Source organism: Janibacter zhangyanbonis (assembly GCF_050507325.1).
In the GTDB taxonomy this organism is placed as follows: domain Bacteria; phylum Actinomycetota; class Actinomycetes; order Actinomycetales; family Dermatophilaceae; genus Janibacter.
Map to the genome: position 1 here is coordinate 838,976 of NZ_CP191481.1, position 56,144 is coordinate 895,119.

The following is a 56,144-nucleotide window of genomic DNA, read 5'->3' on the forward strand; positions in this document are numbered from 1 at the left end:
GCGGATAGGTGGGCGAGGTAGTCGCGGCGCAGCTGCTCCTGCTCGAGCGTCGGCGCGGGCCAGGCCTCGAGCACGGCGCGCAGGTCGGCGTCGAGGTGGGCGTGCGTACCGGTGGCTGCTGCCGCGCCGCCGCCAGCCGCGCCGCCGCCCGCCGGGCCGCCGCCAGCCGCGCCGCCGCCGGCCGGGCCACCGCTGGCCGCGCCGTTCCCCGGCGCGCTCACGCGGTCGGGTCGTCGGAGCCGGATCCGCCTGCGGCAGAGCCGCCTTCGTCCGCCTCGCGCAGGATCGACTCGAGCACGTCGTCGAGGTCGCTGCGCTCGCCGCCACCCCCGCCGGCGGCGGTGCGCTCGACGAAGCCGAGCACGTCGTCGAGGTCGGCGGCGGTCGGGGCGACGTCGGGGTGCGCCCACACGCCGTCGCGCCCGGCGGCGCCGACCCGCTCCTCGAGGGCGGCGAAGAGGTTGGCGGCGTCGCGCAGGCGGCGCGGCCGCAGCTCGAGCCCGACGAGCCCGGCGAAGGTGCGCTCGGCCGGCCCACCGGTCGCGCGCCGACGACGGATCATCTCGGTCATCGCCACGGTGTGCGGCAGGTGGTCGGCGGTGGCCCGGGCGGCGACGTGGTCGACCCAGCCCTCGATGAGCGCCAGCCAGGTCTCGAGCTGGCCGAGGGCGTGCTGCTGCGCAGCGGTGGGCGCGGGGTTGAGGAAGCTGCCGGTCAGCGCCTCCTGGATCGCCGAGGGGTCGCTCGGGTCGACCTCGCGCACGGCGGCGTCGATGGCGTCGGTGTCGATCGCCATGCCGCGGGCATAGGACTGGATGGCGGCGAGGATCTGCGGGCCGATCCACGGCACGGCGGTGAAGAGCCGCATCCGCGCGACCTCCCGGGCCGCCAGGTGCAGCCACACCTCGTCGAGCTCGACGTCGAGCCCCTCGGCGAAGTCGGCGACATTGCCCGGCAGCAGCCCCACCTGCGTCGTGAGCAGCGGCACGCCGGCCTCGGTCGCGGTCAGGGTCTCGGACGACAGCGCCCCGACGGCCTCCGCTGTCTGGCCGGTGATGAGGGAGGACGCCATCGTGTCGACGAAGGGAGCCATCTGCTGGGCCAGCATCGACAGGTCCATGCCGGCCGGCAGCCCGAGGGCCTGCAGGTCGGGGGCGTCGGGCCCCTGGAGCCGGGAGGTGAAGGAGTCGCGGATGGCGGCGGACAGCCCGTCGGCGACCGGGTCGACGAGCGAGGCCCAGACCGGCATGGTCGCCTCGATCCACTCGGCCCGGGACAGGGCCGCGCCGGTGAGCCCGGGGGCCTCGAGGTCGGTCACCTGGTCGAGCCACAACGACGCGACGTGCACGGCCTGCTCGGCGAGGCCGCGCTCGCGCGGACCCATCTCGTGGTCGTCGTCCTCGGCGGCCTCCTGCGCGGCCGTCACCGCGGAGGTGACGTCCACCCCCTTCGTCATGGCGCCGGGGGTGAACATCGACGTGATCTGGGCGGTCATCGCCGCGACCTGCGCGGGGTCGGCGTCGCCGATGCCCATGGCCTTGAGCTGCTCGACGACCTGGGGCGGCAGGTCACGTCCGCCGTTGAGATCGCGGAAGATCTTCGCGATCTCCGGAGGCAGACCGTCGTCCCCGGGGGAACCGGATGGGGTGCTGGGGTCGTTGCTCACGTGGGCGTCTCGTCTCTTCCTGAGAGGATGTGCTGTCCTTCAACCCAACCACGAGCGGTCCCGGATGGTTCCCACCCGGGGCAGGAGGTCCTGTGACCGAGCCGGTGCACTCCATCCCGCGCAGCGAGCGCATCGCCAGGTGGGTCCTCGCCGTGGCCTTCGTCCTGCTCATCGTCGTCGTCGGCGGCAGCTTCATCAAGGTGCCCTATGCCGTGGAGAAGCCGGGCCCCGTGACCGACACCCTCGGCAGGCTCGACGACGGCACCGACCTCGTGCGGGTCACGGGCGCGAAGACCTACCCGACCGACGGCGCCCTCTTCTTCACGACCGTGCGGGTCATCGGCGGCCCCGACCGCCACATCTCGGCGTGGGAGTGGGTCGCCGGCAAGCTCGACTCCAGCGCGCGGGTGGTGCCGGAGGAGGAGGTCTTCCCCAAGGACAGCACCGACGAGCAGATCAAGCAGATGAACACCGCGCAGATGCAGGGCGCGCAGAAGAACTCGATCGCCGTCGGCATGCGCAGCACCGGGGTCAAGGTCCCGCAGGACAACCTCGTCGCGACGATCGCGGAGGGCCTGCCGGCCGACGGTCGGCTCGCGCTCGAGGACCGGGTGCAGGCCGTCGACGGCACGCGCACCCCGCACGTCGCCGACATCGTCGCCGCGATCTCCGACCGCGCGCCGGGTGACACGGTGACGCTGACCGTCGAGCGCAAGGGCCGTGAGCGCGAGGTCCGGGTGCGCACCACCGACCTCGGCGGCGGCCGCGCCGGCATCGGCATCGGCATCGAGCCGAAGTACGACTACCCCTACGAGGTGCGCATCGACGCCGGCGACGTCGGCGGGCCGAGCGCGGGGATGATGTTCGCCCTCGCCGTGCGCGACCGCATCACGCCGGGCGAGATGACCGGCGGCAAGGAGATCGCCGGCACCGGCACCATCGACGACTCCGGCACCGTCGGCCCGATCGGCGGCATCGCGCAGAAGCTCATCGGCGCGCAGGACGGCGGCGCGAAGTGGTTCCTCGCCCCGGAGAGCAACTGCGACGAGGTCGTCGGGCACGTCCCCGAGGGTCTGCACGTCACCGCGGTCGGCGACTTCGAGGAGGCCACGGAGGCCGTCGAGGCCATCGCGAAGGGGAAGACCTCCGACCTGCCCACGTGCGAGCAGGTCGTGGCGACGTCCCGCTGAGGTGGTCCGTCAGCCGGAGTGCTCCTCCCAGACGCCGGAGCTGCCGCGTCGGTGGGAGTCGAGCAGGTGGGTGTCGACGATGCCGACCGCCTCCATGAGGGCGTACATCGTCGTCGGGCCGACGAAGGAGAAGCCGCGGGCGCGCAGCGCCTTGGACAGGGCGAGCGACTCGGGAGAGCGGGTCGGGACCTCGGCGATGGTGCGCGGCCGGGGCGTCTGCTCCGGTTGGAAGGACCACACGAAGTCGACGAGCCCGCCGTCCTCGCGCAGCCGGACGGTCGCGGCGGCATTGCCGATCGTCGCGAGGATCTTCGCCCGGTTGCGCACGATGCCGGCGTCGGCCATGAGGCGCTCGACGTCGTCGTCGCCGTAGGCCGCGACGACCTCGGGGTCGAAGCCGTCGAAGGCCGTGCGGAAGGCCGGTCGCTTGCGCAGGATCGTCGCCCACGACAGCCCGGACTGGAAGGCCTCGAGGCTGATCCGCTCGAAGAGCCCCTGCTCGTCTCGCACCGGCATGCCCCACTCGGTGTCGTAGTAGTCGCGCATCAGGGGGTCGCTGCTCGCCCACGTGGGTCGGGCCAGCCCGTCCTCGCCGACGACGACGCCGGTGTCGGCGCTCATGCGGCCGCCTCGAGCGCGAGGAGGGTCGACTTCGCCTCGAGACCGCCGAGGTAGCCGCCGAGCGACCCGTCGGAGCGCAGCACCCGGTGGCAGGGGACGACGACGGGCAGCGGGTTGGTCGCGCAGGCCGTGCCGACGGCGCGCACCGCGCGCGGCCGGCCGACGTGCTCGGCCACCTCGCGATAGGTCTGCGTGCTCCCGTAGCCGATGTGCGGCAGCCAGGCCTGCACCTCCTGGCGGAACCCGGACGACAGCGACAGGTCGAGCGGCAGGTCGAAGTCGTGCCGGCGGCCGGCGAAGTACTCCTCGAGCTCCGCGGCGACCGCGTCGAGCCGGGCCGGCGCCTCGAGCACCCGCGGGCTCACCCGCGCGGCGAGCGACTCGAGCACCTCGTCGAAGCCCTCCCGCTCGAAGGCCACCCGCACCAGCCCGGTCGTCGTCGCCGCGAGCAGCAGCGGCCCGACGGGGGAGTCGACGGTCCGGTAGGCGACGTCGAGCAGTCCCTCGGCGTCGGCGGCCGCGGCCAGCCGCCCGCGCAGCCGCTCACGGTCGCCGGCCGTCACGGTGAAGTCCTCCGGGCTCACGTCGGTCGTCATGACATCTCTCCTTGTCGGTCGTCGGCGAGCATCGCGCGCAGCCGCGCGATCCCGTCGGAGGCGGCGCGGCGCACGGCCGCCGGGGTGCCGCCGATGAGCTCGGCCGTCTGCGTGTGCGGCAGCCCGCCGAGGTAGTGGTAGGCCACGGCCAGCCGCTGGCGCTCCGGCAGGCGGGCCACGACCTGCCAGAGGTCGCCGCCCCCTTCGCCGGGGTTGCCGAGGGACGAAGGGAGGTCCGGCAGGTCGTCCGTGGGCACCGCCTGCCGGGCCCTGGATCGGGTCACGTCGATCGCCTTGCGGTGGGCGACGCGCACGAGCCAGGCCTGGACGTTGGTGTCCTCGTCGAGGTCCGGCCACGACCGCAGCGCCGCGAGGAAGGTCTCCGACCACGCGTCGTCGGCGTCCGGCCCGGCGCCGAGGACGGCGCGGCAGACCCGCAGCACGGTGTCGCCGTGCTGCGCGACCGCGGTCTCGAAGGGCTGCTGCATCGTCATCACCGGGTAGACGCGTGGGCGCGCCCGGGTGTGAGGTCAGTCCTCCAGCGTCGCCCGCAGGGCGTGGACGAGGCCGGGGGCGATGTCCTCACCGGTGGCAACCCGGTCGTCGCGGTCGTTGGCCCGCTGCCGCAGCAGGCACACGGCCCGGCCGTCGCGGTGGACGGCGACGAGCAGGCGCACGTCCTGCCGCTGCGGGTGCTGGGCGAGGGCGTCGACGGCCTCGTCGGGGTCCTGCGGCAGGTCGCGCTCGGCGCCCGGCGGGATGACGACCCGCTCGACGGCGAGGGCGACCCCGTCGACGGTCTCGGGCCAGGCCATCCGACCGAGGAGGGACTCGAGGTTGGACGTGCGGGGCAGGTCCTCCTGCTCGATGGCCGTGAGGGCGCCGGGGGCCCGGTCGGCGTCGCCGCTCAGGGCAGCGGCCAGCTGCGGCTCGGCCGCGGCGAGGGAGGCGGTGTCGACGAGGGCGAAGACGCGGGGGTTCTGGTCCCACCCGGCGGAGGCGACGTGGCGCTCGGTCTCGAGGGCGGCGACGGCGAGCGGCTCGGTGGTCGGCTGCGGCGCGGGGTCGGGGGTCTGGTCTGGTGACGAGTCGGGCACGAAGACCATGCTGCCCTACGGGCCCCCAGCCGGGCTGGGTACGGTGGCCCCACCATGAGCAGCGCGAGTTGGCCGGAAGACAAGGGGGGCGAGCAGCCGCCCCGGGGAGAGGGGCCCCCCGCCTCACGCGTGCCGCAGGCACGCCTGGCCAAGGTGCTGCTCGCCGTCGCGGCGGTGGTCGTGGCCGTCAGCCTCGCCGCCTCGCTGTGGACCGAGTCGCTGTGGTTCGGCTCCCTCGGCTACTCCGGCATGTGGTGGTCGCGGCTGCGCACCCAGGTCATGCTCTTCGTCGTCGGCGGCCTGCTCACGGCCGTGCCCGTCGGGGTGAGCCTGTGGCTCGCCCACCGCACCCGCCCGCTGACCGTGCCGATGACGGCCGGCGAGCACGCGCTCGCGCAGTACCGCAGCGCCATCGAACCCTTCCGTCGCGCGACGGCGATCGCCCTCCCTTCGGTCCTGGGGATCCTCGGCGGACTGGCCGCCGCCGCCCAGTGGCAGACCTGGATGCTGTGGCGCAACGGCAGCTCCACCGGCGTGACCGATCCCGAGTTCGGCCGCGACGTCGGCTACTACCTCTTCGCCCTGCCGTGGTGGAGCTTCCTCGTCGGCTTCCTCACCGTCGTCGCCATCGCGACCCTGCTCGCCGCGCTCTTCGCGCACTACGTCTACGGCGGCATCGTCCCGCCGGGCCGCGGCCGGTCCAGCCGCGCGGCCTTCCTCCACCTGGCGATCATCGCCGCCGTCCTCGCGCTGCTGCGGGCGTGGAGCTATGTCCTCGACGCCCACGGCCTGACGACGCGCGAAGGGGAGGTCCTCACCGGTGTCGGGTACACCGGCGCGCACGCCATCGTGCCGACGAAGTACATCCTCGCCGTCGCCGCGGCGATGTGCGCCGGGCTCTTCCTCGCCTCGGTGCGCTCGCGCTCGTGGCGCCTGCCGGTCATCGCCGTCGGCACGCTCGTCGTGCTGTCGGTCGTCGTCGGCTCGATCTACCCGGCCCTCGTCGAGACCTACAAGGTCTCGCCCTCGCGCAACTCGCTCGAGGAGCCCTATCTCCAGCGCAACATCGACGCGACCCGGGCGGCCTACGGCGTCACCGACGTCAAGACGTCGAGCTATGACGCAGTCTCCGACGTCTCGTCCGGGCAGCTGCGCGAGGACGCCGACTCGATCCCCGGCATCCGCCTGCTCGACCCGGCGGTCGTCAGCCCGACCTACCAGGAGCTGCAGGCGCAGCAGCCCTACTACACCTTCCACGACGAGCTCGACGTCGACCGCTACGACGTCGACGGCGACATGGTCGACGTCGTCGTCGGGGCCCGCGAGCTCGACCTCGACAAGGTGCCCTCCGACCGGCGCGACTGGGTCAACGACCACACCGTCTACACGCACGGCTACGGCCTGGTCATGGCTCGCGGTGCGCAGTCGCGCGGTGGCGACCCGGAGTGGCTCAACCCCACGAGCGCGATCGGCGAGTACGAGCCGCGGATCTACTTCGGCGAGAAGATGCGCCACTTCTCGATCGTCGGGCAGGGCGACACCTCGACCCCGCGCGAGGTCGACCGGCCGACGGGCGGCGAGGAGTCGCGCTACACCTACCAGGGCGAGGGCGGTGTCGGCATCGGCTCGTGGCCCCGGCAGGCCGCCTATGCCATCACCCACCGTGACCTGAAGTTCCTGCTCTCCGACGCGGTCGGTGGCGACTCGCGCCTGCTCGAGCACCGCACGCCCACCGAGCGCGTCCAGCGGGTCGCGCCGTGGCTGACCCTCGACGACGACGTCTACCCGACGGTCGTCGACGGACGCATCCAGTGGGTCGTCGACGGCTACACGACCTCCAACGACTACCCCTACAGCACCGCCTTCTCCATCTCGGGCGTGCAGTCGGGACAGGTCTCCTCGGTGCAGACGCAGCGCAACAGCTCGCTCGTCGGCGACCGGATCAACTACATGCGCAACTCGGTCAAGGCGACCGTCGACGCCTACGACGGGACCGTGCGGCTCTACAAGTGGGACGACGAGGACCCGATCGTCAACGCCTGGGACAAGGCCTTCCCGGGGCTGCTCAAGAGCACGCAGTCGATCAGCGGCGACCTCATGTCGCACCTGCGCTACCCCGAGGACATCTTCCGCATGCAGCGCGCGGTCCTCGCCGACTACCACGTGACCGCGGCGAGCGACTTCCGCGCCGGCCAGGACCGCTGGCGGGTGCCGGACGACCCCTCCCGCGGGGACGACGGCGTCGCCCAGCCGCCTTACTTCCTCTCGCTCGCGATGCCCGACCAGCGTCAGCCCGTGTGGTCGCTCACCTCCACCTACATCCCGCGGGGCACGCGCAATGTCATGGCCGGCTACCTGTCGGCCGACGGCGACGCCGGGTCGACGGCGGGCAAGCCGGCCGACGGCTACGGCGACCTGCGCCTGCTCTCGGTACCACGGGACACGACCGTCCCGGGTGTCGGCCAGGTGCAGAACAACATCGTCTCGTCGACGGCGACGACCGGCTCGGGCTCGCAGACGCTGACCGACTGGATCAACAACGCCAACCGCGGCGGCTCGCAGGTGCACTTCGGCAACCAGCTCGCGCTGCCGGTGGGCGAGGGCTTCCTCCACGTCGAGCCGATCTACGTCTCGTCGGCCTCGGGCACGAGCTACCCGCAGCTGCGGGTCGTCGTCGCGACCTTCGCCGGGCGAGTGGCGTGGGGGCAGACCCTCGACGCCGCCCTCGACGAGCTCTTCGGCGGCGACGCGGGCGTCGACGGTGGTGACGACGGGGGCAAGGAGCCGAAGGGCAAGGAGCCGGCCGAGCCGAAGAACCTCACCGCCGACGAGAAGAAGCTGCGCGAGGCGATCGCCGGCATGCAGCAGGCCTACAAGGACTCGGAGGAGGCCCTCGAGAAGGGCGACTTCACCGCCTACGGCGAGGCCCAGAAGGAGCTGAAGAAGTACCTCGAGGACGCCGCCGAGGCCCAACCGGGAGGCGGCTCGGCAACCCTCGACGAGGGCTGATTTGGTGTGCCCCGTTCGTTCACGTAGAGTTAAGAACGCAACGACGCGGGGTGGAGCAGTTCGGTAGCTCGCCGGGCTCATAACCCGGAGGTCGCAGGTTCAAATCCTGCCCCCGCTACCACTCCGAGAGGCCCCCGACCATCTGGTCGGGGGCCTCTCGCATGGCCGGCCCCTCGAGACGGCCGCGGGCGGCCTCCTCAGGCACCGGCGATCGAGTGGAGGTATGAGCGACCGGATAGGCGGTCACGATCACCTCGACTCGCCGCTCGGGGCCACCCCGCGGCAAGTGTTCACCTTCGTGGGGGATCCTTCTGCGCGTGACGCCACCCCCGCCCCTGCTCCCTTCGCTCCTCGCGAGTGACCGCGCGCCCGCGCCCCGCACGCTCGTCGACATCTTCATGGGGGTCGTCGAGGAGCACCCCGACGCACGTGCCGTCGACAGCGGCCAGGAGATGCTCACCTATGCCGAGCTCGCCGAGGCGGCGACGGCGCTGGCCGAGCAGCTCGCGGAGCTCGGCATCGGGCCGGGGGACAAGGTCGGGGTGCGCATCCGCTCCGGCTCCACCGACCTCTACGTCGCGATCATCGGCGTGCTCGTCGCCGGCGCCGCCTACGTGCCCGTCGACGCCGACGACCCCGACGAGCGGGCGCGGGTCGTCTTCAGCGAGTCGCGGGCGGCCGCGATCATCGGCAACGACCTCGTCGTCACGACCACCGATGTGGCACAGGGCCGTTCGGCGATCGAGCCGGCGGCACTCAGCCCCGAGGACGACGCCTGGGTGATCTTCACCTCCGGCTCCACCGGCACGCCGAAGGGGGTCGCCGTCACCCACCGCAATGCCGCCGCCTTCGTCGACGCCGAGGCGCGGATGTTCCTCGTCGACGACCCGATCGGGCCGAGCGACCGGGTCATGGCGGGCCTGTCGGTCGCCTTCGACGCCAGCTGCGAGGAGATGTGGCTCGCCTGGGCCTACGGCGCCTGCCTCGTGCCCGCCCCGCGCTCGCTCGTGCGCTCCGGCGTCGACGTCGGCCCGTGGCTCGTGGCCAACGAGATCACCATCGTCTCGACCGTCCCCACCCTCGTCTCGCTGTGGCCGCCGAGCTCGCTCGAGCGGGTGCGGCTGCTCATCATGGGCGGCGAGGCCTGCCCGCCCGAGCTCGCCTCGCGCCTGCAGCGCGAGGGCCGCGAGGTGTGGAACACCTATGGCCCCACCGAGGCCACCGTCGTCGCCTGCGGCGCGATGCTCGACGGCTCCGACCCCGTGCGCATCGGCCTGCCGCTCGACGGCTGGGACCTCGCCGTCGTCGACGGCGAGGGCCACCCGGTCGCTGAGGGGGAGTCCGGCGAGCTGATCATCGGCGGTGTCGGCCTCGCCCGCTATCTCGACCCGACCAAGGACGCCGAGAAGTACGCCCCCATGCCCACCCTCGGCTGGGATCGCGCCTACCGCTCCGGCGACGTCGTGCGCAACGACCCGGCCGGTCTCGTCTTCGCCGGTCGCGCCGACGACCAGATCAAGCTCGGTGGCCGACGCATCGAGCTCGGCGAGATCGACGAGCAGCTGCTCCGCGTGCCCGGTGTCGTGTCCGCGGCCGCGGCCGTGCGTGCGACCGCGGCGGGCAACAAGCTGCTCGTCGGCTACCTGACGACCGACGAGCGCTACGACGCCGCGCATGCCCGCGACCTGCTGCGCGAGCGGATGCCCGCGGCCCTCGTGCCGCGCCTGGCCGTCGTCGACGAGCTGCCGACCCGCACCTCGGGCAAGGTCGACCGCGACGCCCTGCCGTGGCCCCTGCCCACCTCCGGCGACACCCCGGCGAAGGGGGAGCTCGGCGAGACCGCGCAGTGGGTCGCCGGGATCTGGGCCGAGGTCATCGGCGCCGACGTCGGCGACCCGAGCGACGACTTCTTCGACCTCGGGGGTGGCTCGCTCACCGCCGCCCAGGTCGTCAGCCGGCTGCGGGAGAAGCACCCCGAGACGACCGTCGGCGACCTCTACGCCCACCCGACGATCGGCGACCTCGGCGCCTGGCTCGACGAGGCGATGGCGACCTCGACGATGGTGCGGACCAACCGCAAGGTCCGCCCGATCCGCACGAAGACCCAGGCGGCGCAGCTCGTCGGGATGATCCCCCTTCGTGCGCTCGCCGGCATGCGCTGGCTCGCCTGGCTCATGCTCGGCTCGACCATCGGCCACCTCGCGCTGCCGTGGCTGCCGAGCTTCCCGGTGTGGCTCGTCGTGCTCATGGCCCTGGTCTTCCTCACCGGCCCCGGCCGCATGCTCCTCGCCGCAGGACTGGCCCGGCTCGTGCTGCGCGGGGTGACCCCCGGGGCCCACCCGCGCGGCGGCAAGGTCCACCTGCGGCTGTGGCTCGCCGCCCGCACGCAGGACGAGCTCGCGGCGGCGGCGCTGTCCGGCGCCGTCTGGTTCCGTTGGTACGCAAGGCTGCTCGGCGCCAGGATCGGCGAGGGCGTCGACCTGCACGCCCTGCCGCCGGTCACCGGCTGGCTCGACGTCGGCGCCGGTGCGGCCATCGAGCCCGAGGTCGACCTGCTCGGCTACTGGATCGACGGTGACCGGGTGCAGGTCGGCCCGATCACCATCGGCGACCACGCCCGCGTCGGCGCCCGCAGCACCCTCTCGCCCGGCACGGTCGTCGGCGTGAACGCCGAGGTCGCCCCCGGCTCGCACGTCCTGGGGAGCGTGACGGCGGGGGAGTTCTGGTCCGGCTCGCCGGCCGAGCGCCAGGCGTCGGCCCGCGGCCCGTGGTCGCGCGAGGACGCTCCGGCCCCGCGGCGCTGGCTCGTCGGCATGGGGCTCATCGCCCCGCTCGTCGCGAGCCTGCCCGGTCTGGCGACGCTCGTCGGTGGCCTCGTCCTGTGGCCCGCGGTCTCGGGGACCGACTCGCTGGGCGAGGCGGTGCGCGCCGCGCTGCCGTGGCTGCCGCTGGCCGCCGTCATCGGCTTCGTCGCGCTCGCCCTCCTCGTCCTCGGGCTCACCCGGCTGCTCGGCAGCCGGATCGAGCCCGGTCACTTCCCGGTGCGCTCGGTGCAGGGGCTGGCGATCATCTACACGGTGCGCCTGCTCGACGAGGCGCGCGACTGGCTCTTCCCGATCTACTCCAGCGCCCTCACCCCGACCTGGCTGCGGCTGCTCGGCGCCCGCGTCGGCGAGGGCGTCGAGGCCTCGACGGTGCTGCTCGTGCCCAAGCTCGTGCGGGTCGGCAACCACGCCTTCCTCGCCGACGACACCCTCATCGGCTCCTACGAGCTCGGTGGCGGCTGGGTGCGCGTCGAGCGGGTCAAGGTCGGCAAGCGAGCCTTCGTCGGCAACTCCGGCATGCTCGCTCCCGGTCGCCGGGTGCCCAAGCGCTCGCTCGTCGCCGTGCTCTCCGCGGCCCCGCAGCGGGCCAAGGCCAAGGCGGGCGCCTCCTACATCGGCTCGCCCCCGCGCAAGCTGCGGCGCACCGCCGACGAGCAGGACGCGAGCCGCACCTACGACCCGCCCACCCGGCTCAAGGTCCTGCGGTCGGTCGTCGAGCTCTGCCGCGTCGTGCCCCTCGTCTGCAGCGTCGCGCTGCACGTCGGTGTCGGCGTGACCCTGCTCGCGCTCCTCGACCGGTCGGTGTGGGCCGCCGTGCTGCTCGCCGGCCCCGTCCTGCTCGTCGCCGGGCACCTCGCCGCCGGCGTCACCGTCATCGCCAAGTGGCTCATCGTCGGGCGCCACCGCGCCGGGGACCACGAGCTGTGGACCTCCTTCGTCTGGCGCAACGAGCTCGCCGACACCTTCACCGAGATGCTCGCCGCCCCGTGGTTCGCCCGCATCACCGCCGGCACGCCGGCGCTCAACGCCTGGCTGCGGCTCATGGGCAGCAAGGTCGGCGAGGGTGTCTGGTGCGACACCTACTGGCTGCCCGAGAGCGACCTCGTCGAGCTCGGCGACGGCTCGACGGTCAACCACGGCTGCGTCGTGCAGACCCACCTCTTCCACGACCGGGTCCTGCAGATGGACAAGGTCGTCCTCGAGGCCGGGGCGACCCTCGGGCCCAACAGCGTCATCCTCCCTTCGTCCAGCGTCGGCCGGGACGCGACCGTCGGACCCGCGTCCCTCGTCATGCGCGGCGAGGGCGTACCGTCGCGCACACGCTGGATCGGCAACCCGATCGGTCCGTGGGAGGAGACAGAGTGAGGCGCCAGGACGGCACCGATGACTACGTGCCCGGGCACGGCGACGCGAGCTTCGCCGTCGCGCACTACGACCTCGAGCTGGACTACAAGGTCGCGGGCAACCGGCTCTCCGGCGAGGCCACGCTGCGCTGCCGCGCGCTGCAGCCGGCGAGCCGGGTCGAGCTGGACCTGCACGCGCTCAAGGTCGCTCGCGTCCACGTCGACGGCGAGCCCGCCCGCTACTCTCACCGCGGCGACCGGCTCGCCGTGACCCTCGGGCGCACCGTGCCCGAGGGGGAGGACTTCGAGGTGCGGGTGCGCTACGCGGGCACCCCCACGCAGGTGCGCAGCCGACGCCTCGGCGAGGCCGGCTGGGAGGAGCTGACCGACGGCGTCATCGTCGCCGCGCAGCCGCACGGCGCACCGTCGTGGTTCCCCTGCAACGACCGGCCGGACGACAAGGCGACCTACCGCCTCGTGCTGAGCACCTCCCGCGACTACCACGTCGCCGTCGCCGGTGAGCTCGTCGACCGCTCGACCCGCGGCAGCACGACGACGTGGACCTATGCGCAGGACGCGCCGATGGCGACCTATCTCGCGACCGTGCAGATCGGTCGCTACGAGGTCGTCGACCAGGCGGGTGCACCCGTGCCCGTGCGCGTCGTCGCGCCCGTCGACCGGCCGGAGAAGGGCTTCGAGGCGGCCTTCGGGATGCAGCCGCAGATGCTCGGCTTCTTCGCGGAGACCTTCGGCGACTACCCCTTCGCGTCGTACACCGCCGTCATCACCGACGACGACCTCGAGATCCCGCTCGAGTCGCAGGGCCTGTCGACCTTCGGGCGCAACTTCATGCGCGACGACTGGGAGTGCATCCGGCTCGTCGCCCACGAGCTGAGCCACCAGTGGTGGGGCAACTCGGTGACCCTCGGGCACTGGCGCGACATCTGGCTGCACGAGGGCTTCGCCTGCTACTCCGAGTGGCTGTGGTCGGAGCGGATCGGCCTGATGACCGTGGGAGAACGGGCCGAGGTGCACCACGAGCGGGTGCGCACCGACGACGGCGACGAGCTGCTCCTCGGCGACCCCGGGCCCGACCTGATGTTCGACGACCGGGTCTACAAGCGGGGGGCGCTCACGCTGCATGCGCTGCGCTGCCGGGTCGGGGATGCGCGCTTCTTCGAGGTGCTGCGGACGTGGTGCGAGGAGCAGCAGCACCGCACGGTGACGACGGCGATGTTCGTCGAGCACGCCGAGCGGGTCTCCGGCGAGGACCTCGGCGAGCTCTTCGAGGCCTGGCTCTACACCGTCGAGCTGCCGCCGCTGCCGGACTGACCGGCGGTCGGTGGGAGCACGACGGCCGCGGCGGCCAGGCCGGGTGGGGCCACGAGGTCGACGACGGGCCAGTCGGCGCAACGGATCTGGCTCATCGGGGTGCGTAGGCCGGTGCCCAGTGCCTTGAGGATCGCCTCCTTGCGGCACCACATCGCTGCCCGCTCGGCGGGGGAGTCCGCCCGCTCGCCCGGGTGCAGCACGAGGTCGGGGTCCCAGCGGGCGTCGACGGCGGCGATCTCCTCGACGTCGACGCCAACCGGCCGAAGGGGGTCGACCGCCGTCACCACGACGTCACCGCAGCGGGCCAGGCTGACGTGCGGCCGGGAGCCGTCGGCCAGCCGCGCCCACGGGCGGCCGTGGCGCTCGGAGCCGCAGGCCGTGCAGTGCCGGCCGGTGGCGGTCTCGGGACCCAGGTGGGCGCGCAGGGCGGCGTCCGCGCTCAGCCCCCGGTGCCACTGGATGTCCACGGGGCGAGGCTAGGCCCTGACTCCGCATTGCCCAACGGCAATGCAGATCCAGGCCGCATTGCCGTTGGGCAATGCGGACTGGAGGTGGGTGGCGGCCGGGGAGGTGAGGGCTTTATCAGGTCCGGGGCGGTTGTGACCAGAGGAATAGGGGCACGATTTCTCCCTTCGGCATGGGCTGGGCCACAATGGAAGGCGTGAGCGCTAACTCTGGCAAGCACCGCGTCGTCATCATCGGTTCCGGCTTCGGCGGCCTCTTCGCCGCGAAGTCCCTGAGCGGCAAGGACGTCGAGGTCACCCTCATCTCGCGCACCGGCCACCACCTCTTCCAGCCGCTGCTCTACCAGGTGGCCACGGGCATCCTCTCCGAGGGCGACATCGCCCCGGCGACCCGCGACATCCTCGCCCGCGACAAGAACGTGCGCACGATCCTCGGCGACGTCCACGAGATCGACATCGAGGCGCGCACCGTCACCTCCCGCTCGCTGAGCCAGGAGACGGTCACGCCCTACGACAGCCTGATCATCGCCGCCGGTGCCGGACAGTCGTACTTCGGCAACGACCACTTCGCCCGCTACGCGCCGGGCATGAAGGACATCGACAACGCCCTCGAGCTGCGCGGCCGCATCTTCGGTGCCTTCGAGCTGGCCGAGACCACGACCGACCCCGAGGACCGCGAGCGGCTGCTCACCTTCGTCGTCGTCGGCGCCGGCCCGACCGGAGTCGAGATGGCGGGCCAGATCGCCGAGCTCGCGCACAAGACGCTCGCCCACGAGTTCCGCCACATCGACCCCAAGGACGCCCGGGTCATCCTGCTCGACGGTGCCGACCAGGTGCTGCCCTCCTTCGGTGACCACCTCGGTGGCAAGACCCGCGCCAGCCTCGAGAAGCGTGGCGTCGAGGTCCAGCTCGGTGCGATGGTCACCGACGTCGACGGCGCCGGCATCGACGTCAAGTACAAGGACGGCTCGACCCAGCGCATCGAGGCCATGACCAAGGTCTGGGCCGCCGGTGTCGCCGGCTCGCCGCTCGGCAAGCTCGTCGCCGAGCAGGCCGGCGCCGAGATCGACCGCGCCGGGCGCGTCCACGTCGAGGAGGACCTGACCCTCAAGGGTCACCCCGAGATCTTCCTCGTCGGCGACATGATCAACCTCAAGGGCTACCCGGGCGTGGCCCAGCTGGCGATTCAGGGCGGTCGCTACGCGGCCAAGGAGATCATCGGCCGTCTCGAGGGCAAGGAGCCGCAGGCCCCCTTCGTCTACAAGGACAAGGGCTCGATGGCGACGATCTCGAAGTACTCCGCCGTCGCGAGCATCGGCAAGATCAAGCTCACCGGCTTCATCGCCTGGCTCGCCTGGCTGGCCGTGCACCTCATGGCGATGGTCGGCTTCAAGAACCGCGTCTCGACGCTGCTCAACTGGATCATCACCTTCGTCGGCAACAACCGCAACGAGCGGGCCACGACGATGCAGCAGGTCTTCGCCCGCCGCGCGATCGAGGACCTCGGCGAAGATGCCTTCCCCGAGCTGCCGCGCACCGGCGAGCAGGAGCAGCGCGACGCCTCCTGACCCGATGCGCGCACGCGCGTCGTAGGGTGCGTCCATGCCCTTGGACTTCACCCTCGAGGACCGCACCCTCCCCAACGGCCTGCGCGTCGTCGTGCAGCCGGACGACACGACCCCGACCGTCACAGTCAACCTGTGGGTCGGGGTCGGGTCACGTCACGAGGAGCCCGGCCGCACCGGCTTCGCCCACCTCTTCGAGCACCTGATGTTCCAGGGCAGCGAGCACGTGGCCAACGGTGAGCACTTCCAGGCGCTCATGGGGGTCGGCGGCCGGCTCAACGCGACGACGTGGTTCGACCGGACCAACTACTTCGAGACCATCCCTTCGGGGGCGCTCGAGCTCGCACTCTGGCTCGAGGCCGACCGCCACGCCAACCTGTTGGCGGCGGTCAACCAGGCCAACCTCGACAACCAGCGTGACGTGGTCAAGGAGGAGAAGCGGCAGCGCTACGACAACCAGCCCTACGGCCAGGCGCTGACCCGGGTCTACGCGACGGTCTTCCCTCAGGGGCACCCCTACCACCACCCGACGATCGGGTCGATGGAGGACCTCGACGCCGCGTCCGTGCAGGACGTCCACGACTTCTTCACCCGCCACTACGCCCCGGACAACACGGTCCTGACGATCGTCGGTGACGTGACCGCCGAGCGGGCGCTGGAGCTGGCGGAGCGCTACTTCGGGCACATCGAGCACCGCGCGGAGCCGCGGCGGGCGCCGGTCGCGCCGCTGCCGCCACTTGCGGAGCCGCTGCGGGAGGAGGTCGTCGACGAGGTCCCCAACGACCGGATTCACCTGGCCTTCCGCCTGCCTGCCGAAGGGGGTGACACCCGTGACGAGTTCCTCGCCGCCTCGATGGCGCTGGACTGCCTGGGTGGGCTGAGCTTCTCACCGCTCGAGCAGCACCTCGTGCGCGAGGAGCAGGTGGCCAACAGCGTCGACGTCGGGGCGATGGGTTTCGTCGACGGCGTCTCGCTCGGTCTCGTCGTCGTCGACGTCGCCGAGGGGGTCGACACCGACGCCCTCGAGGAGCGGGTGTGCGCCGAGCTGACGGCCTTCGCCGACGAGGGGCCGACGCCCGAGCAGATGGAGGCGGTGCGGGCACAGGCCGAGCGCGCCTGGCTGTCGGCGCTCGCGGCCAAGGACGAGCGGGCCGACCTCATCGGGCACTACACCTGCCTGCACGACGACCCCGGCTTCATCAACACCTTCCTCGACCGGCTGGCCGAGGTCACCCCCGAGCAGGTGCGGGCTGCCGCCGACCGGTGGCTGCGGCCGCAGAGCCGAGCCGCCGTCGTCTACCGGGTCGCCCAGGAGCAGGAGGAGGTCGCGTGAGCGAGGTCGAGAGCATGAGCACGCCGGTCGTCCCGCGGCCCGAGGTGACGCCGCCGGGGGAGTGGGCCTTCCCCGAGCCGCGCGAGCTGGATCTGCCCAACGGCATCCGGGCACTGGTCCACCACGTGCCGGGGCAGTACGTCGTCTCGGTGCGGGTCACCGTGCCCGTGGCCCTGCGGCACGAGCCGCGCGAGGTCGAGGGCGTCGCCTGGATCATGGCGCGCCTGCTCGACGAGGGCACGAGCACCCATGGCCAGCGCGAGCTCGCCGAGCTGCTCGAGCGCCGGGGCATCGCCCTCGGTGCGGGTATGAGCGAAGCGGCTCTCGGCGTCGACGTCGACGTGCCGCAGCGGCACCTGGGCGAGGCGCTCGACCTGCTCACCGAGTGCCTGTCGGAGCCGGTCTTCGAGGAGGCCGAGGTCGCGCGGGTGACGCGCACCCGTCTCGCCGAGATCGAGCAGGAGCGCGCCTCCGCCGGGCGTCGCGCCTTCAAGGAGTGGGCCGCGACCTACTACGACGTGGACACCCGGGCCAGCCGCCCGGCGTCGGGCTCGGCCGAGACCGTTGCCGCGATCCGTCGTGAGCACGTCGTCGACTTCCACGCCACGCACGTTCACCCCGAGGGAGCGACGGTCGTCGTCGCCGGTGACCTCACCGGGGTCGACGTCGACCAGCTGCTCGCCGGGACGGTCGGTGCCTGGGAGACGTCCGGCCGCGCGGTCTCCGTCGAGCGGACCCCTGCGCCCCGCGCCGACGACGCCGCCCGGGTCGTGCTCGTCGACCGGCCGGGGTCGGTGCAGTCGGAGATCCTCATTGGCGGGCCCGGCCCGGACCGACGGGTCGAGTCCGGGTGGGCCCCCTTCCCCGTACTCGCCTGGGTGATCGGCGGCGCGCCCAATGCCCGCATCGACCAGGTGCTCCGCGAGGACAAGGGCTACACCTATGGCATCCGGGCCGGCTTCCGCCCTCGGCAGGTGGGCTCGGCCTTCACCGTCTCGGGGTCGGTCCGCGCCGACTCGACGGTCGACTCCCTTCGCCTGCTCGCGGATATCCTCAGCGGGGTCGGTGAGGGCTTCACCGATGCCGAGACCCGCGCCGGTGTCGACTTCATGAGCCTGACGGCGCCGGGCCGTTACGACACGGCCGACGCGATCGCCGACGAGACGAGCGGGCTGGCCGGCGACAACCTGCCGCTGACCTTCACCAGCGACATGATCGCCGCGATGCGCGAGCTCACCGCTGCCGACCTCGACGCCGCGTGGCGTGAGCACGTGCGGCCCGAGTGGACCATCGTGGTCGTCGGCGATGCCTCGCTCTACCGGGACGAGGTCGAGGAGCTCGGGCTCGGGTCGGTGACCGTCGTCGCCAACTGAGGGCCAAACCGGCCGGTGGGGCCGATGGTTGTGTGGTGAACAGGTAGCCCTGCGAGCCGGCAGCCTCTGGTGAGGCTTGCCGGCAGGCTGGGCTACCACTTCAACGCACAACCGTGTGGAGCATCTCGAGGTTGTCCACACATCGCGTCGGCCAATGGAAGGGACCGCACCCCCCGGCTGTGCTGGCGGGATGATCTACACGAGCCGTCAGGTCCATGACCGCGTCGCTGCGCGCGCGATCCCACAGATCGTGGGGCGCGGTGAGCTGGTCCGCGCGGGCCGCTACTACGTCACGCCCGACACTGACGAAGGGGTCCGCGCGGCTCTGACAGCCGGCCTGCGCCCGACCTGTGTCACGGCGGCCGAGCAGCACGGGCTGTGGGTGCCGCCCGCAGCCGGGCTGCACGTGTACGGCCGGCGCGGGCAGGTGGGTGCCGGCTGGGTGGGCCACGGATGGCACCAGTCGTGGCCGGAGCCGAGCCCGATCGCCTCGCCTCGGCTCCTGCTCGAGCACTCCATCAGGTGTCTCGACCCGCTCGAGGTCGGCATCCTGGCCGACAGTGCCCTGCACAACAAGCTGGTGGACCAGGACACTGTGACCGAGCTGGCCGCGACGGCGCCTCGGGGAGTCCGACGAGTACTCGAGCGGGCATCCGGCAAGGCCCAGTCGGGGACGGAGAGCAAGGTCAGGCTCTTCCTGTTGCTCCACAACGTCAGCGTCACTCCTCAGGTGAAGATCCCGGGCGTCGGTTTTGTGGACAATCTTGCGGGTCGGCGGTGGATCATCGAGTGCGACAGCCGTCAGCACCACACGGGCAAGGACACCTACGCCAAGGACCGGGCGCGTGATCTGCGCGCGCTCGAGCTGGGCTACTTCACGACCCGGCTGACGCACGCGATGACCTTTGCAGGCTGGGCGAGGACGTCCGCCACCCTGCTGCAGGTGATCCGGTCGGGGCGACACCTGGACCCGCCGGACCGCTGGGCGCTCTGACCATGGTTGTGTGTTGAACCAGTAGCCGTTGGTGCCGGCAGCCTCTGGTGCGTCGTGCAGGCAGGCTGGACTACCACTTCAACACACAACCAGCGGGGCCGGGGCGCCCCGAGCGGCCCGAGTGGGCGCCTGGACGAGCGAGGCTCCTCAGGCGTCCGGCGCCAGCCGGCGCAGGACCTCGTCGTGCAGCAGGCCGTTGGTCGCGACGGCATTGCCACCCCAGGGGCCGGGGGCGCCCTCGAGTGAGGTGAAGCGGCCGCCGGCCTCCTGCACGATCGCGACGAGCGCGGCCATGTCGTAGACCTCGAGCTCGGGCTCCGCAGCGACGTCGACAGCGCCCTCGGCGACGAGCATGTAGGACCAGAAGTCGCCGTACGCGCGGGTGCGCCACAGGTCGGACGTGAAGTTGAGGAAGTTGCGCGCGCGCCCGGCCTCGCGCCAGCCGTCGAGCGAGCTGTAGGACATCGACGCATCGGCCAGCTGCGAGACCCCCGAGACGTGGATCTGCTTGGCCTGGGCGAGCGAACGACCGGTCCAGGCTCCCGCCCCCTTCGCCGCCCACCACCGCCTGCCGAGGGCGGGTGCCGCGACCAGCCCGACGACGCAGTCCTCGCCGTCGACGAGCCCGATGAGCGTGGCCCAGACGGGGACGCCGCGTACGTAGTTCTTCGTGCCGTCGATCGGGTCGATGATCCAGCGGCGCTGCGAGTTGCCCACGCTGCCGAACTCCTCGCCCAGGACCGCGTCACGGCCACGGGAGCGGGCCAGCTGGGCGCGGATCGCCTCCTCGCAGGAGCGGTCGGCGTCGCTCACGGGAGTCAGGTCGGGCTTGGACTCGACGACGAGGTCGGACGCCTGGAAGCGAGCCATCGTGATCCGCTCGACCTGGTCGGCCAGCACGTGGGCCAGCCGCAGGTCATCGGCGTAGGGGGAGCTGTCAGCCATCCGGTCAACGTACCGGCAGTGGTGGTCCCGGCGGGGTACCGGCTCAGCGCTCGTCGGACTCGCCGGATCGCGCTCGCAGCAGGCGGCGAAGGGAGTCCAGCCGCTGCGCCCCACCGGGCCCCGCGTGCCCGGCGGCGACCCACGCGTCGAGGGCACAGTCCGGCTCGTCGTGGGTGCAGCCGCGCGGGCAGCCGGCCTCGGCGCCCTCGGCCAGTTCGGGGAAGTGCCCGATGATCCGGTCCGGCTCGACGTGGGCCAGCCCGAAGGAGCGGATGCCCGGGGTGTCGATGATCCAGCCCGCCGCGTCCGGGTCCGGCTCCGAACCCTGCAAAACCCTAGGGTCTTGCAGGGTTGAGGCGTCCGAACCCTGCAAAACCCTAGGGTCTTGCGGAGTTTCGGGCGAAGGGGGGAGGGGCGGCAGGCGCAGGCCGAGCGCGCTCGTCGAGGTGTGCCGGCCCCGACCGGTGACGTCGTTGACGTGACCGGTGGCGCGATCGGCGTCGGGACACAGCGCGTTGACGAGCGTCGACTTGCCGACGCCGGAGTGGCCGACGAGCACCGAGACCCGGCCGGCGAGCCGACGGCGCAGCTCGGCCAGGCCGGCGCTGCCCTCGGTGAGGACCGAGGTGACGACGTGCGGGACGTCGAGCGGGGCGTACTGGGCGAGGAAGTCGTCGGCGGAGGCGAGGTCGGACTTCGTGAGCACGAGCAGCGGGTCCATGCCGGCGTCGTAGGCCGCGACGAGGCACCGGTCGATCAGGCGCGGGCGGGGCTGCGGGTCGGCGAGGGCGGCGACGACGACGAGCTGGTCGGCATTGGCCACGATGACCCGCTCGACGGGGTCGGTGTCGTCGGCGGTGCGCCGCAGCACGGTCACCCGCTCCTCGATGCGCACGATGCGGGCGAGGGTGTCCGGCCTACCGGAGGTGTCGCCCACCATGCCGACCTGGTCGCCGACGACGACGGGCGAGCGGCCGAGCTCCCGGGCGCGCATGGCGATGACGACCCGCTCCGGCAGGCCGTCGCCCGCGGGGACGAGCGTCGTCCACCGGCCGCGGTCGACGGCCGTGACCCGGCCGACGATCGCGTCCTCGTGCTTGGGCCGGTCCTTGGTGCGGGGGCGGGAGCCGCGGCGGTTGGGGCGCACGCGGACGTCCGACTCGTCCCAGCTGCGCGCGGACCTGCCCATCAGCCCTCCGTGGCCTCGAGCATGCCGTCCCACAGGTGGACGAACTGCGGCAGCGTCTTGCCCACCGTCGCCGGGTCCTCGATGACCGTGCCCGGCGCGCGCAGCGCGAGCAGCGCACCGGCCATGACCATGCGGTGGTCGGCATAGGTGTGGAAGGTGTTGGGGCGCAACGGCGCCGGGTCGATCCGCAGCCCGTCCTCGAGCTCGGTGACCCCCACGCCGAGGCCTCCCAGCTCGCGCGAGAGCGCGGCGATCCGGTCGGTCTCGTGGCCGCGGATGTGCCCGACGCCGCGGATGATCGAGGGCCCGTCGGCGCACGCGGCGAGAGCCGCGACGACGGGGGTCAGCTCGGCTGCGTCGTGCAGGTCGATGTCGATGCCGGAGACCCGCCCGTCGCCCGTCACCGTGAGCGTGCGCGCGTCGAGGGTGACCTCGGCGCCCATCTGCGCGAGGACGTCGCGGATCATGTCGCCGGCCTGGGTGGTGTGCCCGGGCCAGTCGGGCACCGCGACTCGGCCGCCGGCGACGAGCGCGGCGGCGAGGAAGGGCGCGGCATTGGACAGGTCGGGCTCGACGGTGACGTCGAGCGGCAGCAGCTCGCCCGGCTCGACCCGCCAGGTGTTGGCCTCGGAGTCGTCGACGGCGGCGCCGGCATCACGCAGCGCCTCGACCGTCATCTCGATGTGCGGGAGCGAAGGGAGCGGCTTGCCGTCGTGCACGACGGTCACGCCCTCGTCGAAGAGCGAGCCGGCGAGCAGCAGCGCCGAGATGAACTGGGAGGACGCGGAGGCGTCGAGCACGACCCGCCCGCCCCGCACGGAGCCCTGTCCCTGCACGACGAAGGGGAGCGTGGCCCTCCCTTCGTCCTCGACGGTGACGCCGAGGTCACGCAACGCGTCGATGATCGCTGCCATCGGCCGCACCCGGGCGTGCTCGTCGCCGTCGAAGGTCACCGGGCCGTTCGCGAGCGCCGCGACCGGCGGCAGGAAGCGCATGACCGTGCCGGCGAGGCCGCAGTCGACGGTGCGCCCGCCGCGCAGCGTCGCGGGGGTGATGATCCAGTCGGGGGAGGCGCCTTGGCCGGAGGCCGAGGTGGCGTCGTCGACGCCGGCGCCGAGCTGGCGCAGGGCCTGGGCCATGAGCTCGGTGTCCCGGGAGCGAAGGGGGCGGCGCAGGCGCGAGACGTCGCTGGCCAGGGCCGCGAGCACGAGATAGCGGTTGGTGAGGGACTTGCTCCCCGGCAGCGTCACCGTCGCATCGAGGCGACCGGACGCTGCCGGGGCATGCCAATCAGGGCTGGTCATCGCGGGTCAGGACACCGCCTGCTTGGCCTGGAGCGCGGCGAGCTTCGCCTCGCGGGCGGCCGCCTTGCGGGCCTGGCGCGCGGTGCGCTCGACGCTCTCGCCGGCGAGCTTGGCGCGGTAGGCCACGCCCGGCTTGCCCGCGGTGTCGACCGCGGCGAGGAGCAGGCCGCCCATGAGGCTGACGTCCTTGATGAACTGCGTGAGCTTGCCGGCCTTGGCCTGCGGGTCGGACTCGGCCCAGAAGTTGTGGGTCGCCGTCGTCGGCACCATCGTGCCGAGCAGCAGCGTGGAGGCCAGGCGCGGGGCCTTGCCGGTGGCGAGGAGCGCGCCGCCGGCGACCATCGCGGCACCGTTGGCGCGCACGAGGAGCTCGGTGTCGTCGGGCAGCTGGGTCTTCGCGGCCAGCGGCTTGGTCACGGGCTCGGCCGCGGGCACGTGGGCCGCGGGGTAGCGCAGGGCGTTGATGCCGCCCCAGACGAAGATGCCGGCCAGCATGGGTCGGGCGATGCGACGAACGATCATGGGTGAGTGCTCCTTGTCGTCGTGTGGTCGCCGGGAGTCTCCCGGCGGGTACGTCTCCTACCGTAGTCGGGATCGGCCGTGGGCCTAGTCTCGGAGGCGTGTGCGGACGATATGCAGCCACGGCCAACCCCGACGACCTGATCGAGGAGTTCGAGGTCGATGCCGACCGCGTCGGCGACCCGGCGCGCTCGATCCTCAAGTCACCGCAGGACCCGCCGGCGGGCACCCCCGACTTCAACATGGCGCCGACCAAGCAGGCCCCGGTGGTCCTCACCCGCGTGCCGAAGGGGGAGGACGCTGCGGTGCGTCAGCTGCGGCTGCTCACCTGGGGTCTCGTGCCGTCGTGGGCGAAGGAGACCGGGGTCGGCCTGCGGATGATCAACGCGCGGGCCGAGTCGGTCCTCGACAAGCCGGCCTTCGCCAAGGCGGCGGCGAGCCGCCGCTGCATCGTGCCGGCGGCCGGCTGGTACGAGTGGCAGGTCTCGCCGGTGGCGAAGGACGCGAAGGGGAAGCCGCGCAAGCAGCCCTTCTACATCCACCGTGGCGACGGTGCGCCCATCGCCTTCGCCGGCCTCTACGAGTTCTGGCGCGATCCGGCGGTCGCGGCCGGTGACGACCCCGACGCGTGGTTGACGACCTTCACGATCATCACGACGAGCGCCGACCCGGGCATGGACCGCATCCACGACCGGCAGCCGCTCGTGCTCGAGCCCGACGACTGGGCGCGCTGGCTCGACCCGGGCCTGACGGACCTGGATGACGTGGGGGAGATGCTCGGCTTCGCCCAGCCGGGCCGATTTGCCGCCCACCCGATCTCGACCGCGGTCAACGCCACGCGCAACAACGGGCCAGCCCTGCTCGAGCCGGCGCCCGCGTCCGACCTGGTCGGCGTCGTCGACCCCGAGACCGGCGAGGTGATCAACCCCGATGGTTGAGCTCGAGACCCCCACGGCCCAGGGCCCCGCCCGCGTCCACCTGCACGAGGCGACGGGGACCCCCTTCGGCAGCCTGCTGCTCACGCACGGAGCGGGCGGCGGCATCGGGGCCAAGGACCTGCAGGCGATCGCGTCCCGGCTGCCCGGGCTCGGCTGGCAGGTCGCGCTCGTCGAGATGCCGTGGCGGGTGGCGGGCAAGAAGGTCGCGCCCATGCCGCCGAAGCTCGACGCCGCGTGGCGCGAGATCGTCGTGGGCGTGAGGGGCTCGCTGGGGGAGCGGGTGGTCTTCGGTGGTCGCAGTGCGGGCGCGCGGGTGGCCTGCCGGCTCGCCGCCGAGCTCGGTGCCGACGGCGTGCTGGCGCTGAGCTTCCCGCTCGTGCCGCCGGGCAAGGGCCCTGACAAGTCCCGCATCCACGAGCTGCTCCTGCCGGTCGAGGCGGGGCTGACCGTGCAGGTGGTGCAGGGCGCGAAGGACCCCTTCGGCTCGCCCGACGCGGTGCGAGCAGCCTTGGGGGAGAGGGCCGCCGACGTCCGCGTCGACGAGGCGCCCGGGACGCACTCCTTCACCGGTGGCGGCGCGGTCGCCGACGTCGTGGCCGACCACTGGACCCGCTGAACCCTGCACAACCCTAGGGTCCTGCAGGGTCGTGGCCGGCCAACTGCGCAAGACCCTAGGGTCCTGCAGGGTTGGGGCCGGCCAACTGCGTAAGACCCTAGGGTCCTGCAGGGTTGCGGCCGGCCAACTGCGCAAAACCCTAGGGTCCTGCAGGGTTCCGGTTCAGCGGCCGAGGGCGAGGACGAGCGCGAGCACCTCGTCGGGGTCGTTGAGCCGCTCGCCGTAGAGGTCGCGCACCTGGTTCATCCGGTAGCGCACGGTCTGCGGGTGCACGTGCAGCGACTCGGCGACGAGCTCACGTCGCCCCTGGAGCAGTAGCCACGCGCGCAGGGTCTCCATGAGCCGCTCGGCGGTGCCCTCGGCCACCTGGGCGAAGGGGGCCAGCACGGCGTCGCGCAGCTCCGCCAGGGCGGCCGGGTCGGCGTGCATCACGAGCTCGGGCAGGACGTCGTCGGTGTCGACGACCCCGGGCAGCTCGAGTGCCGTGGCCGCGACCGCCCGGGCGTAGGACTCACGGACCTGCGCCCAGGGCCGTGCCGGCCCGACGACTGCGCCGTGTCCCTCGAGGAGCTCGAGCAGCCGTGCGCGCGAAGGCCCCCCGCTGTCGGGCACGAGCAGCACGGCGTGCTCGATGCTGCCGTCGGGGAGGTTCTCGGACAGGGTCAGGGTGCGGGGATCGAGCACGCCGGTCGCGGTGAGCGCCCGCTCGCGGTCGACGAGCACGGCGGTCAGGGTCCGGGGCGGCACCCAGCCGGCCGCCGCGGCGTCGTCGTCGAGCTCGGCCCCGGACACCCCGGTGAGCAGGCCCCGCGTCAGCCGGTCGAGGTGGACGATCCGCTCGCGCTCGGCACTCGTCGTCTGCTGGTTGTGCCCGGCGACCGAGGCGGCCGAGAGCTCGTCGATGTAGGTGAAGACCAGCTCGGCGAAGCGCCCCAGGGTCGCGGCGTCGACCCCGGCCGCGATGGCCTCGACCGACAGCTCGCGCCACGCGGCGCTCGCGCCGACGCGATAGGCGGACAGCAGCGCCTCGACGGGGCGGCCCCGCTTGGCCTCCGCCTGCCCGAGCTCGCGCGCGGCGGCGACGCCCACCCCGACGGGAGCCCCCTGCGGCGCGGCGCCGGCGGCGAGGGTGACGAAGCTCGCGAGCGAGACCTGAACCGCCCGCTCGATGATCTTGCCCATCCGGCCCTGGAAGGGCACGTCGTAGGCCGGCACCTGGTGCATCACCTCGGCGACGACGACCGACGCCACCCGCGGCAGCTGCGCGCGAAGGGCGGCGACCGTCGCCTCGTCGAGCACGAGCCCCGCCGCCTGCCGGGCGGTGCGCCCGGACTCACTTGCTGCCACTGCGGCTCCCTTCGCCACCCCTTTGTCCCGAGCGAACAAATGGGTGCCACGAACCCTACTCGTGAAGGACAGCAGGAGCGAGGGGTTGAGGCGGGAGGATGGAGGCATGACAGCTACAGCGTCCCGTCCCCGCCCCGCGGGCAGCGCACGCTCGCTCCGTGACGCCGCCGTTCGCATCGCGTACAGCCTGGCGACGCCGATCGTGCCGGACGACTACCTCGACCTCTTCGCCCCCCTTCGCTCCGGGGCCGACCTGCGCGGCCGGATCGTGGCGATCACGCCCGAGACCCGCGACGCCGCGACGATCACGATCCGCCCCGGCCGTGACTGGCAGGGCCACGCCCCCGGGCAGTACATCCGCGTCGGCGTCGACGTCGACGGCGTGCGCCACTGGCGCGCCTACTCCCTGACCTCCGACACGAGCGCCCGCGACGGCCTGATCTCGATCACCGTCAAGGCGATGCCCGACGGCCTCGTCTCGCAGCACCTCGTGCACCACGCCCGTCCGGGCACGATCATCCAGATCGACCAGGCGAGCGGCGACTTCGTCCTGCCGCAGTCGGTGCCGGCCAAGGTCCTCTTCCTCACCGGCGGCTCCGGCATCACGCCGGTCATGGGCATGCTGCGCAACCACGACTTCGACGGTCTCGACGTCGTCCACGCGCACTCCGCGCCGACGGCCGACGACGTGATCTTCGCCCGTGAGCTCGCCGACGCCCCGACCGGCGTGCGGGCGATCGTCCGGCACACCGACGACGAGGGCATGTTCACGCCCGACCAGCTCGACGAGGTCGTCCCCGACTGGCGCGAGCGCGAGACGTGGATCTGCGGCCCGACCCCGATGCTCGACGCCTTCGAGGAGCACTACGCGGCGCACGGCCACACCGAGCTGCTGCACGTGGAGCGCTTCCGCCCGAGCGTCGTCGAGGCGGGCGAAGGGGGGACCGCCTCCCTTCGCGTGGGGTCGGACACGACCACGCTCGACCTCGACGGCGGCACGACGATCCTCGACGCGGCCGAGGACGCCGGCGTCCTCATGCCGAGCGGCTGCCGGATGGGCATCTGCTTCGGCTGCGTGCTGCCCATGACCGACGGCTCCGTGCGCGACCTGCGCACCGGCGAGCTGACCACGACCACTCCCGACGACCCGGCGGTCAAGGTGCAGACCTGCATCTCCGCCGTCGCCGGCGCCTGCACGATCGAGACCCAGGAGAAGTGACCATGACCGCAACTCTCGAGCGCCCCACCCGCACCCCCGATGCCCGGATCACCGGCGGCCGCTCCGACGTCGTCCACACCCGGGTCAACGCGACCGACGACCCGATCGCGCACCTGACGCCCGACGACATCGAGGACATCGGCCGCGAGCTCGATGCGATCCGCGCGTCGGTCATGGACGACCTCGGCGAGGCCGACGCCCGCTACATCCGTCGGATGATCACGACGCAGCGCTACCTCGAGATGGGCTCGCGCGCGGTGCTGCTCTTCAGCGGCAACCCGATCGCCTGGGTCGCCGGGACCGCCGGGCTGAGCGTCGCCAAGATCCTCGACAACATGGAGATCGGGCACAACATCATCCACGGCCAGTGGGACTGGATGCGCGACCCCAAGATCCACTCCTCGGTGTGGGAGTGGGACAACGTCACCCCGGCCGCGCACTGGAAGAACAGCCACAACAAGGTGCACCACACCTACACCAACGTCGTCGGCCACGACAACGACCTCGGCTACGGGATCATGCGGGTCGACGACGCGCAGAAGTGGTACCCCGGCTACCTGATCCAGCCGGTCACGCAGTTCATCAACGCGACCCTCTTCGAGTACGGCATCGCCGCCTACGACCTCGAGCTCGGCAAGAACTGGCCGACCCGCCACGACAACCCGCAGTGGCGGGCCGAGGCGAAGCAGGTGGTCAACAAGATCAAGAAGCAGGCCGCGAAGGACTACCTGCTCTTCCCGCTGCTGTCCGGGCCGAACTTCCTGTCGACCCTCGCGGCCAATGCCGTGTCCAACCTCGTGCGCAACTACTGGACGCACTCGGTCATCATGTGCGGTCACTTCCCGGCGGGCGTGCGCACCTTCACCAAGACCTCGATCGATGGCGAGACCCGCGGCGAGTGGTACCTGCGCCAGATGCTCGGCTCCGCGAACATCTCCGGGTCGAAGGCCATGCACGTCATGACCGGCAACCTCAGCTACCAGATCGAGCACCACCTCTTCCCCGACATGCCGAGCCGCCGCTACCAGGAGATCGCCCCGCAGATCCGGGCGCTCTTCGACAGGTACGACCTCGACTACGTCACCGGCCCCCTGCCCAAGCAGGTCGCCTCCGCGTGGAGCGAGATCATCCGCCTCTCCCTGCCCAACGACACCTCGCTGCGCCAGACGATCCAGATCCTGGCGACGAAGGGGATGAAGGGCCTCAAGGCGCGCGCCCGCGCCACCCGCTTCCGCCTGGCCGACTGACCCACCCGCTCCCTGAGGAGCCCTGACCCACCCGCTCCCTGAGGAGGTCGCGCAGCGACCGTCTCGAAGGGTGCGCCGCCCGCCCCGTCACCGATGTGTCGAAGAAGGAACGCCCGCTCGAGCGGGCGTTCCTTCTTCGACAGGGGCGGGTTGGGCCGAAGGGAGATCAGCCCGGGTAGCCCAGAGGGTTGGCCGACTGCCACCGCCAGGTGTCGGCGCACATGTCCTCGATGGTTCGGGTGGCCCGCCAGCCGAGCTCGGTCTCGGCGCGGGTCGGGTCGGCCCAGAAGGCCGCGAGGTCCCCCGCCCGGCGGGGGACCACGTCGTAGGGGACCGGCCGACCGCTCGCAGCCTCGAAGGCCGCGACCATCTCGAGCACCGACGTGCCGTGCCCGCCGCCGAGGTTCCACGCGCGCACCGTGAGCTGGGGATGGTCGGCCAGGTGGTCGAGTGCGGCGACGTGGCCGGCGGCGAGGTCCTCGACGTGGATGTAGTCGCGAAGGGGGGTCCCGTCCGGGGTGTCGTAGTCGGCGCCGAAGACCTGCAGCCGCTCCCTTCGCCCGACCGCAACCTGCGCGACGAAGGGCATGAGGTTGTTGGGCACGCCCTGAGGGTCCTCGCCGATCCGGCCGGAGACGTGCGCGCCGACAGGGTTGAAGTAGCGCAGCAGCGCGACCTGCAGCCCGCCGGCCGCGGCGACGTCACCGAGGATCAACTCCTGCATGACCTTGCTGCGGCCGTAAGGACTACTCGCGGCGAGCGGCTCGAAGCCCTCGACGTAGGGGACGGGCGCGGCCTCGCCGTAGACCGTCGCCGACGACGAGAAGACGAGGCGGCGCACCTCGTGGCGCTCCATCGCCCGCGCGAGGGTGAGGGTCGAGCCGAGGTTGTTGTCGTAGTAGTCGCGCGGGATCTGCGCGGACTCGCCGACCGCCTTGAGCCCGGCGAAGTGGATCACCGCGTCGAAACCGCCCCCCGCCAGGAGCGCCGACGTCTTGTCCACGTCCCGCAGATCGAAGGAGTGGGTCTCGACGTACTCACCGGTCAGCTCCTCGAGGCGCCTGATGACGCTCGGCCGGGAGTTGACGAAGCTGTCGACGACAACGGGCTGATGGCCCGCGGCGATGAGCTGGACGACGGTGTGGGAGCCGATGTATCCGGCTCCGCCGGTGACGAGGACGCGCATGCGCCCACCGTCGTGAGGGGGCCTATGCGGCCCCTGTGGTCACCCTTCGGTGGAGATGTGACGCACCTGCGTGACCTCGCTCCACGACCCGTCGTCGCAGATCGTCGTGATGCGCTGCATGATCGTCGCCCGCAGCTGCGGGGGAGCCTGCTCCTGCGCGCACGAGCGGTGCACGACCTCGCGCAGGACCTGGTCGAGGTCGTGCTCGGCGAGGCAGGGGCTGCAGGAGGCCAGGTGGGCGGCGAAGTCGCGGGCGTCCTCGGCGGTCATCTCGCCGTCGACGTACTCCATCATCCGCAGCAGGGCCTGCGAGCAGTCCATGTGGTCGGGGTGGCTCATGCCTGCGTCCCCTTCGCGCTCGCCACGCCGCGCTCGGCGGCGTAGTCACTCAGCTTTTCCCTCAGCTGCCGGCGGCCGCGGTGGAGGCGCGACATGACGGTGCCGATGGGCGTACCCATGATCTCGGCGATCTCCTTGTAGGCGAATCCCTCGACGTCGGCGAGGTAGACCGCCATGCGGAAGTCGTCGGGCAGCTCCTGGAGCGCGCGCTTGACCTCGGTGTCGGGCATGCGGTCGAGCGCCTCGACTTCGGCCGAGCGCAGCCCACGGCTGGTGTGCTGCTCCGCCTTGTGCAGCTGGTAGTCCTCGACCTCGGGGGAGTCGGACTGCTTCGGCTCGCGCTGCTTCTTGCGATAGCTGTTGATGTAGGTGTTGGTGAGGATGCGGTACATCCACGCCTTGAGGTTGGTCCCCGGCCGGTACTGGTGGAAGGCGGCGAAGGCCTTCGCGTAGGTCTCCTGGACCAGGTCCTCCGCGTCGGTGGGGTTGCGCGTGTTGCGCAGGGCGGCGGAGTACAGCTGGTCGAGCAGCGGCATCGCCTCGCGCTCAAATCGCGCGCGCCGCTGCTCGGTGGTCTCGGAGGCGACGTCGACGTCGGCATCGGCCTGCGCCTGGGCGGCCAGCTCGTCGGTCGTGGGTTCAGTCATCGCGCTCCACCCTAGCGGGGTGGCGGTGCGCTCTCCGGCGTGCAGTACGAGCACCTGGACTCCTGTCCTTCGCGGCATGTCTTCCCGCGGTCCAACAGCCCAACGCTCGTCCCCATTCCCGTCCCGGTGGCCGGGTCTGGGGGTACCGGGAGCGTCGCTCCAAGGGGTCTCCTGGAGTGCTATGCCGTTGCTCCGTACCGCGAGCCAGGCCGTGCCCGCCGTACGGAGCAACGGCGCATGCGGGGCCGCGCCCCGGCGGCCTCGCGTCTCGACCAGCGGGTGGTGGCGACGAGCGGAGGCACGCGAAGGGGGCCGCGCCGGTGATCCGGTGCGGCCCCCTTCGGGGTGGTGCAGTGCTCAGCTGTTGGGCTTCTTGCCGTGGTTGGCGGCCTTGCCCTTGCGGGAGCGACGCTTGCGGGCGCGCTTGCTCATGGTGACTCCTTGACGGTGGTGTCCCACCGGAGCGGGACTCAGAACAACGCGTCATTCTGTCACACGCGCGCGTGTGAACTCAGTCGTGGTGGTTCCGTCGGACCCCGCTCAGGTGGCATAATCGAGCGCGTGAAGAAGATCACCATCGCACTGCTCGGTGCCACGACCCTCGGGCTGGCCATCTCCGGTCACATCGTGACTTCCCGCGGTCTCGACTGGGCCGAGTCGCAGGCCCCCGGCCTCGACTGGGCTCAGACGCAGAGCCCCGGTCTTGACTGGGCCCTGCCCGAGCCCGCCGCTCCGACTGACGGCTGAGCGCCGCGCCTCTCGCCTCACCTCCTGGGTCGTCTGACGCGCAGCGTGCGACCCGGGTCTATGTCGTTGCCGTCTCGGCGCTGGCACTCGCCCTTGTCGGAGCTGCCTATCTGACGTCGGGCGCGCCCACCCACCTGATCTGGCTCCTGGCGATGGTCGTCGTCGGATTCTTGGCGGCCGTCGGTCGTCCCCAGGCGATCGGGGCCATCCAGTACTCCACCTCCGGCATCGTCCAGATCGCCGCCATCCCGTTGTTGGGCCCGGTCGGCGCGGCTGTCGTCGCGGCGGTGCCGATCGTCGTGGACCGCAACGAGGTGGTCAAGCGGTTCTTCAACCTCAGCCAGCGCGTCGTCTACGTCCTCGCCGGCAGCTTCGTCTACGCGGCGCTCGGCGGCGAGGTCCTCACGGCGTCCAGCCCCATCCGCCCAGAGGCCCTGGGGCTGCAGCTCGGTCTCGCCTCGGTCGCTGCCGGCCTCGCCAACGGTGCACTCCTCGCCGTCGTCATCCAGCTGAGCTCCGACGGCTCGCTGCGCGCCATCGTCGCCGACCTCGTGCCGCAGGTCGTCTCCTCGTACTCCAGCTACGCGCTCGCGGCCTACCTCTTCGTCGTCCTCTGGGCCCCGGCCGGCCTCGGGCTGGCGTCGGCGGTCCTCTTCCTCCCGGCCATCCTCGTCATCCAGTGGGGTCTACACACCCACGCCCGCGAGTGGTCGACGCGGCACTCGCTGCTCACCCCCTTCGTCGAAGCAGTCGACCTGCGCCACCCCGGCGCCGCCGAGGAGACCCGGCTCGTCACGGGGGCGGCGACGGCCGTGGCCACCGGCATCGGGCTCGGGCCCGCCGAGGTCGACGAGGTCGCGACGGCCGCCCGCCTGCGCGACGTCGGCATGCTCGCCCTCGACGGGGCCGCGCCGGCGATCGTGCGCCGTGACCACCCCGAGGCGGCGGCCCGCGTGCTCGGGTCGGTGACCTTCCTGCGCGAGCCCCTCGAGCTCGTCGCCGCGCACCACGAGCGCATCGACGGCGAGGGCTATCCCCGGGGACTCGTCGGGGAGGGCATCCCGATCGGGGGGCGCGTGCTGGCGGTCGCCGACACCTGGGGCCACCTCGTGGCCGAAGGGGGGAGCCCGGCCGATGCCGTCGACCACTGCGAGTCGGTGGTTGGCCACGGCCTCGACGGGCAGTGCGTCGCCGCGCTCCGCCGGGCGTTCGAGCGTCGCCAGCTGCCGCGGGTGGGCGCGCCATGAGCGGCCTCGTGCAGCGCCCTGGCCTGATCCTTTTTTGCCTGGCGATCCTCATCGGCTCGGTCGCCGCCCTGTGGGCGGACGTCACGCCGGAGATGGTCACCGCGGCGAGCGTCGTGGCGATCATCGCCATCGTCCTCGGCGAGCAGCTGCCGCTGCGCATCGCCGGACGGGTCATCGCCCCCCTGACGACCGCCCCGGCCCTCGGCCTGATCCTCAGCCCGCTGAGCTTCGGCGGCGAGGTGCCGAGCGCGTGGACCGTGGTGGCCGTGGTGTGGCTGAGCATCCTCGCCGGAGGTCTCGTCGCCCGGGCCCGTGGGCTCTCGGTCGTCGAGGGTTCGCTCGGCTCGCGCTTCCTCGGAATGGTCGTGACGACCCTGCTCGCACGCGGCATCGTCAGCGACGGCCAGACCCTCGTCGAGTGGGCCTTCGACGAGCGCACCCACAGCGCGCTCGGCGCCCTCGGCCTGCTCGTCGCGGCCATGGTCGGCGGCCTCGTCGAGCGCGGTCTGGACAACGTCGTGGTCTGGCTCGCCGAGCGCGGCGGGTGGCGGCACGTCGTTGCCGCCGAGGTCGGGCCGCTCGCCGGCATCTCCGCAGCGACCGTCGCGACCGGGCCGCTCATCGCCCTCGCGAGCCCGGTCCTCGACTGGGCGGCCACCCCGCTGCTCACCCTGCCCGTGCTGCTCAGCTATTTGTCCGTCCAGCGCGTCGTCGCGACCCGCCAGGCCCTCGAGGAGGCCGTGGTGGCGCTGTCGAGGTTCAGCGAGATCACCGGCCTGACCCGGGTCGGTCACGTGCAGCGGGTCGCCGACCTCTCCGTCGCCATCGGCCGGGAGATGGGCGCCGACGTCGTCACCCTGCGCGCCATCGAGCGCACTGCCTTGCTGCACGACGTCGGGCAACTCGGGCTGCGCGAGCAGCTGCGCGGGGGAGCGACGATCCACGCGAGCACCGCCGAGGAGGCGACCATGGCCCGGTCGGTCGCGCGGGTCATCGCCGGCACCCCACAGCTCGCGGAGCTCACGCCCTATCTCGACCAGGTGCGCACGCCCTTCCGCCGCACCCGGGAGTTCGGCGAGCACATCCCGCTGCCCTCGCGCATCGTGCGGGTCGCCAATGCCTGGGACGACATCACCGAGGGTGCCGTCTCCGCCCGGGCCCAGGCCGTCGCCCTCGAGCGGCTGCACCTCGGCCTGGGCTACGACTACGACCCGGAGGTCGTCACCGCCCTCGAGCGGGCGGTCGCGTGGAGGTGAGCGCGTTGGTCACTGCGGGACGACGCTGTAGGTCAGCTTCGAGCCCGTGACGTAGCCGGTGCGGCGGGCGGTGACCTTCGCCTGCACCTTGTGGCCGCGGTCGGCCGAGCGCACGGTGTAGGTCTTCGCGCTCGCGCCGCTGATCGCGGAGCCGTCGCGGTACCACCGATAGCTGTAGGAGCTCGGCTTCGGGGTCCACGACCCGACCATGACCGTCAGGGTGCGGCCGACCCGCGGGGTGCCGCTGATCGACGGGCGGGTGGTCGCGTGGATCGGGATGCCCACCTTCGCCGACGTCGCCGAGCGCGAGGTGTAGTAGCTGCGCCGGGCCGTCACGGTCACCGTGAGGTAGCGGCCGGCGTCCCACGTCGTGGCGCGGTAGGTGCGGCCGGTCGCACCGCTGATCGCCACGCCGTTGCGCCGCCACTGGTAGCTGTAGGACGTCGGTGTCGGCGACCACGAGCCGGTCGACGCGGTGAGGGTGCTGCCGACCCCCTTCGTCCCGGTGATCCTGGGTGACGAGACGAGGCTGAAGGTGCCCGGCGTCGACGTGTTGCTGATCCGCACGACGGCCTCGGTGGCGCTCGCGGACTGGGTCGTCACGGTGATCTTGCCGTCGCTGCTCGTCAGGGTGCGACCGACCGCGAGGCTCATGCTGCGGTCGTGGGCACCGGTCGGCGTGGGGTCGAGGAGCACGGTGTCGCCGGTCTGGGAGTTGCGGCGCAGCACGCGCACGCCGGTCGACTGGCCGGTGGGGTTGGTCGCGTCGCGGCCGGCGGCGGTGCGGTACTCGACCCAGTACTTCACGCCGGTGCGGCGGTGGGTGACGACCGCGGCGCGCACCCCGGCCCGGCCGGAGACCGGCTTGAGCGTCACCGTGCTCGTGCCGGCGCCGACCGACACCGACGCGGCCGACGCGAGCATGCCGGTGGCGAGGGCCTGGGGTGCGGAGAGCATGCCGGCGGTGTCGCCGGAGATGCCCATGACGTCGAGGGCGTCGCCGTAGCCCTCCTCCCGGCAGGTGCTCCACTCGCCGCTGCGCTCGGTGTCGTCGCTGCGGCCGCTGCACACGAGCGAGTTGGCGTGGCCATAGGACATGTTGTGCCCGAGCTCGTGGGCGAGGACCGGCCAGCGCGAGTCGGCGACGTGCAGCACGCCCCAGTCGTTGGGGGAGTCGCCGACGATGCCGAGGCCGTAGCCGCAGCCGGCCTCGGCGGCGCGCGGCAGGCGCAGCACGAGGCTGGAGTTGTCCCGGAAGGCATATCCGACGCGGTCGGCGGCCTCCTGGAAGCGGGCGATCGGGTCGTCGGCGCAGGAGTAGGCGGACGTGTAGTGGGTGCGCATCGACGGCGCCCCGATCTTGATCTCGCTGCGCGACTGGTCACGCCAGTAGCCGTCGGCGCTGGCGACCTGCTGGGTGGCGGAGGTCGTCGTGACCGGCTCGCGGGTCATCCCGCGCGGGGTCACCTCGACATAGGTGATGGCGCGGGTGGCCGGGGTGTAGCTCGCCGCCGCCTGGGTGGCGCCGGCCAGGTGGGTGACCTCGAGCGGCTCGGAGCCGGGGGCCAGGGCGGTGTCGATGCTCGCGGCGGCGATGTCGGAGTCTGCAGGCGCGGGGGTGGCGTCGGCGGCCGCGGCGAGGTCCGCGCGGTGCAGGTCGTGGCGAGCGCCCCCCTTCGTCGTGGGCACGTGCAGGGTCCGCCCGGCGGCGGCCGCGTCGGCGACGGTCTGCGGGACCGCGACATCGACGGTGACGCGGGCGCGGTCCGTAGTGGTGGTCAGCTCGTCGCCCGCGACGGGCACGAGACGGCCGTCGACGAGGACGCCGAAGGACGGCTGGCTGCCCGCGGACTCGACGGACGTGCGCACGAGGTCACCGGTGAGACGGACGCGGCCGTCGGGGGCGGCAGGGCTGGCCTGGGCGGACGCGGCGAGCGTGCCACCGGCGAGGCCGAGGCTGAGCAGGACGGCGAGGAGAGGGCGTGTGCGCAAGTGGTGCTCCGTGGCGAAGGGGAGGCACCGACCGGCCTCGATGACCGGATCGTAGACCGCGGACCCGTCACCGACCGTCACCCGCGCCGTCGGCGTCGCGGCGGGAGCGGTTGGCGGCGCGGTGGCGCTGCGCGGACAGCGTCCGCAGCGCCGAAGGGGAGTTGCGCCCGTCCGCGCGGAAGGCGCGGCGCATTGCCTGCAGCGAGGAGAAGCCGCTCTTGGCGCTGACCTCGGCCAGGCCCAGCTCGGGCTGCTGGCCGATGAGCGCGGCCGCGACACTGACCCGGGTCGAGGCGATGCTCGCCGTGATGGTCGTGGCCTCCTCCTGGAAGGCGCGAGCCAGATGGCGGGGCGAGACGTTGAAGGCGGCGGCGATGGATTCGGGGCCGAGGTCGGCATCGGCGTAGTGGTCGGCGATGTGGTGCAGGACTGCCGAGTAGAGGCTCTGCTCCGGGGCGGTCACCGGACGCAACCGGCTGTCGAGGATCAGACCGCCTATCAGGTCCCGCAGGGTCCGGTCGATGATGTGGCGGGCGAAGGTCCCGGTCGGCGGCTCCGCGAGGACCCAGGCCATGACGACCTCCGTGACCCGGGTGAGCGACGCGTCGACGGGGGCGAGCTGACGCAGCCCGGGCGCGGTCTCGAGCAGACCGGGGCCGGAGGCGACCGACAGGAAGCTCACCAGCCCGAGCCGGGCGCCGTCGAGCACCTCGATCGTGGCGTGGGTCGGCTCGATGAGGAGCGTGGAGTGGGGGAGCGGGACGACGGTGCCGTCGTGCTGCCGCAGCCGACAGGCGCCCTCGAGGACGAGGGCCATGTGGACGGGGTGGCGTTGTCGGTCGACGTCGACGGTGGCTGGTCCCGCCACGTGGCGCCCCCGGATGTCATCCGTCACGGGGCGCCACGCGGCCGCCGGTGCGCTCGGCGTCTCCCCCCGGAGGCCTGTGTGCTGCCCTTCAAGATTCAACTGACCATCTCCTGACTCTTTGCCGCATGTCCGAATCCGCCCGCATCGTGTCCGAATTCGATCATGGCACTCCTCCCTGGTTGAGGTGCGACGCAGGAGCCTCGGAACCTGCTCGCGGGTCGGGATGTGACGAAGGAGCCTCGAAGCCCGCGCACCCGGTGTGCGAGGATTGCGCTCGGCTCACCCGCCGCCCGTCGTGGCCACACCCGGCCGTTGCAGGGCGCCCCACCATCTGCTTCATCGAGTTAGTCCGAGGTTTGTCTGCCGTGTCTGCGTCCGAGCCCACCACCACCTTCGACCTGACGGCGCCCCCCTTCGCCGCGCACGAGGGTGGCAAGGTCGAGGTACGGGCCACGAAGCCGCTGCGCGACCAGGACGACCTGTCGCTGCTCTACACGCCCGGCGTCGCCGATGTGTGCCTGGCCATCGAGCAGGACCCGTCGCTCTCGCGCCGCTTCACCGCCCGCAACAACACCGTCGCGGTCGTCTCCGACGGCACCGCGGTCCTCGGTCTGGGTGACATCGGCCCGCTCGCCGCCATGCCGGTCATGGAGGGCAAGGCGGTGCTCTTCAAGCACTTCGGCGGGGTCGACGCGATCCCGGTGTGCATCGAGTCGGGGTCGGTCGACGAGCTCGTCGACGCGATCGCCCGGATGGCGCCGAGCTTCGGCGGGATCAACCTCGAGGACATCTCGGCGCCGCGGTGCTTCGACCTCGAGCGCAAGCTGCGCGAGCGGCTCGACATCCCCGTCTTCCACGACGACCAGCACGGCACGGCGATCGTCGTTCTCGCGGGCCTGATCAACGCCTGCCGGGTCCTCGACCGCCAGATGTCGACGCTGAGCGTCGTCGTCTCGGGCGCGGGTGCGGCCGGTGTCGCGGTGACCCAGCTGCTGCAGCTCGCCGGTGTCACCGAGATCGTCGTGTGCGACTCGCGCGGCATCATCGGCAAGCACCGCAACGACCTCGTGGCGCACAAGGAGATGCTCGCGGCGACGACGAATGTCTCGGGCAAGACCGGCACCATCGGTGACGCGCTCAAGGGTGCCGACGTCTACGTCGGCGTCTCCGGTGGCTCCGTCCCCGAGGAGCAGGTCGCCTCGATGGCCGAGGACTGCATGATCTTCGCGCTGGCCAACCCCACGCCCGAGGTGCACCCCGACCTCGCGCACAAGTACGCCGCGATCGTCGCGACGGGCCGCAGCGACTACCCCAACCAGATCAACAACGTGCTCGCCTTCCCCGGCATCTTCCGCGGGGCGCTCGACGCCGGCGGGGTCCAGATCAGCGAGGAGATGAAGCTCGCCGCCGCGCGCGCCATCGCCGACCTCGTCGAGGAGCCCTCGGCCGAGCGCATCGTCCCGCCGGTCTTCCAAGACGGCGTCGCCGAGGCCGTCGCCGCTGCGGTCGCCGCCCACGCGGGCTGACCGGGACCCTCAGTCCTGTGTGACCGCCCGGATGCCGGCCAAGACCTGGTCGGCGACCTCGCTGCGGCAGACGACGAGGTCGGGCAGGTAGGGGTTGGCGTTGTTGTAGACCAGCGGCGAGCCGTCGATGCGGCTGGTGTGGAGGCCGTGAGCCCGAGCAACCACGACCGGGGCCGCCGAGTCCCACTCGTACTGTCCGCCGGCGTGCACGTAGGCGTCGGCCTCGCCGTCGAGCACGGACATCGCCTTGACCCCGGCGGAGCCCATGGGCACCAGCTCGGCTCCGAGGTGCTCGGCGAGCCGGACGACGAACTCCGGCGGACGGCTGCGGCTGACGGCCAGGCGCAGCGGTGAGCCGGTGGCCCCGGCCGGACCGTCCCCTTCGGCGGAGCTGTAGGTCACTCCCTTCGCAGGGCGGGCGACGGCGCCGGCGGTGAGCTCGCCGGCCTCCCAGAGGGCCACGTGCACGGCCCAGTCGTCGCGGCCGGTCTCGCTGAACTCGCGCGTGCCGTCGAGCGGGTCGACGATCCACACCCGGTCAGCGGCCAGTCGGGCGTGGTCGTCGGCGCCCTCCTCGGACAGGACGGCGTCGCGCGGTGCCAGGCCTGCCAGCTCGGTCATGAGGAACTCGTGCGAGGTGCGGTCGCCGAGGTCCTTGAGCGCCTTGCCGTCGAGATCGGCGTTGTCGGCGCGGGTACGCAGGAGCAGCTCGCCGGCTCGGGTGGCGAGCTCGGCGGCGGTCGTGTGGTCATCGGTCGGGCTCGGCATGAGACAGAGCATATGCGTGACTATGCTGGCGCTCGCCGGCCGACCTGAGAGGGAGATGTGCGCGTCACCGCGATCCACCGATACTTCTGGCCAGACAGCCCTCCCTACGCTTCCTTCCTCCGGCAGATCGCGTCCACGTGGGTGGGTGATGGTCACCGCGTCGACATCGTGACCGGTCAGCCTTCCTACGCATCGGAGGGTGACCAGCGCCCTCGCACCGAGACCCTGGACGGGGTTCGGATCCGTCGTGTCCCGGTCCTGCGCGACCGGGCCGGTGGGTGGCGCCAGCTGGCCAACCTCGTCGTCTTCCCCCTCTTCGTGGCGGCCCGGATCCTCGTCGGCCGTCGTCCGGATGTCGTCATGTGCTCGACGGTCCCGCAGGTGACGCTCGGGGTTGCCGTGTCGGCCGCCGCGCGCCTGCGGAGGGCCCACTTCGTCTACCACTGCATGGACCTCCACCCGGAGATCGGCCGCCTGTCGGGCGAGTTCGCCAACCCGGTCATCTACCGCGTGCTGGCGCGCCTGGACCTCGCCACGATGCGGCGGGCCAGCCGGGTCGTCGTCCTGTCGGAGGACATGCGGCAGTCGGTCGTGCGTCGGGACGCGCGGCTGGCGGACAAGGTGGTCGTGCTCAACAACTGGTCGCTCCCCGACTTCGAGGAGACGGTCGCCTCGCCCCTCGACGACCCCGCACCGGGCGTCCTCCGCATCGTCTTCACGGGTAACCTCGGGCGCTTCCAGGGTCTCGACGCCGTCGTCGAGGCGCTCGCGGGCCTCCCCGACGACATGCGCGTCGAGATGGTCTTCATGGGCGAAGGGAGAGCACGTCCCGAGATCGAGCGCGCGGCCCGGGCGCTCGAAGCCCGTCCGGGTGTCGAGGTCACCTTCGTCCCGCAGGGGCCGCCGAGCGCGGCGAAGGCGCTCATGGGGACCGCGCACCTGGGCCTCGTGACTCTCGTGCCCCAGGTCGTACGCTTCGCCTACCCGAGCAAGACCGCGACCTACGCGGGGGAGGGCCTGCCCCTGCTCGTCGTGTGCGAGCAGGACAGCGAGCTCGCCCGGACGGTGGTCGAGCACGGTCTGGGGTGGACCGCGGCGGCTGGGGACGAGCGTGCCATCGTCGCGGCCTTGGGAGCAGCGGCCGAGGACCTGGCCGATGACCAGATGGCCTCGAGGCGACGCCGCGTGGCCGAGTACGCGACCATGGCCTTCGGACAGCAGGCTGCCATGGACAGGTGGAGCACTCTGCTCGCCGAGATCGACAAGGAGAGATCGTGACTCAGCAGGTCATCATCGTCGGGGCGCCGCGCTCCGGCACCAACATGCTGCGTGACGTCCTGACATCGGCTCCCGGCGTCTCCACGTGGCCCTGCGACGAGATCAACTTCGTGTGGAAGCACGGCAACCTCGATATCGAGCACGACGAGATCCCGGCAGAGCGGGCCGATCGGTCGTCGGCCTACCTGCGTGGCCAGTTCGAGAGACGGGCGCGCAAGGACCGCGCGGACGTCGTCGTCGAGAAGACCTGCGCGACGAGCCTGCGGGTCCCCTTCGTGGCACGGGCTCTGCCAGAGGCGAAGTTCATCTTCATCCGCCGTGACGGCCTCGACGCGACCGCGTCGACGATGAAGCGTTGGAATGCCGAGTTCGACCTCGCCTACACCCTGAAGAAGGTGCGCTACGTCCCACCGACCGACTTCCCGCGCCACCTGCGCGACTTCGTCGCGAAGCGGGTCCGGCAGCGGACGTCTGGCGATGCCCGTTCGACGGCCAGCGACCTCAAGGTGAGCACCTGGTGGGGTCCTCGTCCCCACGACTTCCACGACCTGCAGCGCGCGCATCCCCTGGAGGAACTCGCCTTCATCCAGTGGCAGCGCTGCGTGGAGCAGACGGCTGACGCGGTCGCCGCTCTCGACGACGACCGGGTGCTCGAGGTGCGCTACGAGGACTACGTCGCGGACCCGTCCGAGGGCACCCGGCGGTGCCTCGACTTCATGGGGATCGGTGACCGGCTTGGTGAGACCGAGGTCGGCCAGGTGATGACGAGCAGCGTCGGCAAGGGCCGTGCTCAGCTCGGCCCGGAGGCCGTCGCCCGCCTGGAGGCCCTGGGCGGCCCGACCCTGTCCCGCTTCGGCTATGCCTGAGCCACGGGGCCTCAGCCCGGCTCAGGCGCGGCGCAAGCGCGCCTTCGACCTCGTGGTGGGTGGGGCGGTGCTCGTCGTGACCTCCCCGGCCATGGCACTCGGTGTCCTTGCTGCGACGGTCAGCACGCGGGAGTGGGGGGTCTTCTCGCAGGAGCGCATCGGTCGCGACGGGCGCCCCTTCCACGTGCACAAGGTCCGCTCGATGCGTCGCGTCGAGGGAGTGACGACCACGGTGACCGCCGGCTCCGACCCGCGGATCACCCGCGTCGGTGCGTGGTTGCGCCGACTGAAGATCGACGAGCTGCCGCAGCTGGTCAACGTCGTTCGCGGGGAGATGAGTCTCGTCGGTCCGCGCCCCGACGTCGCTGGGTGGGCGGACGCCCTCCAGGGGGCGGACCGCGTGGTGCTCACGGTCCGCCCGGGCATCACCGGTCCGGCGTCGGTGCACTTCCGGCACGAGGAAGACCTGCTGGCGGCCGTGGAGGACCCCGAGCGGTACAACCGCGAGGTCATCTGGCCGGAGAAGGTGCGGCTCAACCGGCGCTACATCGAGACGTGGTCCCTGCGTCAGGACCTGCGGTGGATCGTGGCGACGGTCTCGTCCGTGCTCGACCGGGACGCCGATGCAGGCGGTCGGGCGGACTAGCGTCGCACCGTGTCGGACACGTGGTCCGTGCCTCGTCCGATGGGCAAGTGGTCGAAGGCCGGTACCCCGTGCATGCGTCGCAGGACACCCCAGCCGACCGGGCCGAGGATGAGCAGCCCGCCCCCGATCAGGCCCACCCAGGTCGGTGGGACCCCGAGCATGGCTAGACCCGTGAGGGTCAGAACGATCGCGATGCCCCGGCGCGTGACGGACTGGGGCACGATGTTCCCGAGCTTGGCACCTAGGAAGGTGCCGGGCGCCCCGCCGAGGATCAGCGGGATGAGGACCGACCAGTCGACTCCGTTGACCATGACGTGGCTGATCGACGCGACGAAGACGAGCGGGATCGCCTGGACGAGGTCGGTCCCGACGAGCTTGACGGCCGACAGCGTCGGGTACAGCAGCACCATGCAGACCATGATCAGCGAGCCGCTGCCCACGCTCGTGATCCCGACGAGCAGCCCGCCGAGCGCGCCGACGAGCAGCGTGGGGAGGGGGCGCACCGCCGGGTCCGGGGCGTCCGGGTCGTCGAGGATCCCTCGAGCGAGCTCGAGGTACATCCGCATGATGTAGGTGCTGGCCGTGAGGATCAGGGTCACGCCGATGGCCAGCTTGAGGAAGGACTGCTGGGTCTCGTGGTCGCCGAGACCGTCGACGATCCAGGCGCCGGCGAAGGCGAAGGGGAGCGACCCCATGATCAGCCACTTGGCGAGCTGGAGGTTGGGCGACCCCGAGCGCCAGTGCACAGCCGCGCCCACGCTCTTGTTGACCGAGGCGGCGACGAGGTCGTTGGCCACGGCAGTGGTCGGGGGGACCCCGAGGAAGATCAGGGCGGGGGTCATGAGGGCTCCGCCACCCATCCCGGTCAGACCGATGACGATGCCGACGCTGAAGGCGACGAGCAGCAGGGAGGGGACGTCTCCCATCAGATCATCCACTCCGGCTCGTCGGCCTCGGTGAGGTGCCCGCGCTCACGCAGGAGGTCGAGGACGCGGTCGCGGGCCTGCTCGACGCTCAGCTGCGAGGTGTCGAGGTCGAGGTCGGCGTTGGTCGGGGCCTCGTAGGGGGCGCTCACCCCGGTGAAGTCCTTGATCTCGCCTGCCGCAGCCTTGGCGTAGAGGCCCTTGCGGTCGCGACGCGCGCACTCGCTGACCGGGGTGCTCACGTGGACGAGCACGAAGTCCCCGCCGCGGTCGGCAGCCATCGACCGCACGGCCTGGCGCGTCGACTCGTAGGGCGCGATGGGGGAGCAGATCGCGACGCCACCGTGGTAAGCGATCTCCGCGGCCACCCACCCGATCCGCCGGATGTTGGTCTCGCGGTCCTCCGGACTGAAGGACAGGCCGGCGGACAGGTGCCGCCGTACGACGTCGCCGTCGAGGATCGACACCGGCCGGCCGTCCTCCTCGAGGATGGCCTCACGCACGGCGCGGGCGATGGTGGACTTGCCTGAGCCCGACAGGCCGGTGAAGAAGAGGACGAGCCCGCCGGAGCCGCCGGTCCGGTCGAAGGTCTCCGAGCTGGTGATGCTCGTCGGGTGCGGGCCGAGCCAGGCCACCGGACCCGGTGCATATGCGGTGACGACCTCGTCGACGAGGGACTGGGCCGTCCGGCCGGGCCGAGGGTCGAGCGGGACGGCGACGACCTTGCTGCCGGGGATGCCACGGGCGACCTCGAGGCTCTGCCGGATCAGCGTGACCCCCCGGGTGTAGGGCGACATGGTCGGCCCGGCGAGGACGAGCAGGAGGACGTCTCGGCCACCGCTGCCCCGACGCACCTCGGAGATGTCCTTGCGGGTGAGCCGCCTGTCGACCACCACGGTCAGGGTGGCCTCGCTCGTGCTGGCCCGCACCTGGGCCGGGCTGAGGTAGTGGCGCTCGTAGGGTCGTGGTGACGGGTTGCCGAGCCACTCCGGAGTGCCGTGCGCGCCCTGGGCGTCGACCTGGTCCGGGCCGTACAGCGCGATGGGGACGCCCTCGGGGTCGACGATCTCCAACCCGGTGTCGCGTGATGCCTCGACGACCTGAGCAGGCAGGGGGAGCCTGGGGTGGGTGGGGCTCGTGGCCCTGATGCGCAGCCGCTCCAGAGCGTCGAGCTCGTCGAAGGGAGGGCAGTGCTGGTGAGGGCGTGCGGGTCCTGTCACGGACGCATTGTGGCAGGTTGCGTGCGTCGGGGCGTCCGGTGGGTAGGCCAGCGGAGGAGGTCGCGCTGCGTAACGGCTATGGTGAGCCCGCACCCAATGTCCCCGCGCTGTGAGAGAGCAGATGTCGACGCATGCCGATTACCGGCTGAGCCAGCTGGACCAGCTGGAGGCCGAGTCCATCCACATCTTCCGCGAGGTGGCGGCCGAGTTCGAGAAGCCGGTGTTGATGTTCTCCGGTGGCAAGGACTCGATCGTCATGTTGCGGCTGGCCGAGAAGGCCTTCTACCCCGCCAAGGTCCCCTTCCCCGTCCTCCAGGTGGACACGGGTTATGACTTCCCGGAGGTCCTCGCGACGCGTGACTCCTGGGTCGACCGGCTCGGTCTGAAGCTGCACGTTGCCTCGGTCGAGCAGGCCATCGCCGACGGCGTGGTCGTCGACGACGGCAAGACGCCCCGCAACCGGCTGCAGATCGGCACGCTGCTCCACGCCATCGAGACCGAGGGCTACTCCGCAGCCTTCGGTGGTGGTCGACGCGACGAGGAAAAGGCGCGGGCCAAGGAGCGGGTCTACTCGCACCGCGACGAGTTCGGCCAGTGGGACCCCAAGAACCAGCGCCCCGAGCTGTGGTCGCTGTACAACGGTCGTCTCCACGAGGGCGAGCACATGCGGATCTTCCCGCTGAGCAACTGGACCGAGCTCGACATCTGGCACTACATCGGCCGGGAGCAGATCGAGATCCCGTCGATCTACTTCGCCCACCAGCGTCGGGTCTTCGAGCGCAACGGCATGCTCTTCAGCGAGAGCGAGTTCAACCCCTGCCGCGAGGGAGAGACCGTGGCCGAGCGTCAGGTCCGCTTCCGCACGGTGGGTGACCTCACCCTGACCGGTTGCCTCGAGTCCGCCGCCGACACGGTGGACAAGATCATCGACGAGGTTGCTGCCTCGCGCATCACCGAACGCGGCGCGACCCGCGGCGACGACAAGTTCTCCGAAGCAGCCATGGAGGACCGCAAGAAGGAGGGCTACTTCTGATGGAAGAGCGACGCATGGATCTGCTTCGTTTCGCCACCGCCGGCTCCGTCGACGACGGCAAGTCGACCCTCATCGGTCGCCTCCTGCTCGACAGCAAGTCGATCTTCGAGGACCAGCTCGAGTCGGTCGAGAAGACGAGCCAGGACAAGGGCTTCGACTACACCGACCTCGCTCTGCTGACCGACGGTCTGCGTTCGGAGCGCGAGCAGGGCATCACCATCGACGTGGCCTACCGCTACTTCGCGACGCCCAAGCGCAAGTTCATCATCGCCGACACCCCGGGCCACGTGCAGTACACGCGCAACATGGTGACGGGCGCATCGACGGCCGACCTCGGGCTCGTGCTCGTCGACGCGCGTCAGGGTCTGACCGAGCAGTCCCGTCGCCACGCCGTGCTGCTGTCTCTGCTGCGCGTCCCCCACCTCGTCCTCGCCGTCAACAAGATGGACCTCGTCGACTTCGACGAGGAGGTCTTCACGCGGATCGACGAGGAGTTCACCGCCTTCGCGAGCAAGCTCAACATCCCCGACCTCACGGTCATCCCGATCTCGGCGCTTCAGGGCGACAACGTCGTCACGCGAAGCGACAACACGCCGTGGTACGAGGGTCCGAGCCTGCTGCACCACCTCGAGCACGTCCACATCGCCTCCGACCGTGACCTGCGGGACGTCCGCTTCCCCGTCCAGTACGTCGTTCGGCCGAAGTCGGACGAGTTCCACGACTACCGCGGGTACGCGGGGCAGGTCGCGGGCGGCGTGCTCAAGCCGGGTGACGAGGTCGTCGTCCTGCCGAGCGGCATGACGAGCACCATCGAGGCGATCGACCTCTACGACCAGCAGGTCGACGAGGCCTACCCTCCGATGTCGGTCACGGTGCGCCTCACCGACGACGTCGACGTCAGCCGCGGTGACATGATCGCGCGGGTCAACAACCAGCCGCAGCCGGTCCAGGACATCGATGCAATGATCTCGTGGATGTCTCCGACGCCGTTGCGGCCCCGTCAAAAGCTGGCGATCAAGCACACCACCAAGACGGCACGCACGATGGTCAAGGACATCCAGTACCGGCTGGACGTCAACTCCCTGCATCGTGACCCCGACGCCGGCGAGCTCCTGCTCAACGAGATCGGTCGCGTCAATCTGCGGGTGACCCAGCCGTTGCTCGTGGACTCCTACGAGCAGAACAAGACCACGGGCTCCTTCATCCTCATCGACGAGGCCTCTGGCGTAACTGTCGGAGCCGGGATGATCAACGGATAACCAGTGGCCGCGGCATCGACGGCGTCAACCGGTTCGCGAGGGCCCAGCAGCCAAGACGTACTTCTTCGGGGGGCCGTTGCTGCCATTGACGTGTTCTTGCTCGTTGTCGCTGTGGTCATGTACAGCCACAACGGCACGTGGGGATACGCAGCGATAGGGATTGCCTGCGGTGTGATCTCACATATGCCGATTGTCCTCGGATTTGTCCCATGGCTCTCTCTCTGGGGCGCTCTGTCCCTGGTGGTGACCATTGGCGCGAGCGCACGGGGGCTGGCCATCGCTTTCGGGTACCCAGATCGCACGGTTCTGACAAACCTGTTCACCCTCGGCGTGCCACTGGAAAACCTCCTTCCGGAGGCGGTGCTCACCCTCGCGTGCCTGTTGACCCTGACCCTCGGATACATGGCGTCCGTCGGCTTCAAGAAAATGGATGCCCGTAGGTCCGACGACGCCTTCGGCTTGGCCGAGGGTCATGTGCCTCGAGAGGCATTTCAGGCCCTCATTGGCGCGTACGCTCTGGTGGGAGCTGTCGCGACATTCCTGTACTTTCGCGCGATCGGGGGGGCAGGGGCAGACATTGCAGCGCGCCGGACGGTATACACAGGAGAGTCTGGCTATCAAAGCCACGGCTTGTTGGAACTTCTGGCGCGAGCGGGCACCGTGGCGCTGCTCCTGTTCCTCGCCTATCGTCTGTCCATCAAGGACCCGTGGACTCCGGTGACTCTGATCGCGCTCACGGTTCTGACAGTGAACGCCTTCGCCATCAACTGGATCACCACCACGCGATCCGACCTTCTGTATGTCACTCTGGGCTGCCTGCTTGTCGTGCGCCTGATCCGTGGCCGCATCCCCCCGACTCTCGTAGTAGCGGCCGCATTGGCCGTGGTGCTGGGCATCGGTGCACTCTCCGCGGCACGTTCGAGTGCTCAGGGCGGTAGTCAGACCGGGAATTCGGCGTCGCTCGCGTTTGGCGTCGACAGTGGACTTCTGAACAGGAACGCGTTCGACCTCAGCAAGACGCTGCACATCACCAAGGCTGTTCCGAATGAACTCCCCCTGCAGCGGGGCGCCACCATCGCCAACTACATTTTTGCTCCTGTTCCTCGGTCCGTCTGGCCGAACAAGCCGGTGGTTTCACCGGGTCCTATTATCGGAAAGTCGATCTACGGACTGAGTCAGACAGGCGTCCCACCCGGACTCGTCGCAGAACTGGTATGGAATTTCGGCCGGGTTCTTGCGGTGGTCTTGGCTGGACTGGTGGGCTTGCTCCTCGGATGGGTTGAGCGACGCGCCATGGCGATCAATCGACGAAGAATCGCCTACGTGCTGGTCTACGCCATGGTTGTTCTCCCGTTCGGGAAGGCGATCATGGGCGTTGCGATTGGACAGGCGTTCTCGGCGGCGGGGCAAGCCATCCTTCTCCTGGCGCCACTCATATGGCTGGATGCTCGGTTGCGCCGGAAAGCTAGGCGCATCGCGGCAAAGTCTGCGAAATCTGCGAGATCCGCAGTGTCATCGCGGCAACGCCTCGCTGCGCGTTCCGGTGCCTGACTGTGAGCGCTTCGCGACGCGCAGTCGGTGCCGCGCTGGATCAAGCAGCATCTAGCCTGCAGAACTTCTCAATCCTGGTGGCCTCGCTTCATTGGTTCGGGCTGTCGGAGGTGGGCTCCTTCGCGCTGCTCTATGCGATTCTCACGCTCATCATCATTGTTGTCAGATCCTTGGCCCTGGAGCCATTGGTCGTTCAGTACCAGGGATCGGCCCGGTCGGCGGCCCCGGCTACGTTGGGAGCGTCGGCGATCGTATCCGTTCCCACGGCAATCACTCTGGCGCTCAGCGCCTTGGCATTGGACTCCATGTGGTTGATGTTGGGAGCTGCCGCCGCCATGGTTCCCTTCCTCCTGCAGCATGATGCGTATCGCTACGTGCTGTTGGCCGATGGTCGGCAGATGGCGGCAGCAGCGAACGATGTAACGGCCCTCATCGTCACCGGACTGAGCGTGGCACTGATCTGGCACTCAAGTTGGCGGGAGCCCTGGGCACTTCTGTTGTGCTGGGGAGCGGGAGCGGCAGCTGCGCTGGTGTTGGGGTCCGTCCAGGCCCGATCTGTGGCGAGTTGGTCTCAAGGTATGCAGTGGTTGCGCGGGCAACGGCAGTTGGGAGTGCCCTTGGCGGGAGCGCAGTTGGCGCAGCAGGGAACGGGTAGAGCGAGCCAAGCGCTGATCAGCACTATCGGCGGCGCAGCAGCGCTCGGAATGGTGAGTGCGTCACGAACCGTCATCACGCCTCTCACGACACTCATCACGGCCTCCAACTCCTACGCCCTTCCCGAGGGTGCGCGCGGCTATCGCCGAAGAGGGCGGCGGGGCCTGGACTCCGTGGTCTTCGCGACAAGTGGCGTGCTTGCGGTGGTGGTCGTCGTCTATTGCGCCATCCTGTTGATGCTCCCTGCAAGAGCCGGCGAAGTCCTGGCGGGGCGAAACTGGCCGATCGCGCGTGAGCTGATCGTGCCGACAGGACTTTGGGTCCTCGGTACGGCCGCTAGCCAAGGGCCACGCATCGGGCTTCGGGTCCTGGAGCGAGGTAGCGAGACGTTGAGAAGCAGTCTCGTCATGGGGCTCATGCTTCTGCTGGGCACGACAGCTGGCGTCCTCCTGGAGGGTGGTGTGGGTGCCGCGTGGGGGTTCGGATTGGTGAGCGTCTTTGGCCAGTTCGTCTGGTGGACCTCATTCCATGCTGCCCGGAAGTCCGTCTCGGAGACTGAGGCGTGATAGTTCCCCGTCGCGTGCTCGCGCTGCTGGGCGTGGGCCTTGTTGCCACCGCTTGCACCGACGTTCAACAGCCAGTGGTGCGTGACGTCCGGACGTTCGGCGATGTGACCACGGATGGTGCGTCGACTCTCTCTCGGGCGCTCGATGAGGCCTCCCGTGAAGGATTCGCCGTAGAGGTGCCCCTCGGCGTTGTTGTTCGTCTGAAGCGCACAGTGAGCGTGCCTTCGGACGTGGATCTGATGGGCGCGGGGAGCATCGTGGCCGCGGCCGACGTCGGACAGCTACTCATGTGCGTTGGGGAACGAATCTCCATCTCAGGCCTGACGTTGCGTGCCGGGAAGTTCCGGGTGAGGGCCCTGGTGGCCGTTCAAGGCAGTGCGACCACGGTGAGTGTCAACCGGGTGACCGCTTCTGGCGCCAGCACGGGTGTCGTGGTCAGGTCTGGCTCCTCCGACTTTCTCTTGACAGATTCCACCTTCGCTGGGCAAAGCAGTTGCGTCCAGGTTCGAGGCGCCGTCGAAGATGTCAGAATCGAGACCTGCGAGTTCCGACAGTGGCGAGACCGGGCAGTCTGGGTGGTGGGCTCGCAGTCGGAAGCGCCGAGGCGAATTGTTGTAGATGATTGCAACTTCGGCGCAGCGGCACAAACCGGCAAAGTGCGCCAAGCCATACAGATCAACGGGCATGACGACCGTCTATTGGAGAATATTGAAGTCACGAACAACCGAGTGAAGGGAAGAGGTAGTTCGTACGACGACCCAAAGCGACCCGGTGGTGCGGATCTCATCTCGTTGCACCGCTGTCGCCAATTCGTCGTCAAAGGAAATGTGGTTGAGGATGGGGGCGATGTCGGAATAACCGTGTCGCAGCAGTCCAGAGATGGGGTGGTTGAGGGCAACACCTGCCGCAGAAACGACAGTGTTGGAATTTGCATCGGCTCAAGGTCGAGCAAATTCACCCGTAACATCTCCGTGATCAACAACGTCTGTGAAGACAATGGTCAGGATCGCTTGGGAGATGGTCGCCCGTGGGCGAAGGCAGGAATCTTGGTCGCAAATTCCGACGCCATCGACCTGAGGCGCAACATCCTTCGCGACACGGGCGCCAAGAAGCAGCGCAATGCGATTTCAGTGGTGCGATCGGACGTCACCCTGCGCGGGAATTCTGCCCATTCTCCGATGCGAGCTGTTCTCGCGGATGAAAATTCTGTCGTGTCGCAGTCGTGAGTTCTACGACCGCAGTGCATCCCTGATCAGGAAGGCGTCGATGTCGTCGACTATCCACCGAGGATCCGCCGCGTCGCGACGGAGGTACCCCTCTCGTTCGAAGCGCTGGGTTTCATTGAAGCCGCGCACCCCGCTGGCCGGTATCGCATCGGCTTCGCGGCACCAGCGGGCGACTTTGTCGGCATCCACATACCGCAGGGCTCCGAACGGCCACGCGAAATGTTTGGCATCGCCGAATGTGTCTCGCAGCACGGCCAGCGAGCCCTTGATCTGATCCTCGGCTTGCGCGTCGGGCTGATCGATCAACGGGCGATGGTCCCTGCAGTGGCTCCCAATGATGTGCCCCATTGACGCGATCTCTTCCAGTTCGCGCCAGTCGAGGACCCCCTCGATCTGCGGGCGACGGAAGAAGCTGTCTACTCTGGCCTGGTCGGCGCCGATGATATTCGTTGGTACATAAAAACAGGCTTGGATGCCGCGTGTGTGAAGTTCGCGAGCCATGGCCAGGTTGCTGTGGAAGCCATCGTCAAAGGACAAGGCGATCTGCGATGTTGCTGTCGCGGACCCCAAATTTTCCACGGCCTTGTAGTCGCAGTACAGCTCGCGGTTGGCATCGATGTGGCTGAGGATATCCGTGACCTGGCGGCCAAGCGTGTTGTGCAGCAACAGGACCGCGACCCCGCGACTGGGTTTCCAAATCCGCCGATTCATGTGAGTCCAGCGCACGCCCCTTGCGGTGCCGCTGATTGCTGCTCGTCGCATGGTGCGTCGCGCTGTTGCGGAGAGTGTCATCGGGCCACCTCGTCGACAAAACGGAACAAGTCTTCGGCGCGTGACCTCCATGTCGGAGCTTGGGCGCTCCACGCGCGGGCTCGTTCGCGCAGGTCATGCAGCGAGCTTTCGGTTGTCAGGAGGTCTACGAGAGCCCCAGCGAACTGGTCGGTGTCAAAAGGGTTGCACAACGCGGTAGCGCCGCGAGTGACTTCCGGCATGCTGGAGCGATCGGAGGAGAGGGTCGCTGCTCCCGCGTGCAGTCCGTCGAACAATGAGAAGGAGCCCGCGTTCTCGCAGGTGCTCGGAAAGACGCACAAGGTTGCATCCTGATAGAGGCTGCGCAGTTCGTCTGCGCTTGCGCTGGCCACCACCACCATATCCATGAGCCCAGACGCGCGGATTCGTCGGTGCACCTCGGCGGAATACTTGGCGTCACGTTCCGCCCCAGCGATGCGTACCCGGGTCCCATCCGGGAGTTCTTCTCGCGCGAGAGCCAGAGCGTCAATGAACTCGAGAATTCCCTTGTAGGGGTACAGGTGCGAGCAGACCAAGATCAATGGCCCCGCGTCGGTGGGAGGTCGGTTCTGGAACACTTCGATCGAGGGCGAACCTCCTAGAATGACGCGGTATGGCAGCTGTGAGCCCTTCGAGTACTTTGCCATGTAGAGCGTGCGGGCATAGTGGGAACCGAACACTAGGCCGTGGGATCGATTGACAGATTGGCGGAACCGGGTACGAAGCATGAGATGCCGCGCGCGGTTTCGTGGGCTGGTGTGTGGCAGGATGTCAAGGCCGTGGTCGAGGGGCGCGACGTTCAGGGGCCAGAAGATGTCAACCTTTCCGCTCCCGATCACTCTCGCTCCGAGGTTTACGACAACATCGCAGTCCAAGACGTCAGAAGTGAGTTCGCCGCGTCCGTTGGGCGGAACATTTCCCTGCGGGACGGGTCGACCAGTGATGAGTTCAAGTTCGCGTGCAAGGTTTGCCGAGAATGCAGAGCCTCCACTGCTTGTTCGACCGGGGCTTACAAGGGCGATGGACTTCGTCATTTGGGCTCCAAAGCGGCCGAAGAGAATTGATTCGTGAAGGAGTCGCTGGGAGTTGATCGCTTACTGGACTCGAGAGTCTCAGGAATCGAGTCGATGTCGGCAGCGCTCGAGTCTGCGGACAAGAAGTCGAGGATGGTGGAAATCGTGTTTCGCGGGTGATCGCACAATTCGTCGTAATCGATCACCAAGCACTTTTCTCCCGATGACTTGATCAGGTCGCGGCGGTGTCTTTCGAGAGATCGAACTTGTGTGGCGATCCTCTCGGGAAGGTCTCCCTCTGTGCTTCCGCCGGGGTCGACGCCGAACATTGCCTCATCGGGAACACCAATGCGTTGACGGACTGCGAGCAGGCTGCTTGCGACCTGTGTAAGGTCTCGCTCGATAATCAAGAATCTCACCTGGGGGAGATTTTCGAGCATCCAAGGTCCGTGACTCAACGCCAGAAAGTTCTTGTAGATTGTCGGTGCGTCGAATGCCTCTGAGATAGCGTCGAGAGTGCTCCCTAGGCGCGCTGCGGGCCAAGCAGTCATGTCGGGCTCCAGCGTGTTAGCCGAGTGACCCAGAGCGCTTCTCCAGAAGTAGCCGAACTCGTGGGGGTCGAGTGGTTCACTCGTCCGTCCAGCGAGTGACCGCATGCTCAAAGTTGGTTTCGTCTCTGAGAGCTTGGCCTGCAGCCGAGCGCCGACGACGGGAGCGTTCCAGAACGGCGCCATGGCATTGCTCGGATACCCGACCACTCTTGTTCGCGCGAGGAGCTGGTAGAGGATCGTGGTTCCGGATCGTGGAAGGCCCACAATTTGGCCCGTCAGGTGACCATGCGGGGTGTGGGGTACCGCAGGAAAAACTGGTGCCAGGGTCTGGTTGAGAAGGTCTAGAAAGTCTTCGAAGGATTGAGACTTCGTTGTGTATTCCATCATGAAGTCCCTCGGTATGCAGGGAAGAATGTGGTGCGTGGATTCCCGGCGGAGACCACCAGCTGGTCGTAGAAGTCGCGGTTCACGACGGTGCGGCACATCGCCATGGAGTGGGTGACGTTGGCGATGGACCGCTTGAACTTGAACAGGCCGTCTTCTTCTGAAACGCCTCCCCCCAGATGAAGCCACCCGTTGTCGTGAACGAGTGTCCGAACTGCATGATCTATGAGCAGGTTGGTCGCGCCCAGCCTCTGCCCTTCGGTGGTCGCGCCCGAGAGGTGGTAGTGGACCCGCTGCCCGTGCCGCATGAACATGGCTGCCGCGACTGTCTCGCCGTCGGCCGTCCTGGCCTCGAGGACCGACAGGCGCTCTGGGCCGAGGGCCGAGATCCGTCTGAAGTATTCGTCATCCAGCATCAGTCGGGATGACGCGTGGACCCGCTCCATGGTGGCGGCGTAGATCCGGCGAAACGGCGTATCGCTAATCGCAGTCGAGTCGAGACCGGCCTCGTGGACGTGGATGTCGTTCTTGGCGGCCTTGCGGACGGCGGTCCGATGCCGACCTTCGGCGTGGGCGAAGTAGGCCTCGACGTCATCGTCGACTGTCACTCCGAAGGTCGTGTGGCGCGTGATCTCGTCTGGACCCCACGCGTCAAGCATCTCATCGGTCATGTCCACGGGGTGCGCGCGTAGGAACTCGGCGACCAAGCCACGTTCCTTCGAGGTGGCCAGGAACTCGCTGCGGAAGCCAGCCAGCACAGCTGGGGACGAAGCTTGCACGCCGCCGTAGCCATAGGGGGAGAGGATATCGTACAGGTCACCATCGATCTCGCGTCGAATGTAGGGGAAGACGAGCCCGTCACCTGACACGGCACACTCCCAGATGCCGCCGTCGATGAGTTCCGCGGAACGCCCGTACTCGGGGGTGTAGTACACGTCCCCGACGTCCAACCTCCGGGAGGCGGCGGTCTCTGCATCCAAGAATTCCACTGCTGTCTAGCCTCTCTCGTCGGTCCAGGTCGCGTGGGGCCAGCGTTCCCGCAGCCTCTCGGCGTCTGCGGCGATGAGGGATCTGAAGCGCTCCACGACCTCGGCAGATGGGGTTTCGGTGGGTGCCCCTCCACCCTTCTGCCCGCCGAGCACGCGAGTGCCGATCTTGCGCCCGGAGCTCGGGACCAGCGGGCGTATCGCCTTGCGGTAGAAGGACGAGCGGCTGATCCGCTGGCTCAGGCCACGGGCGACGACCCTCGTGTCCGCCTCATTTGACGTGACCATCTCAGATGTGGGCAGAGGCTCAATCCGGAGGAACTCCGTGAGCGAACGCTGCCATTCGCGGGGGTCGAGCGCGTAGTCCTCGAGCCGCAGCACGTGGAGTTGCCCCTCCGGCAGAACGTCGGCCCAGCGGACGAGTTGCTCGTGGTAGCGACTGAACGCGACGTGGGCCGACTCGGGGTCGGTAAGGCTGGTGGTCAGGCCTGCGGGGTTCCTCCCGAGCTGCTCCCAGTGTCGCCAGTGACTGATTGCACGGGTCAGCGGATCCCGGAGGACGGCCAGCACGCGCAGATCCGCACCGAGCAGTCGAACGGCTTGTCGTGGGTCGGACGTCACCCAGGGAGACTGCATGTAGCCGGTCGAGACTTCGCCGGCCACTTCGGTTCGGGAACAGAGGATGCGTCCCGCAGCCTCCTCGGCGCTGTCCGTGCCGTCGAAGGCCGTGGTCTCCTTCTCCACAGCGATACTCGCGTCAGGATGATTGGCGAGGAGCGATTCCAGTGTCGTCGTCCCGGACTTCATGGCGCCGACCACCAAGAAGGGGCGGCTCATAGCCTGATCCCAGCCCACGAGTGGTGTCGACGCGCAGTGGAGAGGATGAACTTCACCGTGCGCTCGCTCGTGTTGTCGATGAGGTAGTCGTCCGGTGTCAGGTGGCTGACGCCGTCCCGGCCGTACCCGGAGTCCATGGCGACGCGGACGGCGGTGACGACGTCCTCGGCATCGAGCCCCGTCATCATGATCCCGCCGGTGTCCAGGGCCTCCGGGCGCTCGATGGAGTCGCGCAGCGTGACTGCGGGGAACCCGAGGAGGGAGGACTCCTCGGCGATGGTCCCGGAGTCGCTCAGGCAGCAGGCCGCCGAGAGCTGGAGCTTGTTGTAGTCGTGGAACCCGAGGGGGTCGCTGAAGGTGACGCCTTCGGGCTCCGACCAGTCAGGGAGGGCCTCGAGGCGCTTGCGCGTGCGCGGGTGCGTGGAGACGAAGACCGGGAGCCCAAAGGCGTTGTGCACGGCCGTCAGGCACCCGAGGAGCATCCGGAGCCGTTCGGGGGAGTCGACGTTTTCCTCGCGGTGGGCGCTGACGAGGAAGTAGCCGCCCTCGGAGAGACCCTTGTCCTCGAGCACCGTCGACGCGACGATCTCGGCGCGGTAGGCATCGAGCACCTCACGCATCGGAGAGCCCGTCTTGAAGATCCGACGGGGGTGCAGGCCCTCAGCCAGGAGGTTGCGTCGAGCGTGCTCGGTGTAGACGAGATTGAAGTCGGCGACGTGGTCGACGAGCCTCCGGTTCGTCTCCTCGGGGACGTTGAGGTCGAAGCAGCGGTTGCCGGCCTCCATGTGGTAAACGGGCACTTTCATCCGCCGGGCCATGAGCGCGGCGATGCACGAGTTGGTGTCGCCCAGGACGAGGAGTGCGTCGGGCTGCTCCTGCTGGATCACGGCCTCGACGGCCACGAGGGTTCCGCCCAGGACCGCACCGAGCGAGGAGGTGTCCACGCCGAGCATGTGGTCGGGCTTGCGGATGCCGAGGTCGTCGAAGAAGACCTGGTTGAGCTCGTAGTCGTAGTTCTGCCCCGTGTGCACCAGGACGTGCTCGACGCCCGCGG

51 protein-coding genes and 1 tRNA gene (2 of these 52 running past the window's edge) are annotated in these 56,144 nt (G+C 70.3%); 25 read left to right on the forward strand and 27 right to left on the reverse strand.

Features of this window, described 5'->3' with window-relative positions; genetic code table 11:
- Positions 1 to 221, reverse strand: partial view of an NUDIX hydrolase gene (locus ACQBJO_RS04195; protein WP_421007051.1) — the 5' end (the start) only. The gene continues 439 nt to the left of window position 1, outside the view; only the first 221 of its 660 coding nucleotides appear in the window; its start codon is at positions 219 to 221; its stop codon lies beyond the left edge, outside the window.
- Positions 218 to 1,666, reverse strand: coding sequence for a zinc-dependent metalloprotease (locus tag ACQBJO_RS04200; protein WP_421007050.1), 1,449 nt, complete (start codon positions 1,664 to 1,666; stop codon positions 218 to 220). The genes ACQBJO_RS04195 and ACQBJO_RS04200 overlap by 4 nt, the downstream gene beginning before the upstream one ends.
- A 92-nt stretch (positions 1,667 to 1,758) precedes the next feature.
- Between ACQBJO_RS04200 and ACQBJO_RS04205 the strand changes: the two genes are divergently transcribed.
- A complete protein-coding gene (locus ACQBJO_RS04205) occupies positions 1,759 to 2,856 on the forward strand; it encodes a YlbL family protein (protein WP_421007049.1) in 1,098 nt (365 codons plus the stop codon).
- 9 nt (positions 2,857 to 2,865) lie between these two features.
- On the opposite strand, the gene ACQBJO_RS04210 is transcribed toward ACQBJO_RS04205, so the two are convergent.
- The 4 genes from ACQBJO_RS04210 to ACQBJO_RS04225 are packed head-to-tail and all read right to left on the reverse strand — an operon-like array spanning position 2,866 to position 5,179.
- Entirely contained in the window at positions 2,866 to 3,477 is a 612-nt protein-coding gene (locus ACQBJO_RS04210) for a DNA-3-methyladenine glycosylase I (protein ID WP_421007048.1), read from the reverse strand.
- Entirely contained in the window at positions 3,474 to 4,073 is a 600-nt protein-coding gene (locus tag ACQBJO_RS04215; protein ID WP_255185535.1) for a methylated-DNA--[protein]-cysteine S-methyltransferase, read from the reverse strand. The genes ACQBJO_RS04210 and ACQBJO_RS04215 overlap by 4 nt, the downstream gene beginning before the upstream one ends.
- The gene (locus ACQBJO_RS04220) at positions 4,070 to 4,561 is read right to left on the reverse strand and encodes an RNA polymerase sigma factor (protein ID WP_421007047.1); all 492 of its coding nucleotides are present in this window, start codon (positions 4,559 to 4,561) and stop codon (positions 4,070 to 4,072) included. The genes ACQBJO_RS04215 and ACQBJO_RS04220 overlap by 4 nt, the downstream gene beginning before the upstream one ends.
- A 42-nt stretch (positions 4,562 to 4,603) precedes the next feature.
- Positions 4,604 to 5,179, reverse strand: coding sequence for a PPA1309 family protein (locus ACQBJO_RS04225; RefSeq protein WP_255185537.1), 576 nt, complete (start codon positions 5,177 to 5,179; stop codon positions 4,604 to 4,606).
- 45 nt (positions 5,180 to 5,224) lie between these two features.
- On the opposite strand from ACQBJO_RS04225, the gene ACQBJO_RS04230 reads away from it, so the two are divergent.
- The 4 genes from ACQBJO_RS04230 (at position 5,225) to ACQBJO_RS04245 (ending at position 13,679) form a co-directional block, all read left to right on the forward strand.
- A complete protein-coding gene (locus tag ACQBJO_RS04230; RefSeq protein WP_430407149.1) occupies positions 5,225 to 8,179 on the forward strand; it encodes a UPF0182 family protein in 2,955 nt (984 codons plus the stop codon).
- A gap of 44 nt (positions 8,180 to 8,223) precedes the next feature.
- Positions 8,224 to 8,300 (forward strand) — tRNA-Met (locus ACQBJO_RS04235).
- Positions 8,301 to 8,490: 190 nt separating this feature from the next.
- A complete protein-coding gene (locus tag ACQBJO_RS04240) occupies positions 8,491 to 12,369 on the forward strand; it encodes a Pls/PosA family non-ribosomal peptide synthetase (RefSeq protein WP_421007272.1) in 3,879 nt (1,292 codons plus the stop codon).
- The gene (locus tag ACQBJO_RS04245) at positions 12,366 to 13,679 is read left to right on the forward strand and encodes a M1 family metallopeptidase (RefSeq protein ID WP_421007045.1); all 1,314 of its coding nucleotides are present in this window, start codon (positions 12,366 to 12,368) and stop codon (positions 13,677 to 13,679) included. The genes ACQBJO_RS04240 and ACQBJO_RS04245 overlap by 4 nt, the downstream gene beginning before the upstream one ends.
- Here the strand turns inward: ACQBJO_RS04245 and ACQBJO_RS04250 are convergent.
- Positions 13,646 to 14,146 (reverse strand): 4'-phosphopantetheinyl transferase family protein, encoded by a 501-nt coding sequence (locus tag ACQBJO_RS04250; protein ID WP_421007044.1) that lies wholly within the window; start codon positions 14,144 to 14,146, stop codon positions 13,646 to 13,648. The genes ACQBJO_RS04245 and ACQBJO_RS04250 overlap by 34 nt on opposite strands.
- A gap of 185 nt (positions 14,147 to 14,331) precedes the next feature.
- Between ACQBJO_RS04250 and ACQBJO_RS04255 the strand changes: the two genes are divergently transcribed.
- From ACQBJO_RS04255 to ACQBJO_RS04270, 4 genes are all read left to right on the forward strand, one after another.
- Positions 14,332 to 15,711: an NAD(P)/FAD-dependent oxidoreductase gene (locus ACQBJO_RS04255; RefSeq protein ID WP_255185542.1), complete on the forward strand. Its 1,380-nt coding sequence runs from the start codon at positions 14,332 to 14,334 to the stop codon at positions 15,709 to 15,711.
- A gap of 34 nt (positions 15,712 to 15,745) precedes the next feature.
- Entirely contained in the window at positions 15,746 to 17,041 is a 1,296-nt protein-coding gene (locus tag ACQBJO_RS04260) for a M16 family metallopeptidase (RefSeq protein WP_421007043.1), read from the forward strand.
- A complete protein-coding gene (locus ACQBJO_RS04265; RefSeq protein WP_421007042.1) occupies positions 17,038 to 18,414 on the forward strand; it encodes a M16 family metallopeptidase in 1,377 nt (458 codons plus the stop codon). Before ACQBJO_RS04260 ends, ACQBJO_RS04265 begins: the two co-directional genes overlap by 4 nt.
- 190 nt (positions 18,415 to 18,604) lie before the next feature.
- Positions 18,605 to 19,408 (forward strand): hypothetical protein, encoded by an 804-nt coding sequence (locus ACQBJO_RS04270; RefSeq protein ID WP_421007041.1) that lies wholly within the window; start codon positions 18,605 to 18,607, stop codon positions 19,406 to 19,408.
- Positions 19,409 to 19,555: 147 nt separating this feature from the next.
- Here ACQBJO_RS04270 and hisN read toward each other — a convergent pair whose 3' ends face one another.
- The 4 genes from hisN to ACQBJO_RS04290 are packed head-to-tail and all read right to left on the reverse strand — an operon-like array spanning position 19,556 to position 23,368.
- On the reverse strand, positions 19,556 to 20,353 hold the full coding sequence (hisN, locus tag ACQBJO_RS04275) for a histidinol-phosphatase (protein WP_255185546.1): 798 nt from the start codon (positions 20,351 to 20,353) through the stop codon (positions 19,556 to 19,558).
- 43 nt (positions 20,354 to 20,396) lie between these two features.
- Positions 20,397 to 21,542, reverse strand: coding sequence for a ribosome small subunit-dependent GTPase A (locus ACQBJO_RS04280; protein WP_421007040.1), 1,146 nt, complete (start codon positions 21,540 to 21,542; stop codon positions 20,397 to 20,399).
- Positions 21,542 to 22,846, reverse strand: a complete 1,305-nt coding sequence (gene aroA, locus ACQBJO_RS04285) for a 3-phosphoshikimate 1-carboxyvinyltransferase (protein ID WP_421007039.1) — start codon at positions 22,844 to 22,846, stop codon at positions 21,542 to 21,544. The genes ACQBJO_RS04280 and aroA overlap by 1 nt, the downstream gene beginning before the upstream one ends.
- A 6-nt stretch (positions 22,847 to 22,852) precedes the next feature.
- Complete coding sequence (locus ACQBJO_RS04290) at positions 22,853 to 23,368, reverse strand: DoxX family protein (protein ID WP_255185549.1); 516 nt, start codon at positions 23,366 to 23,368, stop codon at positions 22,853 to 22,855.
- A 98-nt stretch (positions 23,369 to 23,466) separates the two neighbouring features.
- Here ACQBJO_RS04290 and ACQBJO_RS04295 point away from each other — a divergent pair, with 98 nt between their 5' ends.
- Both ACQBJO_RS04295 and ACQBJO_RS04300 read left to right on the forward strand, forming a co-directional pair.
- Positions 23,467 to 24,303, forward strand: a complete 837-nt coding sequence (locus ACQBJO_RS04295) for an SOS response-associated peptidase (protein ID WP_421007038.1) — start codon at positions 23,467 to 23,469, stop codon at positions 24,301 to 24,303.
- Positions 24,296 to 24,919, forward strand: a complete 624-nt coding sequence (locus ACQBJO_RS04300) for an alpha/beta hydrolase family protein (protein WP_421007037.1) — start codon at positions 24,296 to 24,298, stop codon at positions 24,917 to 24,919. Before ACQBJO_RS04295 ends, ACQBJO_RS04300 begins: the two co-directional genes overlap by 8 nt.
- Before the next feature lie 162 nt (positions 24,920 to 25,081).
- On the opposite strand, the gene ACQBJO_RS04305 is transcribed toward ACQBJO_RS04300, so the two are convergent.
- Positions 25,082 to 26,266 carry a PucR family transcriptional regulator gene (locus ACQBJO_RS04305; RefSeq protein WP_421007036.1) on the reverse strand — a complete coding sequence of 395 codons (1,185 nt, stop codon included), beginning with the start codon at positions 26,264 to 26,266 and terminating at the stop codon, positions 25,082 to 25,084.
- A 106-nt stretch (positions 26,267 to 26,372) separates the two neighbouring features.
- Here ACQBJO_RS04305 and ACQBJO_RS04310 point away from each other — a divergent pair, with 106 nt between their 5' ends.
- The gene (locus ACQBJO_RS04310; RefSeq protein ID WP_421007035.1) at positions 26,373 to 27,485 is read left to right on the forward strand and encodes a ferredoxin reductase; all 1,113 of its coding nucleotides are present in this window, start codon (positions 26,373 to 26,375) and stop codon (positions 27,483 to 27,485) included.
- 2 nt (positions 27,486 to 27,487) lie between these two features.
- On the forward strand, positions 27,488 to 28,732 hold the full coding sequence (locus tag ACQBJO_RS04315; RefSeq protein WP_421007034.1) for a fatty acid desaturase family protein: 1,245 nt from the start codon (positions 27,488 to 27,490) through the stop codon (positions 28,730 to 28,732).
- A gap of 166 nt (positions 28,733 to 28,898) precedes the next feature.
- Here ACQBJO_RS04315 and galE read toward each other — a convergent pair whose 3' ends face one another.
- The 4 genes from galE to ACQBJO_RS04335 all read right to left on the reverse strand — a co-directional run bounded on the left by galE (position 28,899) and on the right by ACQBJO_RS04335 (position 31,336).
- On the reverse strand, positions 28,899 to 29,918 hold the full coding sequence (gene galE / locus ACQBJO_RS04320; RefSeq protein ID WP_421007033.1) for a UDP-glucose 4-epimerase GalE: 1,020 nt from the start codon (positions 29,916 to 29,918) through the stop codon (positions 28,899 to 28,901).
- Between the two features lie 39 nt (positions 29,919 to 29,957).
- Positions 29,958 to 30,257 carry a mycothiol system anti-sigma-R factor gene (gene rsrA / locus ACQBJO_RS04325; protein WP_255185556.1) on the reverse strand — a complete coding sequence of 100 codons (300 nt, stop codon included), beginning with the start codon at positions 30,255 to 30,257 and terminating at the stop codon, positions 29,958 to 29,960.
- Positions 30,254 to 30,904, reverse strand: a complete 651-nt coding sequence (locus ACQBJO_RS04330; protein ID WP_255185557.1) for a sigma-70 family RNA polymerase sigma factor — start codon at positions 30,902 to 30,904, stop codon at positions 30,254 to 30,256. The genes rsrA and ACQBJO_RS04330 overlap by 4 nt, the downstream gene beginning before the upstream one ends.
- A gap of 357 nt (positions 30,905 to 31,261) precedes the next feature.
- Positions 31,262 to 31,336, reverse strand: a complete 75-nt coding sequence (locus ACQBJO_RS04335; protein WP_370543570.1) for a 50S ribosomal protein bL37 — start codon at positions 31,334 to 31,336, stop codon at positions 31,262 to 31,264.
- 129 nt (positions 31,337 to 31,465) lie between these two features.
- On the opposite strand from ACQBJO_RS04335, the gene ACQBJO_RS04340 reads away from it, so the two are divergent.
- The 3 genes from ACQBJO_RS04340 (at position 31,466) to ACQBJO_RS04350 (ending at position 34,154) form a co-directional block, all read left to right on the forward strand.
- Positions 31,466 to 31,651 carry a hypothetical protein gene (locus ACQBJO_RS04340; protein WP_421007032.1) on the forward strand — a complete coding sequence of 62 codons (186 nt, stop codon included), beginning with the start codon at positions 31,466 to 31,468 and terminating at the stop codon, positions 31,649 to 31,651.
- Between the two features lie 152 nt (positions 31,652 to 31,803).
- Positions 31,804 to 32,898, forward strand: a complete 1,095-nt coding sequence (locus tag ACQBJO_RS04345; RefSeq protein ID WP_421007031.1) for an HD-GYP domain-containing protein — start codon at positions 31,804 to 31,806, stop codon at positions 32,896 to 32,898.
- Positions 32,895 to 34,154, forward strand: coding sequence for an HD-GYP domain-containing protein (locus ACQBJO_RS04350; RefSeq protein ID WP_421007030.1), 1,260 nt, complete (start codon positions 32,895 to 32,897; stop codon positions 34,152 to 34,154). The genes ACQBJO_RS04345 and ACQBJO_RS04350 overlap by 4 nt, the downstream gene beginning before the upstream one ends.
- A gap of 9 nt (positions 34,155 to 34,163) precedes the next feature.
- On the opposite strand, the gene ACQBJO_RS04355 is transcribed toward ACQBJO_RS04350, so the two are convergent.
- A complete protein-coding gene (locus tag ACQBJO_RS04355; protein WP_421007029.1) occupies positions 34,164 to 36,146 on the reverse strand; it encodes a hypothetical protein in 1,983 nt (660 codons plus the stop codon).
- A 67-nt stretch (positions 36,147 to 36,213) separates the two neighbouring features.
- Positions 36,214 to 37,014 carry a helix-turn-helix transcriptional regulator gene (locus ACQBJO_RS04360; protein ID WP_421007028.1) on the reverse strand — a complete coding sequence of 267 codons (801 nt, stop codon included), beginning with the start codon at positions 37,012 to 37,014 and terminating at the stop codon, positions 36,214 to 36,216.
- Positions 37,015 to 37,379: 365 nt separating this feature from the next.
- Here ACQBJO_RS04360 and ACQBJO_RS04365 point away from each other — a divergent pair, with 365 nt between their 5' ends.
- Positions 37,380 to 38,540, forward strand: a complete 1,161-nt coding sequence (locus ACQBJO_RS04365) for an NAD(P)-dependent malic enzyme (protein ID WP_421007027.1) — start codon at positions 37,380 to 37,382, stop codon at positions 38,538 to 38,540.
- Positions 38,541 to 38,549: 9 nt separating this feature from the next.
- On the opposite strand, the gene ACQBJO_RS04370 is transcribed toward ACQBJO_RS04365, so the two are convergent.
- Entirely contained in the window at positions 38,550 to 39,308 is a 759-nt protein-coding gene (locus ACQBJO_RS04370; protein ID WP_421007026.1) for a 3'(2'),5'-bisphosphate nucleotidase CysQ, read from the reverse strand.
- Positions 39,309 to 39,476: 168 nt separating this feature from the next.
- Here ACQBJO_RS04370 and ACQBJO_RS04375 point away from each other — a divergent pair, with 168 nt between their 5' ends.
- The 3 genes from ACQBJO_RS04375 to ACQBJO_RS04385 are packed head-to-tail and all read left to right on the forward strand — an operon-like array spanning position 39,477 to position 42,098.
- Complete coding sequence (locus ACQBJO_RS04375) at positions 39,477 to 40,586, forward strand: glycosyltransferase family 4 protein (RefSeq protein WP_430407150.1); 1,110 nt, start codon at positions 39,477 to 39,479, stop codon at positions 40,584 to 40,586.
- Positions 40,583 to 41,452 (forward strand): sulfotransferase family protein, encoded by an 870-nt coding sequence (locus ACQBJO_RS04380; RefSeq protein WP_421007024.1) that lies wholly within the window; start codon positions 40,583 to 40,585, stop codon positions 41,450 to 41,452. The genes ACQBJO_RS04375 and ACQBJO_RS04380 overlap by 4 nt, the downstream gene beginning before the upstream one ends.
- Positions 41,445 to 42,098 (forward strand): sugar transferase, encoded by a 654-nt coding sequence (locus tag ACQBJO_RS04385; protein WP_421007023.1) that lies wholly within the window; start codon positions 41,445 to 41,447, stop codon positions 42,096 to 42,098. The genes ACQBJO_RS04380 and ACQBJO_RS04385 overlap by 8 nt, the downstream gene beginning before the upstream one ends.
- Here the strand turns inward: ACQBJO_RS04385 and ACQBJO_RS04390 are convergent.
- Positions 42,095 to 43,024, reverse strand: a complete 930-nt coding sequence (locus tag ACQBJO_RS04390; protein WP_421007022.1) for a sulfite exporter TauE/SafE family protein — start codon at positions 43,022 to 43,024, stop codon at positions 42,095 to 42,097. The genes ACQBJO_RS04385 and ACQBJO_RS04390 overlap by 4 nt on opposite strands.
- On the reverse strand, positions 43,024 to 44,241 hold the full coding sequence (gene cysC, locus ACQBJO_RS04395) for an adenylyl-sulfate kinase (RefSeq protein WP_421007021.1): 1,218 nt from the start codon (positions 44,239 to 44,241) through the stop codon (positions 43,024 to 43,026). Before cysC ends, ACQBJO_RS04390 begins: the two co-directional genes overlap by 1 nt.
- A 121-nt stretch (positions 44,242 to 44,362) precedes the next feature.
- Here cysC and cysD point away from each other — a divergent pair, with 121 nt between their 5' ends.
- From cysD to ACQBJO_RS04420, 5 genes are all read left to right on the forward strand, one after another.
- The gene (cysD, locus tag ACQBJO_RS04400) at positions 44,363 to 45,274 is read left to right on the forward strand and encodes a sulfate adenylyltransferase subunit CysD (protein WP_421007020.1); all 912 of its coding nucleotides are present in this window, start codon (positions 44,363 to 44,365) and stop codon (positions 45,272 to 45,274) included.
- 14 nt (positions 45,275 to 45,288) lie between these two features.
- Complete coding sequence (gene cysN, locus ACQBJO_RS04405) at positions 45,289 to 46,533, forward strand: sulfate adenylyltransferase subunit CysN (RefSeq protein ID WP_421007019.1); 1,245 nt, start codon at positions 45,289 to 45,291, stop codon at positions 46,531 to 46,533.
- Positions 46,534 to 46,650: 117 nt separating this feature from the next.
- Positions 46,651 to 48,084: a hypothetical protein gene (locus tag ACQBJO_RS04410; RefSeq protein ID WP_421007018.1), complete on the forward strand. Its 1,434-nt coding sequence runs from the start codon at positions 46,651 to 46,653 to the stop codon at positions 48,082 to 48,084.
- A gap of 2 nt (positions 48,085 to 48,086) precedes the next feature.
- A complete protein-coding gene (locus ACQBJO_RS04415) occupies positions 48,087 to 49,304 on the forward strand; it encodes a hypothetical protein (RefSeq protein ID WP_421007017.1) in 1,218 nt (405 codons plus the stop codon).
- A gap of 14 nt (positions 49,305 to 49,318) precedes the next feature.
- Complete coding sequence (locus tag ACQBJO_RS04420; protein WP_421007016.1) at positions 49,319 to 50,530, forward strand: right-handed parallel beta-helix repeat-containing protein; 1,212 nt, start codon at positions 49,319 to 49,321, stop codon at positions 50,528 to 50,530.
- 3 nt (positions 50,531 to 50,533) lie between these two features.
- Here the strand turns inward: ACQBJO_RS04420 and ACQBJO_RS04425 are convergent, their stop codons facing one another.
- The 6 genes in view from ACQBJO_RS04425 to wecB are tightly spaced (at most 60 nt apart) and all read right to left on the reverse strand, a layout consistent with a single transcriptional unit that may run on beyond the window.
- Positions 50,534 to 51,322, reverse strand: a complete 789-nt coding sequence (locus tag ACQBJO_RS04425) for a polysaccharide deacetylase family protein (protein ID WP_421007015.1) — start codon at positions 51,320 to 51,322, stop codon at positions 50,534 to 50,536.
- Positions 51,319 to 52,353: a glycosyltransferase gene (locus tag ACQBJO_RS04430; protein ID WP_421007014.1), complete on the reverse strand. Its 1,035-nt coding sequence runs from the start codon at positions 52,351 to 52,353 to the stop codon at positions 51,319 to 51,321. The genes ACQBJO_RS04425 and ACQBJO_RS04430 overlap by 4 nt, the downstream gene beginning before the upstream one ends.
- Positions 52,350 to 53,270 carry a sulfotransferase gene (locus ACQBJO_RS04435; RefSeq protein ID WP_421007013.1) on the reverse strand — a complete coding sequence of 307 codons (921 nt, stop codon included), beginning with the start codon at positions 53,268 to 53,270 and terminating at the stop codon, positions 52,350 to 52,352. The genes ACQBJO_RS04430 and ACQBJO_RS04435 overlap by 4 nt, the downstream gene beginning before the upstream one ends.
- Positions 53,267 to 54,202 carry a GNAT family N-acetyltransferase gene (locus ACQBJO_RS04440; RefSeq protein ID WP_421007012.1) on the reverse strand — a complete coding sequence of 312 codons (936 nt, stop codon included), beginning with the start codon at positions 54,200 to 54,202 and terminating at the stop codon, positions 53,267 to 53,269. The genes ACQBJO_RS04435 and ACQBJO_RS04440 overlap by 4 nt, the downstream gene beginning before the upstream one ends.
- Positions 54,203 to 54,262: 60 nt before the next feature.
- Positions 54,263 to 55,090, reverse strand: a complete 828-nt coding sequence (locus tag ACQBJO_RS04445; RefSeq protein WP_421007011.1) for a sulfotransferase domain-containing protein — start codon at positions 55,088 to 55,090, stop codon at positions 54,263 to 54,265.
- Positions 55,087 to 56,144, reverse strand: partial view of a non-hydrolyzing UDP-N-acetylglucosamine 2-epimerase gene (wecB, locus tag ACQBJO_RS04450; RefSeq protein ID WP_421007010.1) — the 3' portion only. Its footprint extends 76 nt past the window's final position; only the last 1,058 of its 1,134 coding nucleotides appear in the window; its start codon lies off the right edge, out of view — the gene reads right to left on this strand; the stop codon is at positions 55,087 to 55,089. The genes ACQBJO_RS04445 and wecB overlap by 4 nt, the downstream gene beginning before the upstream one ends.

What these genes read in the sequence shown, in the direction of transcription:
- ACQBJO_RS04210 (WP_421007048.1), bottom strand. Translation starts at nt 3,477, where the DNA reads ATGAGCGCCGACACCGGCGTCGTCGTCGGCGAGGACGGGCTGGCCCGA.
- ACQBJO_RS04215 (WP_255185535.1), bottom strand. Translation starts at nt 4,073, where the DNA reads ATGACGACCGACGTGAGCCCGGAGGACTTCACCGTGACGGCCGGCGAC.
- ACQBJO_RS04220 (WP_421007047.1), bottom strand. Translation starts at nt 4,561, where the DNA reads ATGCAGCAGCCCTTCGAGACCGCGGTCGCGCAGCACGGCGACACCGTG.
- ACQBJO_RS04225 (WP_255185537.1), bottom strand. Translation starts at nt 5,179, where the DNA reads ATGGTCTTCGTGCCCGACTCGTCACCAGACCAGACCCCCGACCCCGCG.
- ACQBJO_RS04230 (WP_430407149.1), top strand. Translation starts at nt 5,225, where the DNA reads ATGAGCAGCGCGAGTTGGCCGGAAGACAAGGGGGGCGAGCAGCCGCCC.
- ACQBJO_RS04255 (WP_255185542.1), top strand. Translation starts at nt 14,332, where the DNA reads ATGGAAGGCGTGAGCGCTAACTCTGGCAAGCACCGCGTCGTCATCATC.
- ACQBJO_RS04260 (WP_421007043.1), top strand. Translation starts at nt 15,746, where the DNA reads ATGCCCTTGGACTTCACCCTCGAGGACCGCACCCTCCCCAACGGCCTG.
- ACQBJO_RS04270 (WP_421007041.1), top strand. Translation starts at nt 18,605, where the DNA reads ATGATCTACACGAGCCGTCAGGTCCATGACCGCGTCGCTGCGCGCGCG.
- hisN (WP_255185546.1), bottom strand. Translation starts at nt 20,353, where the DNA reads ATGGCTGACAGCTCCCCCTACGCCGATGACCTGCGGCTGGCCCACGTG.
- ACQBJO_RS04280 (WP_421007040.1), bottom strand. Translation starts at nt 21,542, where the DNA reads ATGGGCAGGTCCGCGCGCAGCTGGGACGAGTCGGACGTCCGCGTGCGC.
- aroA (WP_421007039.1), bottom strand. Translation starts at nt 22,846, where the DNA reads ATGACCAGCCCTGATTGGCATGCCCCGGCAGCGTCCGGTCGCCTCGAT.
- ACQBJO_RS04290 (WP_255185549.1), bottom strand. Translation starts at nt 23,368, where the DNA reads ATGATCGTTCGTCGCATCGCCCGACCCATGCTGGCCGGCATCTTCGTC.
- ACQBJO_RS04300 (WP_421007037.1), top strand. Translation starts at nt 24,296, where the DNA reads ATGGTTGAGCTCGAGACCCCCACGGCCCAGGGCCCCGCCCGCGTCCAC.
- ACQBJO_RS04310 (WP_421007035.1), top strand. Translation starts at nt 26,373, where the DNA reads ATGACAGCTACAGCGTCCCGTCCCCGCCCCGCGGGCAGCGCACGCTCG.
- ACQBJO_RS04315 (WP_421007034.1), top strand. Translation starts at nt 27,488, where the DNA reads ATGACCGCAACTCTCGAGCGCCCCACCCGCACCCCCGATGCCCGGATC.
- galE (WP_421007033.1), bottom strand. Translation starts at nt 29,918, where the DNA reads ATGCGCGTCCTCGTCACCGGCGGAGCCGGATACATCGGCTCCCACACC.
- rsrA (WP_255185556.1), bottom strand. Translation starts at nt 30,257, where the DNA reads ATGAGCCACCCCGACCACATGGACTGCTCGCAGGCCCTGCTGCGGATG.
- ACQBJO_RS04330 (WP_255185557.1), bottom strand. Translation starts at nt 30,904, where the DNA reads ATGACTGAACCCACGACCGACGAGCTGGCCGCCCAGGCGCAGGCCGAT.
- ACQBJO_RS04345 (WP_421007031.1), top strand. Translation starts at nt 31,804, where the DNA reads ATGGTCGTCGTCGGATTCTTGGCGGCCGTCGGTCGTCCCCAGGCGATC.
- ACQBJO_RS04350 (WP_421007030.1), top strand. Translation starts at nt 32,895, where the DNA reads ATGAGCGGCCTCGTGCAGCGCCCTGGCCTGATCCTTTTTTGCCTGGCG.
- ACQBJO_RS04370 (WP_421007026.1), bottom strand. Translation starts at nt 39,308, where the DNA reads ATGCCGAGCCCGACCGATGACCACACGACCGCCGCCGAGCTCGCCACC.
- ACQBJO_RS04385 (WP_421007023.1), top strand. Translation starts at nt 41,445, where the DNA reads ATGCCTGAGCCACGGGGCCTCAGCCCGGCTCAGGCGCGGCGCAAGCGC.
- ACQBJO_RS04390 (WP_421007022.1), bottom strand. Translation starts at nt 43,024, where the DNA reads ATGGGAGACGTCCCCTCCCTGCTGCTCGTCGCCTTCAGCGTCGGCATC.
- cysD (WP_421007020.1), top strand. Translation starts at nt 44,363, where the DNA reads ATGTCGACGCATGCCGATTACCGGCTGAGCCAGCTGGACCAGCTGGAG.
- cysN (WP_421007019.1), top strand. Translation starts at nt 45,289, where the DNA reads ATGGATCTGCTTCGTTTCGCCACCGCCGGCTCCGTCGACGACGGCAAG.
- ACQBJO_RS04410 (WP_421007018.1), top strand. Translation starts at nt 46,651, where the DNA reads ATGTACAGCCACAACGGCACGTGGGGATACGCAGCGATAGGGATTGCC.
- ACQBJO_RS04425 (WP_421007015.1), bottom strand. Translation starts at nt 51,322, where the DNA reads ATGACACTCTCCGCAACAGCGCGACGCACCATGCGACGAGCAGCAATC.
- ACQBJO_RS04430 (WP_421007014.1), bottom strand. Translation starts at nt 52,353, where the DNA reads ATGACGAAGTCCATCGCCCTTGTAAGCCCCGGTCGAACAAGCAGTGGA.
- ACQBJO_RS04435 (WP_421007013.1), bottom strand. Translation starts at nt 53,270, where the DNA reads ATGATGGAATACACAACGAAGTCTCAATCCTTCGAAGACTTTCTAGAC.
- ACQBJO_RS04445 (WP_421007011.1), bottom strand. Translation starts at nt 55,090, where the DNA reads ATGAGCCGCCCCTTCTTGGTGGTCGGCGCCATGAAGTCCGGGACGACG.